Genomic DNA, 56638 nt, shown 5'->3' with positions numbered 1-56638 from the left:
AGGTGGTGCTGACGGCCGCCGAGGGCGACGTTGTGCCCGACGTGACCTTCACCCTCGACGACGCGACCTACCCCCTCGACGCCTACCTCGCGGACCTTGTGGCGCTCGACACGGTCGGTGGCGGTCAGCTGACCGTCGTGCCGGACGAGGACGGCGCCGGGGGGCTGACGCTCCAGGACCGGACGGGCACGGTCCCGGTCGAGCTGACCCTCGAGGAGCTGGGGGACGGTGTGGTCTCGCGTGCCGTGCACGGCAGCACCGTGGTGGTCGCCAGCGGCTGGGACCCGGGGCCGGCCGTCCTGACGGCGAGCCGTGTCGAGCTGGTCGGGGCTGACGGCCTCCCCGGGTGGGCCGTCCCGAGCGACGTCGCCCAGGTGGCCTTGCCGGACGGCACGCTGCTGACGCTGATGACGGTGGATGCGGCGGACGGGGTCGAGGTGGCTGGCGCAGGACACCAGGTCGGCGGGGAGATCGAGCGCTGGACGCCTCCGGTCACCACGGTCGGTGGCGTGGAGATGCGTCTGCTGGACGGCGAGCCGGTGCCCCACCTCGACGGTGGCCCGCTGGAGCGGCTCGACGACGGCTCCCTCGGAGGTGTCCGGCACTACGCCGGGGCGTCCTGGTCGGGTGCGGACTACCTGGTGGTGCCGGGTACCGGTGCCGGTGAGGCGTTTGTGCCCCTGGTCGGGGAGTCGGACGGGCAGGTCCGCCCCGCACCCGAGGCCGTCCTGGACCAGGACGTCGTCGAGCTGGGCGGCCAGCCCCTGACGGTCCTGCGGGTGAGCGTGAGCCTGGCGCAGCAGGGCCGCTCCGTCGTTCTGGGCGGGGCCGTGCAGCGAGGGTCGGGGGACGCCGCGAACAGCTGGGCGCTGGCCGGCAGTGCCGCCTCGGCCCATGTGGTCATCGACCCGGGGGCGGTCGTCACCGTCGCGGCGGACCAGGGCGTGTGGCTGCTCTACCCGCAGGGCTCGACGGACCCTGAGGAGCTGCAGGCCGGCCGTACCGGCGACGACGTGCTGCGTCTCACCGCCGGTCAGGACGCCGCAGAGCTGACACTGGTCGCCGTCCACCCTGCCGGTGCTCCTGGGCCGCGGGTCGGTGACGTCGAGGGCGAGCTCACGCCCACGGCCACGCACGACGTCGCCGACCTCGACCTGGTGGTCCGCACCTGGCGGACGGACGTCGGCGGGGACTGAGCCGCCTGCGTCATGACGGTCCCGCGGAAGTGGCGAGCATGGCTGCACGTCCACGGGACGACTCTCACGGGACGGGCACCACCCGGCGGCTCAGCGCCTGACCAGCACCTGCACGAGGTGCTCCAGCGTCGCCGCCGGGTTCCCCGTCGTGCCGCCGTGGATCGGCCCGGGCTGCACGATCGTGCTGCGCGGGGCGCTCAGCCACCCGAACCTCGGCCCTAGCCGGTCCAGCCGCGGGGTGCTGGGCGAGTGCTCGCCGCCGGCGACACGGCATACCGTCTCCAGCGCGGAGCGCACCGCCTCAAGGTCCAGGTCCGGGTCGAGCGCCAGCGCGCGGGCGTCGTCCAGTGCGAAGGCGCCCCGGAGGAACTCCGCCTCCTGGCTGTAGAGCACCACGCCCACGTTGATGAACTCCTCGCGCTCCACACGGGGCACGAGCCGCAGCACGACGTACTGGTAGTCGACGGTCATGCGGCACCTCCTGGCAGCCACACCTGCGGCGTCTCGACCCGCGCGAGCAGGTGCTCGAGGTATGCCGTGCGCACGGCGGCCGCGTCCGGCAGGTGGTCGGTGGTCTCCAGCCACTCCTCGGGCACCTGGTCGAGCACGCCCGCGACCAGGTCGGCGTCGATGCGGGGCGCCAGCTCTGCGTGGGCGCCCGGCAGGTCCGTCGCGAGGCCGCCGAGGACGTGGTCGTCGGCCCCCACCCGGAAGGGCTGCGCGGCGAAACGCCCTGCGTCCGGCGCGCGACTGGGCCAGGAGTGGTGGAAGTACAGCGCTGCCCCGTGGTCGATGAGCCAGGTCCGCCGGTGCCAGGTCAGCAGGTTGGGGTTGGACCACGTGCGGTCGACGTTGGCGGTGAACGCGTCCAGCCACAGGATCCGCGAGGCCAGCGCCGCGTCCGGCGGCCGCGACCCGTCGTAGCCCAGCGCGCCCGGCAGCAGGTCGACGCCCAGGTTGGTGCCGGGCGAGGCGTTGAGCAGGTCCTGCACCTCCTCATCGGCCTCGTAGCGCGCCATCGCCGCCGGCAGGTCGACCGTCACCAGGCGGGGGACCGGCAGCCCGAGCGCCCGCGCCAGCTCGCCGACGACGACCTCGGCGACCAGCACCTTCAGGCCCTGCCCGGCACCGCGGAACTTCACCACGTAGGTCCCCAGGTCCGCGCCCTCGACCACGCCCGGCATCGACCCGCCCTCGCGCAGCGGCGTGACGTAGCGGACGGCGGTGACGTGGTCGAGCACGACGGTCAGGCTAGCCGCTGAGGTGCCTGTGCACGTGACCCGCAGCGGCCCCGTGCCCACCCGCACGGCGCTAGCCTGAGCAGGGTGGGGACATCGACCGACGGAGACGTGCTCGTCAGGTCCCTGGCGGGCGTGGTCGTCGCGGCCGTCGCGGGGTGGGTGGCGGCGATCGCGTGGTGGGGCGTGGGGCCGATGTCGGTGCTCCCCGCCCTCGCCGGGCCCGCTGTCGCCCTGCTGCTGCTCCTCGGCGGACTGCTGCTCGCACTCCGGGTGGCAGGCAGCTTCCAGGTCCCGGGCTGGGGCGTGCTCGTCCTGGCGACCGCGCTGGTCCTCGGCCTCCTCGGCACCGGGTGGGTCGTCTCGGGGCAGCGAGACCTGCTGGGCCTGGGGCAGCTGGTCATCATGTACCTCGCGCCGTTCGTGCTCGGCGCCGCGTGGCTGGCGGGACTGGTCATGAGGGCCGGGCTCGAGCGCCGCGGGGTCGACCCGCTGCCCTGAGGTCAGCACGAGCGCCGCGCCCCCACCTTTCTGCGCCCCGGCACGTTGTACGGATGAGAGGGTCCAGGCGAGGAGGCGGTATGCGGTCGGCGCTCGAGCAGGAGTTCGAGAAGTTCTTCGACGACGCCTCGCCCCGCCTGCTCAGTGCCGCCTGGCTGCTCACCGGCGAGCAGCACGCGGCCGAGGACCTGGTCCAGGAGGCTCTCGCGCGGACCTACGCGCGGTGGTCCCGCGTCCGGAGCGGCAACCCGCTCGCCTTCGCCCGCCGGGTGATGGCCAACCTGCACACCGACCGATGGCGCAAGCACCGTCGTGAGGTGCTGACCGACGACCCGCCGGAGACGTCGCTGGTCACCGACCCGCAGACGGTCGACCTCGTCCGGGCGCTGCGGGGGCTGAGCCCGCGCGAGCGGGAGTGCGTGGTGCTGCGGCACTACCTCGACCTGTCCGAGAAACAGACGGCCGAGACGCTCGGCATCGGGGTGGGCAGCGTCAAGAGCTACACGATGCACGGGCTGCGGGGTCTGCGCGCCCAGCTGCTGGAAGGAGAGCAGACGCATGTCTGACCGTGAGACCCCGGCCCGCGACGTCCTCGCGCTGCTGGACCGAGCTGCCGCGCACACCCCGCCGCTGCACCTGGACCGCCGGGACGTCGTCTCCCGCGGGCGGCAGATCCGGCGCCGCCGACGTGCCGGAGGAGCGGGCACGGCGGTCGGCGTGCTCGCGCTCGCGGGTGCCGTCTGGCTCGGCTCGGGCGTGGCCGGGGACGCGCTCCGCGGGGCGGAGCAGATCTCGCCGGCCGGGGTGGGCCGGGAGGTCGACGCGCAGCAGTACGCCGAGGACCCGGTCGCCGGGACCGGGAGCGCACCCGTGGGGCCCGGCGGCTCCGTCGTCCTGCTCGGCGAGACCTACGAGGTGTCGACCGATGCCCACGGCTGGCCGCAGCTGCTCGACGAGGACGGGAGCGTGTTCCTCACCGTCTCGGACGCGGACGGCCCTCCGGCGGGTGACGGTGGAGGCGTCGTGATGTGGCGGGACCACTGGTGGCCGTGGTCTGACCGCACCGAGATCTACTTCGCCGTCGACGGTCAGCCCACTCTCGCCCCCGACGTGGAGGGCCAGGACGCCGTGACCATCTCCGGACCGGCCGGGGTCGTCGGTCTGGTGGCCGTCCCGCCGGGCTCGTGAGGCACGGCGGCAGCAATCCCGTTGCACCGGGCGCGCCCGGACCGGACCATGGCCTGGTGAGCGACACCCCATACCCTCTGCGCACCGAGCGGCTCCTCGTGCGCCTGCCGCGCGAGGACGACGTCGACGTGCTCACGGCATACCGCAACGACCCCGAGGTCGCACGCCTGCAGGACTGGGAGCTGCCCTACCCGCGCGAGCGGGCCGAGCAGCTGGTGGCGGCGCACGCGGACCGCGACGACGTCGTGCCGGGGGAGGGCACCCAGCTGGCCGTCGAGCGGGACGGGCAGCTCGTCGGTGACATCTATGTCGGCCTCGACGAGCACCGGGGCATCGCCGAGATCGGCTTCACCCTGGCCCGGGAGCACCAGCGCCAGGGGTATGCCGTGGAGGCCGTCTCGGCGGTCGTCGACGACCTGGTCGACCGGCTGGGGGTCCACCGCGTCGTCGGGGAGCTGTCCCCGGAGAACCTGGCCTCGGCCCGTCTGCTGGAGCGGCTGGGGATGACGTTCGAGCACCTGGCGGAGAAGTCGTTCTGGTGGCGCGGCGCGTGGGACGACAACCTCTACTACTCGATGAGCGCCGACGAACGCCGGGCGTGGCGCGACCGGCCGGCGACGCCGCCGGACCGGGTGCGCCTGGTCGAGCTGACGCACGAGAACTTCCGCGACTACGGCCGACTGCTCACCCACCGCTCGCAGGAGCGGTTCGTCGCGACGGTGCGCCGGTCCTACGCCGACGCGCTCTTCCCCGAGCCCGAGGACGGCCACCCTGTCGTCCCGGTGCTGGGCGGCATCGAGGCCGACGGGGAGCCCGTGGGCTTCCTGATGTGGGCCGACGCGGTGAACGCGGGCACCCCCGAGCCCTACCTGTGGCGGTTCCTCGTGGACCGGTGGCACCAGGGCCGCGGCATCGGCAGCCGCGCGCTCGGCCTGTGGCTGGACGACCTGCGGGCCGCCGGCCACGCCGCCGTCGTGACCAGCTGGGTGCAGGCGCCCGGCGGTCCCGAGCCGTTCTACCTCGGCGCCGGCTTCGAGCTCACCGGTGAGCTGGACGACGGCGAGGCGGTGGCCCGGCTGCGCCTGCAGGGCTGACGCGGCCGGCCCCGTGACCAGCCGCACCTAGACTGTGGCCCCATGACCCACGTCCTCACCTCCGTCGCCTGGCCCTACGCCAACGGGCCGCGCCACATCGGCCACGTGGCCGGGTTCGGCGTCCCCTCCGACGTCTTCAGCCGCTACATGCGGATGGCGGGGCACGAGGTGCTGATGGTCTCGGGGTCGGACGAGCACGGGACCCCGATCCTGGTCCAGGCGGACAAGGCAGGGATGAGCCCGCAGGAGTTCATCGACGTCAACCACCGGGCGATCGCCGAGGACCTCGTCGCGCTGGGGGTCTCCTACGACCTCTACACGCGCACGACCACCGCCAACCACCACGCGGTCGTCCAGCAGATGTTCCTGGCCTGCCACGCCAACGGCTACATGGTCGAGCAGACGCAGCGGGTGGCGATCAGCCCCTCCACCGGGCGCACCCTGCCCGACCGGTTCATCGAGGGCACCTGCCCCATCTGCGGGTACGCCGAGGCGCGCGGGGACCAGTGCGACAGCTGCGGCAACCAGCTCGACCCCACCGACCTGCTCAGTCCGCGCTCGAAGATCAACGGCGAGACGCCGCAGTTCACCGACACCCAGCACTTCTTCCTCGACCTGCCGGCCCTGGCCGAGGCGCTCGGGGAGTGGCTCGACGGCCGGGAGGCGAGCGGCCTGTGGCGGCCCAACGTCATCCGCTTCTCCAAGAACATCCTCGAGGAGATCCGGCCGCGGGCGATGACCCGCGACATCGACTGGGGCATCACGGTCCCGCTGGAGGGCTGGTCGGACCACCCGACGAAGAAGCTCTACGTCTGGTTCGACGCGGTCATCGGCTACCTGTCGGCGTCGGTGGAGTGGGCGCGACGCATCGGTGACGCCGAGCGCTGGCGGGAGTGGTGGAACGACCCGCAGGCGCTGTCCTACTACTTCATGGGCAAGGACAACATCACCTTCCACTCCCAGATCTGGCCCGCGGAGATGCTGGCGCACAACGGGAAGGGCAGCCGGGGCGGGCAGGTCGGCCCCTTCGGCGAGCTCAACCTGCCGACCGAGGTCGTCTCCAGCGAGTTCCTCACGATGGAGGGCCGGCAGTTCTCCACCTCGCGCAACGTGGTCATCTACGTCCGCGATGTGCTCGAGCGCTACCAGCCCGACGCGCTGCGCTACTTCCTCTCCGCCGCCGCGCCGGAGACGGCTGACTCCGACTTCTCCTGGCCCGAGTTCCTCAAGCGCACCAACACCGAGCTCGTCGCCGGCTGGGGCAACCTGGTCAACCGCACCGCCTCGATGATCGCCAAGAACTTCGGCGAGATCCCGGCGGCCGGCGAGCTCGAGGAGGTCGACCGCGCCCTGCTCGACCAGGTCCGCGCCGGGTTCGGCATGGTCGGCGAGCTCATCGGCACGCACAAGCAGAAGGCCGGCCTCGCCGAGGCGATGCGCCTGGTCGGCGAGGCCAACGCCTACGTCTCGACCACCGAGCCGTTCAAGCTCAAGGGCGAGGACCAGCGCGAGCGACTAGGGACCGTGCTGCACGTCCTGGCCCAGGCCGTGGTCGACCTCAACACCATCCTGTCGCCCTACCTGCCGCACAGCTCGACCGCGGTGCACCGGGCGCTCGGCGGTGAGGGCGTCTTCCAGCCCATGCCGCAGGTGCGGGAGGTCGACGACCTCGACGACCCGTCGCGGCCCGCCTACCCGGTCATCACCGGCGAGTACTCCGCCGCCCCCCGCTGGGAGCACCGTCCGGTGCGCGTGGGCGCCCCGGTGGCCAGGCCGACGCCGATCTTCACCAAGCTCGACCCCTCGGTGGTCGAGGAGGAGCGGGCGCGGCTCGGGCTGGTCGACGAGGCAGGGGTATGACGGACCCGCGCCGCTCGGAGCGTCCGCCGGCACCGGACCGGCTGCCCGTCCCGGTCGTGGACAACCACTGTCACCTCGACATCCGCCGTGACGAGGCCCCGGAGGTCCCGCTGGACCGGGTCGTCGCCGAGGCGGCCGCCGTCGGCGTGGACCGGCTGGTGCAGATCGGCTGCGACATCTCCTCGGCCCGGTGGACCGCGCAGGTCGTGGACGAGCACCCCGCCCTGCTCGGCGGTGTCGCGATCCACCCCAACGAGGCGCCGCGGCACGAGGCCGCGGGTGACCTCGACGACGTGATCGACGAGATCGCCGACCTGGCCCGGCGCCCGCGCATCCGGGTGGTCGGTGAGACCGGCCTGGACTTCTACCGCACCGGCCCCGAGGGGGTGGCCGCGCAGGAGCACTCCTTCCGCCGGCACATCGCGATCGCCAAGGAGCTCGACCTGGCGCTGCAGATCCACGACCGTGACGCGCACGAGGACGTCCTGCGCATCCTGGCCGAGGAGGGGGCGCCGGAACGGACCGTCATGCACTGCTTCTCCGGTGACATGGAGATGGCACGAGAGTGCGTGCGCCGCGGCTACTACCTGTCCTTCGCCGGGACGGTCACCTTCCGTTCGGCACGGGGCCTGCGCGACGCCCTGGCGATCACCCCGACGGAGCACCTGCTCGTGGAGACCGACGCGCCCTACCTGACCCCGACCCCGCACCGGGGCCGCACCAACGCGCCCTACCTCGTCCCGCTGACCGTCCGTGCCATGGCCGCCACGCTCCGCACGAGCGTGCCCCAGCTGTGCGAGGCGCTGTCGGCCAACAGCGAGCGCGTCTACGGGTCCTGGGACTAGGGCCGTGACCGACCCCGACGACACCGCCGGCGCCGAGGCCCTGCTGGGCCCGGCCGAGATCCGCGCGCTCGCCGCCGAGCTGGGCGTGCGCCCCACCAAGCAGTGGGGCCAGAACTTCGTCATCGACAAGGGCACCGTGCGGCGCATCGTCCGCGCCGCCGAGGTCACCGCCGAGGACGTCGTGCTCGAGGTCGGGCCCGGCCTGGGGTCGCTCACCCTGGCGCTGCTGCCGCACGTGCGGCACCTCACCGCCGTCGAGATCGACCCGGTCCTCGCGGCGCAGCTGTCCCGCACGGTCGGTTCGACGGCCCCGCGCCTGGCCGACCGCCTCACCGTGCTGCACACCGACGCCCTGCGGGTCACCGACCTGCCCGACCCGCAGCCGACGGCCCTGGTGGCCAACCTGCCCTACAACGTCGCGGTCCCGGTCGTGCTGCACCTGCTGGCCACCGTGCCGACGCTGCAGAGGGTCCTCGTCATGGTCCAGCTCGAGGTCGCCGAGCGGCTCGCCGCCGGCCCCGGCAGCAAGGTCTACGGCGTGCCCAGCGTCAAGGCCGCGTGGTATGCCGAGGTCACCGGGGCCGGACGGATCGGGCGCAGCGTCTTCTGGCCGGCGCCCAACGTCGACTCCGGGCTGGTCCGCATGGTGCGGCGCGAGCCGCCGACGACCAGGGCCAGCCGCGAGGAGGTCTTCGCCGTCGTGGACGCCGCCTTCGCCCAGCGGCGCAAGACCCTGCGTGCCGCCCTGTCCGGCTGGGCCGGCAGCGGCGCGGCCGCCGAGGAGCTGCTGCGCGTCGCCGGGGTCGACCCGCGTGCGCGCGGCGAGGTGCTGACGGTGGAGGACTTCGCGCGGATCGCCGAGGCACGGCACTGACCGCGCGGCCCGCGGGCATGTACCGGGAGCTGTTCTGGCCGGTCCTGGCGCCCTCCATGCTCGTCGGCGTGGCCGCCGGGGCGACGGTGCCGGTGTCGGTCCTCGCCGCCCTCCAGCTGGGGGCCTCCCCGGCGCTCGGCAGCCTCATCATCGCCATGGTGGGAGCCGCGGCACTGCTGACCACCGTGCCGGCGGGCCGGTTCATCGACCGCGTCGGGGACCGCCGCGCGATGCTGCTGGCGACCGGCGGCGGCGCCGTGTGCACGGCGCTGACGGTGGCGGCCCTGGTCTGGGGCGGACCGGGCGCGCTGGCCCTCTTCGTCGTCTCGGTCGTGCTCAGGGCCCCGGTCATGAGCGTCTGGAACCTCTCGCGGCAGGCTCTCGTCGCCGGCCACGTGCCCACGGCGCAGCTGGGCCGGGCGATGACGGCCCTGGGCGGCACGATGCGTGCCGGCAACCTCGTCGGCCCGCTGCTGGCCGCCGCGCTGCTGCTGGTGCTGCCGATGTGGTCGGTCTTCGTGCTGAGCATGGCGTGCGCCCTGCTCGCGCTGGCGATCCTCTACTCGCGGGCCGGCTCCGCCCTGGACGTCGCGGCGCGGGAGCTGGCGGCGCGGGAGCTGGCGGCCCGGGACGTGGCCGACACCGGCACCGCCGAGGACGCGGTCCGGCCGGTGGACCCGGCCCGGGCCGCCGCGGCAGCGTCCGCCGTGCGCTGGCGGGCCGTGGTGCTCAGCGGGGTCGCCGTCGCCGCCCTGGCGATGGCACGGGTCGCCCAGCCCGTCGGCGTGCAGCTGTGGGGCGTGCACCTCGGCCTGACCGAGTCGGTGATCTCCCTGCTCGTCGCGGTCGGTGCCGCGGTCGAGCTGGTCATGATGTTCCCCGGCGGCCACCTCAAGGACCACCTCGGCAGGGCGCCGGTCCTCGTCCTGTGCCTCGCCGTCTACGGCACCGGCTTCGTGCTCATGCCGCTGCTGCCGCACCTGACCGGCATGGTGGTCGCCGTGCTCGTCATGGCTGTCGGCAACGGGCTGGGGGCCGGCATCAACATGACCATCGGCGCCGACCTGAGCCCGGCCGCCAACCGGGCGCGCTTCCTCGGCATCTGGGCGCTGTTCAGCAACGGTGGCGTCCTGGCCGGCCCCGCCGCCATGTCCGGGCTGGTGGCCGTGGGTGGCGTCCGGCTGGGCCTGCTCGGGATCGCCGTGGCCGCCCTCGCGGGAGCTGCCTGGATGGCGGCCTGGGCGCGCGTGGCGGACCTGCCGCGCGGCGTCGGCCGCGGCGCGTGAGCGGCATACCCCGGCCTGCAGGTGCCCCGTCGGCCCAGGCCGCGCCGACCCCGGACCACCCCCTAGGGTGTGGCTCATGAGCCTCGGGGACAGCACAGACGCCATAGCCGTCCGCGTGCCCGGGAAGATCAACCTCGAGCTGGTCGTCGGGCCGGTGCGCGAGGACGGCTTCCACGAGGTCTCGACGATCCTGCAGGCCGTCAGCGTCTACGACCGGGTGACCGTCAGCACCGCCGACCGCTGGTCGGTCCACGTCACCGGCCCCTACGCCGACCGCGTGCCAGCCGACGACTCCAACATCGCGCTCGTGGCGGCCAAGACCCTCGCCCGCCGCCGGCCGCGGCGCGGCAAGCTCGAGCCGGTCCGCATCGACATCGACAAGAACATCCCGGTCGCCGGCGGCATGGCCGGCGGCTCGGCCAACGCCGCGGCGACGCTGCTCGCCTGCCGCGAGCTGTGGCAGCTCGACCACGTCGACAACGACCTGCTCGAGCAGGTCGCGGCCGGGATCGGCTCCGACGTCCCCTTCCTGCTGCACGGCGGCACGGCGATCGCCTCCGGCCGCGGCGAGCAGGTCACCCCCGTGCTCGGCCGCGGCGAGCTGCACTGGGTGCTGTGGGTGGGGGAGGGGCTCGGTCTGTCCACCCCCGACGTGTATGCCGAGTGCGACCGCCTGCGGGACGAGGCAGGGCTGGAGCCGCCGGCGCCGCAGCCCTCCGAGGAGCTGATGACCGCGCTGCGCAGGATGGACGCCGACGAGGTGGCGGCCGCGCTGCGCAACGACCTGCAGGAGGCCGCCGTCTCGCTCGAGCCCAGGCTGCGCGAGGTGCTGGAGGCCGGCGTCGAGCTGGGCGCGCGGGCCGCGCTCGTCTCGGGGTCCGGGCCCACGGTCGCCTTCCTCACCGGCTCCCAGGCCGAGGCGATCGACCTGTCCGTCGGGCTGGCGGCCAACGGCCCGACCGGTGACATCGTCCGTGCCATCGGACCGGTCCCCGGGGCCCAGGTGGTCCAGCACACCCGCACGCCCCCCAGGCCGCCGGTGCCCACGCGCCCCAGCCCGCTGGGACCCGTCACCGACTAGAGACCCCGGCTGTGGGCCCGAGGGGAGCGAGGAGGGCCCGGGCGGCCGCGCCGCGTAGGCTGGAGCGTCCCCCAACCCCGACCGCAGGAGCCTGCGCATGCCCCCGCCCGCCAGCCTTGTCGCGCTCGACCACGCGCACCTCGTCGCGGGCACCCAGGTGCTCCTCGACGACGTGTCGGTCGGTGTCTCCGACGGTGACCGGATCGGGGTCGTCGGGCGCAACGGCGGCGGCAAGTCCAGCCTGCTGGGGGTGGTCGTCGGCACGCGCACCCTGCACGGCGGCAGGGTCATCCGCACCGGTGACGTCACGATGGGCATGCTGGGGCAGGTCGACGCCCTCGATCCCGCCGCCACGGTCGGGCAGGTCGTGCTCGGTGACCTCGCCGAGCACGAGTGGGCCGGGCAGGCACGGGTCCGGGAGATCCTCGGCGGCCTGCTCGGCGGGACCGACGCCCAGGCCATGGGCGGGTGGGAGGCGACGGTCGGGCCGATGTCGGGCGGTGAGCGCCGTCGGCTGGCGCTCGCGGCGCTGCTCGTCCAGGACCCCGACCTGCTGGTGCTCGACGAGCCCACCAACCACCTCGACGTCGAGGGCGTGGCCTGGCTCGCGACCTACCTGTCCTCCCGTCGCCCCCGGCCCGGCAGCGCGCTGCTCGTCGTGACCCACGACCGCTGGTTCCTCGACGCGGTGAGCACGCGCACGTGGGAGGTCTCCGACGGGCAGGTGCACACCTACGACGGCGGGTATGCCGCCTACGTCCTGGCGCGGGTGGAGCGCCAGCGCGTCGCGCAGGTGACCGAGGAGCGGCGGGCCAACCTCGCCCGCAAGGAGCTCGCCTGGCTGCGGCGCGGAGCACCGGCCCGGACGAGCAAGCCGCGCTTCCGCATCGAGGCGGCGACCGCCCTCATCGAGGGCGAGCCGGAGCCCCGCGACTCCGTCGAGCTGGTGCGCTTCGCCACGACCCGGCTCGGCAAGGACGTGCTCGACCTCGTCGACGCCACGGTCACGATCGGGGAGCGGACCCTGCTCGAGGACGTCACCTGGCGGCTCGGGCCCGGCGACCGCTACGGGATCGTCGGGGTCAACGGCGCCGGCAAGTCGACGCTGCTGCGCGTCCTGCAGGGCCAGCACCCCCTGGCGGCGGGCCGGCTGAAGACCGGCAAGACCGTGCGCATGGCGTGCCTGAGCCAGGAGCTGCGCGAGCTCGACCGCGTGCGCGGCTGGACCGTCATCGACGCGATCACCGAGGTGCGCTCCTTCACCACGATCGGCGGCAAGGAGGTCTCCGCCTCCTCGCTGGCGCAGCGGCTGGGCTTCACCGGCGGACGGCAGCAGTCGCGCGTCGGCGACCTGTCCGGCGGGGAGCGGCGCCGGCTGCAGTTCGTGCGGCTGCTCATGGACGAGCCCAACGTGCTGCTGCTCGACGAGCCGACCAACGACCTGGACATCGACACCCTCACCTCCATGGAGGACGTGCTCGACGGCTGGGCCGGGACCCTGCTCGTCGTCTCCCACGACCGCTACCTGCTGGAGCGGATGACCGACCGGCAGGTGGCGCTGCTCGGCGACGGCACGCTGCGCGACCTGCCCGGCGGGGTGGAGCAGTACCTGCAGCTGCGCCGCGGCATGGCCGCCAACGCGGGCCGGGGCGGCACCGGTCGGGCCTCGGGTGCCGGGGCTGTGGGCGCAACCGGGGGCGGCAGCACCGGTGGTGCCGCCGCGTCGACCGGCGGCACCGCATACACGGCGGCCGAGGTGCGCGAGGCCCGCAAGACCCTGGCCCGGGTCGAGAAGGCGCTGGACCGGATCCATGAGCAGGAGGCGGCCCTGCACGAGCAGATGGCGGGCGCCGCGACCGACCCCGAGCGGCTGGCCGGGCTCACGGAGAGCCTGCGCGTGCTCACCGAGCAGGAGGAGGGGCTCGAGCTGGAGTGGCTCGAGGCGTCCGAGGCCGCGCAGGGGTGAGGAGGCCGGCCGTCCGCCGGCCCCCGCCGGGATGCCTCGACGTCGAGATATCGGGCGCTACGCTCGGCCCATGGGTCAGCGCAGCGCGGGAGGCAGCGACGGCGTCGGCGGCGCGGACGACGTCGACGGGGTCGTGGCGGCCTGGCGCCGCGAGCGGCCCGACCTCGACGTGGCCCCGCTGGAGGTCCTCTCGCGGGTGTCCCGGCTGGCGCGGCACCTGGACATCGCCCGTCGCCGGGCCTTTGCCGAGCAGGGCCTGGAGGCGTGGGAGTTCGACGTGCTGTCGGCGCTGCGCCGCTCGGGCGACCCCTACCGGCTGACGCCGGGCGACCTGCTGCGCGAGACGCTCGTCACCAGCGGCACGATGACCAACCGGCTGGACCGGCTGGCCGAGCGGGGCCTGCTGACCCGCCAGGCGGCACCCCACGACCGGCGCGCGGTCCTCGTCACCCTCACGCAGGAGGGACGGCGGCTGGCCGACCAGGCGCTCGAGGCCCTGCTGGAGGGGGAGCGCGAGCTGCTGGCCGGACTGGCGACGGACGAGCGGTCCCGGCTGGCGGCATACCTGAAGCGGTTGCTGGTCGACTTCGAGGGGTGAGGAGGCGGGCTCCCCGGGCAGGAATCGAACCTGCGTCGCTAATCCTGATTCAAAGTCAGGCGGCCCCTACCAGCAGAGCAACCGGGGAACGTCCGGGCGGCGGACCGTCCCAGGGTAGGTCATCGGGCGGGCTCAGCCCTTGTGCGGCTTGGTCCGCAGGACCGGCCTGGGCTCCATGCCGGACAGGCCGTTCCAGGCGAGGTTGACCAGGTGCGCCGCGACGTCCTCCTTCTTCATCCGGCGGGAGTCGAGCCACCACCCGCCCGGGATCGCGACCATGCCGACCAGCATCTGGGCATACAGCGGGGCGGTCTTGGGGTCCAGCCGGCGGCGCTTGAACTCGGCCGCGAGGATGTGCTCGACCTGGGAGGCGATGTCGCTGATGAGGCTGGCGAAGGACCCCGTGGACTGCCCGGGCGGGCTGTCGCGCACGAGGATGCGGAAGCCGTCCGTGGAGGTCTCGATGTAGTCCAGCAGCGCCATGGCGGCGGCCTCCAGCAGCGCCCGGGCGTGCGTCTTCTCCTGCGTCAGCGCCTCGGTCATCTGCCCCAGCAGCGCCTGGATCTCGCGGTCGACGACGACGGCGTAGAGCCCCTCCTTGCCGCCGAAGTGCTCGTAGAGGACGGGCTTGGAGACCCCCGCGGTGGCGGCGATCTCCTCGACGGTCGTGCCCTCGAACCCCTTCTCGGCGAACAGCCTGCGGCCCACCTCGATCAGCTGGGAACGGCGCTGCGGCCCGGTCATCCGGTTGCGCGGCGAGGACTTCGCGGGGGAGGTGGTCACCGGCCCATCATGCCTTGCGGCCCGGTGTGCGGTAGGCCCGCGACCGGCGAGGAGGGACCCGCCGCGCGCGGGTAGAGTCAGGCCCGTGACCTCCCGCCACCCCACTGCCGTGATTGTCCTGGCCGCCGGTGAAGGCACCCGGATGAAGTCCGCGACCCCCAAGGTCCTGCACCGCATCGGGGGTCGTTCGCTGCTGGGGCACGCCCTCCACGCCGCTCGCCAGGTCGGCCCTGCGCACCTGGCCGTCGTCGTCCGTCACGAGCGCGACCGGGTCGCCCAGCACGTCGCCGAGCTCGACCCGCAGGCGGTCGTGGTCGACCAGGACGAGGTCAAGGGCACCGGCCGCGCCTGCGAGTGCGGGCTGGACGCCCTGCCCGCCGACGTCACGGGCACCGTCGTGGTGACGATGGGCGACGTCCCCCTGCTGACCCCCGCGACGCTGGCCGACCTCACGGAGCGGCACGAGACCAGCGGGGCGGCGGTCACCGTCATCACCGCCGAGCTGCCCGACGCCAAGGCCTACGGGCGCGTGGTGCGCGACGGGTCCGGCGACGTCGTGGCGATCATGGAGTACAAGGACGCCCTGCGCCACCGCGAGGCTGGTGACGACTTCGCCCACGTCGTGGACATCCGGGAGATCAACTCCGGCATCTACGCCTTCGACGCCCAGGTGCTGCGCGCCGCGCTCGCCGAGGTGGGCACCGACAACGCGCAGGGCGAGAAGTACCTGACGGACGTCGTCGGGATCGCCCGCCGCGACGGTCGCCGGGTGGCGGCCCACCTCGTGGACGACCTGTGGCAGACCGAGGGCGTCAACGACCGGGTCCAGCTGGCGACCCTGGGCCGTGAGCTCAACCGGCGCACCGTGGAGCACTGGATGCGCGAGGGCGTCACGGTCGTCGACCCCGCCACCACGTGGATCGACGCCGACGTGACGATCGGGCGCGACACGACGATCCGGCCCGGCACCCAGCTGCTGGGCGCGACGACCATCGGCGCCGAGGTCGTCGTCGGCCCCGACACGACCCTGACCGACGTCGAGGTGGGCGACGGCGCCAGCGTCGTGCGGACCCAGGCAGAGCTGGCCACGATCGGGCCCGCGGCGACCGTGGGGCCCTTCTCCTACCTGCGTCCCGGGACCGTCCTGGGGGCCCACGGCAAGATCGGCGGCTTCGTCGAGACCAAGAACGCCGAGATCGGCGAGGGGGCCAAGGTCCCGCACCTGACCTACTGCGGTGACGCGACGATCGGCGAGGGCGCCAACATCGGCGCCGGCACGATCTTCGCCAACTACGACGGCGTGGCCAAGCACCACACCACCGTGGGCCGGCACAGCTTCGTCGGCTCCGACTCGGTGCTCATCGCGCCCGTCGACATCGCCGACGGGGCCTACGTCGCAGCCGGCTCGGCGATCGAGGGGACGGTCGGCCCCGGCCAGATCGCCGTCGCGCGCGGCCGGCAGCGCAACGTCGACGGCTGGGTGGCCCGTCGACGTGCCGGCACCAAGACCGCCGAGGCCGCCGAGGCCGCCGGTGCCGCCGCCGGTGCGGCCGGTGTCGAGCATGCCGAGCAGGCACCGCATACCTCGTCCGAGCCCGCGGCGAGCCCCGAGACCCCCACCCAGGAGAGCTGATGACCGGCATCCACCGGACCACGGAGAAGAACCTCATGGTCTTCACCGGCCGCGCGCACCCGGAGCTCGCCGAGGAGGTGGCCGTCGAGCTCGGCACGTCGCTGGTGCCGACGCAGGCCTACCAGTTCGCCAACAGCGAGACCTACATCCGCTTCGACGAGTCGGTCCGGGGCTGCGACGCGTTCGTCATCCAGAGCCACGTGGCGCCGGTCAACGAGTGGATCATGGAGCACCTGATCATGGTCGACGCGCTCAAGCGCGGGTCGGCCAAGCGGATCACCGTGGTGCTGCCGTTCTACGGCTACGCGCGTCAGGACAAGAAGCACCGCGGGCGGGAGCCGATCTCGGCCCGGCTGGTCGCCGACCTGTTCAAGACCGCCGGCGCCGACCGACTGCTGGCCGTCGACCTGCACACGGCGCAGATCCAGGGCTTCTTCGACGGCCCGGTCGACCACCTCATGGCCACCCCGATCCTGTCCAAGCACGTGCGGGACAAGTACGGCGACGAGGACCTGGTGGTGGTCTCCCCGGACGCCGGCCGCATCAAGGTCGCCGAGTGGTGGAGCAACCGGCTCGGCGGTGCCCCGCTGGCCTTCATCCACAAGACCCGCGACATCGAGCGGCCCAACCAGTCGGTCGCCAACCGCGTCGTCGGTGAGGTCGAGGGCCGCATGTGCATCCTCGTCGACGACATGATCGACTCCGGCGGCACGATCTGCCAGGCCGCCGACGCGCTCATGGCCGAAGGTGCCAAGGGCGTGGTCATCGCCGCCACGCACGCGATCTTCTCCGGCCCGGCCGTCGACCGGCTGCGCGACTCGGTCGCCCTGGAGGTCATCGTCACGAACACGCTGCCGCTGAGCCAGGAGGCCCAGGCGCTGGAGAAGATCACCCAGCTCTCCATCGCCCCCCTGGTCAGCCGCGCGATCCGCGAGGTGTTCGAGGACGGCTCGGTCACCTCCATGTTCGAGGGCCGGGCCTGACGCCTGCGATTTCACCCCTCGCGGGCCTGCCGCTAGACTTGCGGGGTTGCCTCGGCGAGGGACACCGCACGGATGCGGTGGCCGTGATTCGACGAAGCGTGTCGTGCCGCCCGCTCCCCGCGGGTGAGCCGTGACGCCTCCGCGATGACCCGTGCCGTGTCCCGCGTCGAGGCCCGACCCTGACCGATCCCGCGAAGCAAAGGCCCTGACGCATGTCCGACCAGACCACGATCCCCGCCGAGAAGCGCACCGAGTTCGGCAAGGGTGCGGCGCGCCGCATCCGCCGCGCCGACAAGGTGCCCGCCGTCCTCTACGGCCACGGCACCGACCCCGTGCACCTGAGCCTGCCGGGCCACGCCACGATGATGGCCCTGAAGATCCAGAACGCCGTCCTCACCCTGGACATCGAGGGCGAGACCCAGCTCGCCCTGGCCAAGGACGTGCAGCGCGACCCGATCAAGCGCTTCATCGAGCACGTCGACCTGGTCATCGTCCGCAAGGGCGAGAAGGTCACCGTCGACGTGGGCATCCACGTCGAGGGCGAGGCCGCGCCGGAGACCGTCGTGACCGTCGACCACGCGACCCTGACGGTCGAGGCCGAGGCCACCCACATCCCCGAGACCTTCACCGTCTCGGTCGAGGGCATGGAGGCCGGCACCCACATCACCGCCGGCCAGGTCGAGCTGCCCTCCGGCGTCACGCTGGTCACCGACCCCGAGGCCCTGGTCGTCAACGTCTCCCAGGCCGTCTCCGCGGAGGCCCTGGAGGCCGAGCTCGCCGAGGCCGAGGCCGAGGCCGGCATCGAGCAGGAGTCCGCCGAGGGCGACGAGGCCGCCGAGGGCGAGGCCTCCGAGGGCGCCGGCGAGGGCGACGACGAGGACAAGACCGAGGAGTGAGCCGCCGGGGCACCCGCCCCGCCTCCTCCCGCGCACCACGCGCACGCACGGCCACGTCGACCGCGACACCCCGCGGACGGCGTGGCCGTGCGGCTGTGCGCACCGCACACCCCACTCCCGCCCAGCACCCGAGGAGCACCTGACATGGACGCACCCTGGCTCGTGGTCGGCCTGGGCAACCCCGGGACGCGCTACGCCGGCAACCGGCACAACGTCGGGGCCATGGTGGTGGCAGAGCTGACGCGGCAGGCGTCCTCGACCCTGCGGCAGCACAAGAAAGCCCAGGCCTGGGCCGCCGAGGTGCGCCTGGGCACCGGCCCCGGCGGCGTGCCCGGGCCGAGGGCCGTCGTCGCCCAGCCCTCGACCTACATGAACGTCTCCGGGGGCCCGGTCGCCGGGCTGGCCGCCTTCTACAAGGTGCCGCTGGAGCAGGTCGTCGTCGTCCACGACGAGCTGGACATCGACTTCGGCACGGTCCGGCTCAAGCGCGGGGGCGGCGAGGGCGGCCACAACGGCCTGCGCTCGATCACCCAGTCGCTGGGCAGCAAGGACTACCTGCGGGTGCGCCTGGGCATCGGCCGACCGCCGGGCCGGCAGGACCCGGCCGACTACGTGCTCTCCGACTTCCCCGCGCGCGAGCGGGTCGACGTCGAGCTGCTGGTCGGGGACGGGGCGGACGCTGTGCTCGACCTCGTCCAGCACGGGCTGGAGGCCACGCAGCAGCGCTACCACTCGCGCTGACGCCGCAGGGAGCCGCCGGGAGCGCGCCACACGTCGGCGGGCCCGGGCGAGGTTGTGCACGGCATACCGCAGCGACAACGGTGGTGTGCCGTGCGCAACCTTGTCTGCCGGCGTGGGGCTCCGGGGCGGCATGGGCCGAGCGGGCGGGCCCGGGCGGGGTGCGCAGCGCTGCCGTGTATGGTGTGCGCCATGCTCAGCACGCGTCGTTATTGTGTCTTCGGGTCGGCTCCGGCCGGCGCGAGCACCTGACGCGCGCGCACCGGAGCCGACCCAGGGCGTGGACCGCATGGTCCGCGCCCTTCGCCATTCCTGGCGGGCGCTCCGGAGCGAGGGGCGACCGTCAGCCCCTTCCAGGAGGAGCCATGACCACCACCACGACCGCCGGCGCACCGGCGGCGACCCGGGCCGACAACACCGCCGACCTTCGGGTCCTGCGGATGGAGCCGCTGCCGACACCCCGCGAGGTGCGGGCCGAGCTGCCCCTGCCCCCCGGCTCCGCCGAGCTGGTGGCCCGGTCCCGGCGCGAGACGCAGCAGGTGCTGCGGGGCGAGGACGACCGGCTGCTCGTCGTGGTCGGGCCCTGCTCGGTCCACGACCCGGTGGCGGCCGTCGACTACGCGCACCGCCTCGCCGCCCAGGCCCGCCGGCTCGAGGACGACCTCCTGGTCGTGATGCGGGTCTACTTCGAGAAGCCCCGCACCACCACCGGGTGGAAGGGCCTCATCAACGACCCTCACCTGGACGGCTCCTACGACATACCCCGGGGTCTGCGGCTGGGCCGCCGCGTCCTCCTCGACGTGCTGGAGGCCGGCGTGCCCGCCGGCTGCGAGTTCCTCGAGACGACCACCCCGCAGTACCTCGCCGACACCGTCACCTACGGCGCCATCGGGGCGCGGACGGTCGAGTCGCAGGTGCACCGGCAGCTGGTGTCGGGGCTGTCCATGCCCGTGGGCCTGAAGAACGGCTCGGACGGGGACGTCCAGGTGGCCGTGGACGGGTGCGTCGCCTCCGCCGCCAACCAGACCTTCCTGGGGGTGGACTCCGAGGGGCGCGGGGCGCTGGTCGAGACGACCGGCAACCCGGACGCCCACGTCATCCTGCGCGGCGGGCGTGCGGCGCCCAACCACGACGTGCAGTCGGTCTCGGCGGCCGGTGCCCGGTTGGCCGCCGCAGGCCTGGACCGTCGTCTCGTCGTCGACGCCAGCCACGGCAACAGCCGCAAGGACCACGTGCGGCAGGCCGAGGTCGCCCGCGAGATCGGCGCGCAGGTCGCCGACGGCCAGGACCTCGTCGGGGGCGTCATGCTGGAGAGCTTCCTCGTGGCCGGCCGGCAGGAGCCGGCGCCCACGGGCCTGGTCTACGGCCGGTCGGTCACGGATGCGTGCATGGGCTGGGACACCACGGTGGACGTGCTCGAGGACCTGGCCGGGGCCGTGCGCCGCCGTCGCGCCCGGCGCTGAGGGCGACCGACGACGGGACCCCCGGCCGGCGGGTCGCCGTCCGGGGGTCCGTGGAGCCGGAGGTGCTCAGCCCTGCTGGTTCTTCAGCGCCTGCAGGCGGGCCTCGATCTCGGCGTTGGCGCCGCTGTCCTCCAGCTCGGCGAACTGGTCCTCCAGCGAGGCCGACTGCGCCTCGGCGCGACCCTGGACCAGCGCCTCCTGCTTGCGGATGCTGTCCTCCCAGCGTGCGATGTCGCTGGTGGGGTCCATGACGTCGATCGAGGCCATCGCGTCCTGCACCTTGCTCTGCGCCTCCACGCTGCGCGCCCGGGCGACGAGAGTGCTGCGGCGGCCCTTGAGGTCCTCCAGCTTGGTCTTCATCGTGACCAGCCCGTCCTTGAGCTGCTCGACCGTCGCGTTCTGCTGCTGGATCGCCGGCTCGGCGGTGCGGACGTCGTTCTCGTGCTGGATCTGGCGGCCGAGCGCGACCCGCGCCAGGTCGTCGAACCTGAACGCCCCGTCCGGGTCCCCCTTGCCCCGCATCTCCTCGGCCTTGGAGGACGCCGCGGCCGCCTTGCGTCCCCACTCCGCGGCCGCCTCACGGTCGGCCTGCAGGTCGGACTCCGCCATGCGCACGTTGGCGATGGTCTGGGCCACGGCCTCCTCCGCCTCGGCGATGCTGTTGGTGTAGTCCCGGATGAGCTGGTCCAGCATCTTCTCCGGGTCCTCGGCGCGGTCCAGCAGCGCGTTGATGTTGGCGCGTGCGAGCTGGCTCATGCGGCCGAGGATGCTCTGCTTCTGGGTCATGCTCGGTTTCCTTTCCTTGCCCGCCGCGGTCGGCGGTGGTCGAGTGATGGTCAGGTCAGGGGTATGGCGTGCAGGTCGCGTCGTCGGTCGTCGCGGGGGCGTGCACGCGGCGTCGTCGGTGGCTGGGTGGGGGACATCAGAACCGGCCGCCGCCGAAGTTGCCGCCCCCGCCGAAGCCGCCCCCGCCGAAGCTGCCGCCGCCGAAGCCGCCGCCTCCGCCGAAGCCGCCGCCTCCGCCGAAGCCGCCGCCTCCGCCGAAGCCGCCACCGCCGCCCCAGCCACCGGAGTGGTGGTGGCCACCTCCGCCGCCGCCGAGCAGGATGCCGCCGAGGATGACCGACAGCGGGTCGATGCCACCGGCCCGGCGGCCGCCGTAGCCGCCGCCGAAGCCCCCGGACCCGCCCCAGGAGTCCAGGTCGTTCTGCGCCTCGGTCAGGGCCTGCTCCCCGAGCTGCTCGGCCCGGGTCAGCAGCCCCATCGCGGTGCCCGGGTCGTCGGCGGCGACGCGCTGGGCCTCGTCGAAGACCCGCAGGGCCTCGGAGATGCGCGTGCGCGCCCCGCTGCTCACGGCGCCGCGGCGGGTCCGGATGGTGTCGTCGATGCTGCGCAGCCTGGCACCGACACGGGCCACCCGCTGGGTGAAGTTCTCGCGCATCCGGGTGGTGTGCTCCTCCGCGTCGCGCAGCGGCTCCAGGAGGGTGTCGAGGTCGTGCTCCGCGGCGTCCAGCTCGGCCAGCGCGCGCAGCGGGTCGCCGGAGGTGCGGGCCTGCTGGCCGTGCTCCACGGCGGCGCGGGCCCGGTCGGCGGCCCTGGCGATGACCGGCTCCTGCGGCGCGAGCCGGCGCACGTCGGCCAGGTCGGAGGTGATCGAGGCGATCCGCCTGCCCAGCTCCTCGGCGGAGCCCGCCAGCTCGGCGTCGGCCCGGGAGATCATGTCCAGCAGCGTCACCGCCTGCCCGATCGACTCCTCGGCGGCGCGGGCGGCGGCGACGGCCGAGGGCCGGTCCTCCCGTTCCAGGGACTGCCGGCCGGCGGTGATGAAGCCGTCGGCCGAGCGCAGGAGCTCCTCGGCCTGGGCGCGGTGGTCGCGCACCGTGGCCAGGGCCGGTGCCGGGTGGCGGGCGGCGAGGCCGCGCAGCTCCTGGTCGGCGACGGGCAGGCGCTGCTGCACCTCGCCCAGCCGGGTGGACAGCTCGGCGAGGAACTCCGGTGCGCGGTCCTGCAGCGCCCGCAGCGTCGCGAACTCCTGGGTGTGCTCGTCGAGGGTGCGTCGGGAGGTGCTGGTCAGCTCGATGATCCGGGCCAGCATCGTCCGCTCGACGTCCTCGGGCTCCTCGCGGTCGTCGTCGAGCTGCTGGCGCAGGGAGAACGCCTCCTTGGCGGCCGCGCGCGCCTGCTGCAGGACCCCGCGGAACTGGTCGGTGCGCTGGGTGCCGAACTGCGCCTCGGCGAAGGCCAGCTCCTCCTCGGCAGAGCGCACCGCGTTGTCCATGCCGACCAGCGCCTCGGAGGCCTGGCGCTGCAGGTCCTGCAGCGGCATCCCCTGAGCGGTCGGGGGGACGGGAGCTCCGGTCGCGGGCTTGCGCCCGCGCCGGCCCATCTTCGAGACCAGACCCGCGCCGGCGAAGAGCACCACCGGGGCGGCGAAGAGCAGGACCCCGAGGCCGCTGCCCAGGCCGCCGGAGGACCGCGGCTGGACGGGCCCGTCGTCCTGCGCCTCGCCCCCGTCGCTGCCCCCGGACCCGTACTCACGGGCGAAGCCCTCGACCGCGCCGGACACCGCCCCGGCCCAGTCGTCGTCGCTCAGCGCGGGCTCGATGTCCTCCAGCTGCACGGTGCGCAGCGCGGAGGCGGACAGGGTGCCGCCGATGTCGCCGACGCCGTACTGCCGGTCCTCCACCGCAACCGCCAGCAGCAGGTCGCCCGGGCCCATGCCCGACTCCTGCGAGGTCTGCTCGGCCCACCCGGGACCGTCGAGCTGACCGCCGGAGCCGTCGGTGAAGGTGTCGACGAAGACGACGAACAGCTGCAGGCCCGTGTCGTCGCGCAGCTCCTCCAGCTCGGCCCGGGCCTGCTCCTCCTCGGCGTCCGAGAGGGTGTCGGACAGGTCGTTGAGGGCCTCGGGCAGGTTGAGCGGGTCCTCGGCGAGGGCAGGGGACGTCCCGGGCCCGAGCACCGTCACCACGGCCAGCCAACCCGCCACGAGCGCGGTCCGCCACCATGAGCCGGTGCTGCTCCCACCTGCGCGGTTGGTCATCACGTCTGCGATCCTCCCTGACCTGAATGCTGCGGTCCACCGTAGGAGCGGCGGACCCTTCGCCAGCATGGCACGGTGCTTCGACCGCCGGGCGGCCGGATCCGTTCCGCCGCCCTAGACTTGACCCTCTGCCCGCTGTGCCGACCCGCCAGCCCTCGTCTGAGGCGAAGGACCACACCTGATGCACCTCTCACCCGTCGTCGACCTGCTCTGCGCCGACCCTGCCGCCGGCCGGGTCCTCCGGGCCGCCCGCGCGGGCGAGCCCGCCGTCGACGTCTCCCTCGCCGCGGGTGCCCACCCCGCCCTCGTCGCGGCGCTCGCCCGGGCCGACGAGACCCCCGTGCTGGCGGTCACCGCCACCGGGCGCGAGGCCGACGACCTCGTCTCCACCCTCGGCGAGCTGCTGGAGGAGGGACCGGCCGGGGTCGCCGGCTTCCCCAGCTGGGAGACCCTGCCGCACGAGCGGCTCAGCCCGCGCTCCGACACCGTCGGCCGGCGTCTGGCGACCCTGCGCCGCCTCGCCCACCCCGACACCGACGGGCACGACCCCTCCGCCGGTCCGGTCCGCGTCGTGGTGGCCTCCGTCCGCGCCCTGCTCCAGCCGATCGCCACGGGGCTGGGCGAGCTCGCGCCGGTCCGGCTCCGGCCCGGTGACGAGCGCCCGATGGCGGAGGTCGTCGACGCCCTCGTCGCGGCCGCGTACACCCGGACCGACATGGTGGAGCGCCGCGGCGAGTTCGCCGTGCGCGGCGGCATCCTCGACGTCTTCCCGCCGACCGAGGAGCACCCGGTCCGGGTGGAGTTCTGGGGGGACACCGTCGAGGAGGTGCGCTGGTTCAAGGTCGCCGACCAGCGCTCGCTGGAGCTCGTCGACGCCCAGCACGGGCTCTACGCCCCGCCCTGCCGGGAGCTGCTGCTCACCGAGAAGGTGCGTGAGCGCGCCCGCGAGCTCGTCGGCAGCCTTCCGGGGGCCGCGGACCTGCTCGCCAAGGTCGCCGAGGGCATCGGGGTCGAGGGTATGGAGTCGCTCACCCCGGTCCTCGCCGACGGTATGGAGACGCTCGTCGACGTGCTGCCCCGCGGCTCACGGGTCGTCGTGCTCGGGCCGGAGCGGGTCCGCACCCGCGCCCACGACCTGGTCGCGACCAGCGAGGAGTTCCTGCAGGCCAGCTGGGCGGCGGCCGCGACGGCCGAGGGGGCGGCGCCGATCGACCTGCAGCGCGCGCTCGGCACCGCGTCGTCCTGGTCGCTGGCGGACATGCGGGCGCACGCCCTCGGGTCCGGTCGGCCGTGGTGGTCGCTGACGGCCTTCCTCGCCGACGAGGAGCTGGCCGAGCTGGTCCAGGACGGTGCCGAGGACGACGACGCCCCGGCCTCGCTCGTGGTCCCGTCCCACCCCGTCGACGCCTACCGCGGCGACCGGGAGGCGATCTTCCGCGACCTGCGGGCCTGGCTCGGCACCGGTCGTCGGGTGCTCGTGAGCCTCGACGGGGCAGGTATGGCGCGTCGCGTCGCCGAGATCCTCGGCGAGAACGACATACCCCATCGCCTCGTGAGCCCGCTGGAGTCGCCGCAGGACCTGTCCGCCGACCTCGTGACGGTGACGACGGGCGCGGTCGGGCTCGGGTTCGTCCTCGAGGGCAGCGACTTCGTGCTGGTCGGCGAGAGCGACCTGACCGGGCAGGCGTCCACGACCGGTGGCTCCACCCGGGACATGCGCCGGATGCCCTCGCGCCGCCGCCAGCAGGTCGACCCGCTGGCCCTGCGTCCGGGCGACTACGTCGTGCACGAGCAGCACGGCGTCGGGCGCTTCGTGGAGATGGCCCAGCGGCAGGTGCAGGGCGCGACGCGGGAGTACGTCGTGCTGGAGTACGCCTCCTCCAAGCCTCGAGGACATGGCCAGCCGGACATGCTCTTTCTGCCGACCGACCAGCTGGACCAGCTGACCAAGTACGTCGGCGGGGAGGCGCCCACGCTCAACCGCCTCGGCGGCTCGGACTGGCAGAAGACCAAGAGCCGGGCGCGCAAGCACATCAAGCAGATCGCGGCCGAGCTCATCCGCCTCTACTCGGCGCGGATGGCCAGCCAGGGTCACGCCTTCGGCCCGGACAGCCCGTGGCAGCGCGAGCTGGAGGACGCCTTCGCGTTCACCGAGACCCCCGACCAGCTCTCCTCGATCGACGAGGTCAAGGCCGACATGGAGAAGCCGGTGCCGATGGACCGCCTGATCAGCGGCGACGTGGGCTACGGCAAGACCGAGATCGCGGTGCGGGCGGCCTTCAAGGCGATCCAGGACGGCAAGCAGGTCGCCGTGCTGGTGCCCACCACCCTGCTGGTGCAGCAGCACTACAACACCTTCTCCGAGCGCTACTCCCAGTTCCCCGTGACGGTGCGGGCGCTGTCCCGTTTCCAGGCGGAGAAGGACGCGAAGGCGACCATCGAGGGCCTGGCCGACGGGTCGGTCGACCTCGTCATCGGCACGCACCGGCTGCTCGGCTCCTCCGTGCGGTTCAAGGACCTGGGTCTGGTCATCATCGACGAGGAGCAGCGCTTCGGCGTCGAGCACAAGGAGCAGCTCAAGGCGCTGCGCACCAACGTCGACGTGCTGGCGATGTCGGCCACGCCGATCCCGCGGACGCTGGAGATGGCGGTGACCGGCATCCGGGAGATGTCGACGCTGGCCACGCCGCCGGAGGAGCGCCACCCCGTCCTGACCTTCGTCGGCGGCTACGACGAGAAGCAGATCGCCGCGGCCGTCCGCCGCGAGCTGCTGCGCGAGGGCCAGGTCTTCTACGTGCACAACAAGGTCAGCTCGATCGAGAAGGCCGCCTCACGGCTGCGCGAGCTGGTGCCCGAGGCGCGGATCCAGACGGCGCACGGCCAGATGGGCGAGCACCGTCTGGAGCAGGTGGTCGTCGACTTCTGGGAGCGCAAGTTCGACGTGCTCGTGTGCACCACCATCGTCGAGACCGGCCTGGACATCTCCAACGCCAACACGCTGATCGTCGAGCGGGCCGACACCTTCGGCCTGTCCCAGCTGCACCAGCTGCGCGGTCGGGTCGGCCGTGGCCGCGAGCGCGCCTACGCCTACTTCCTCTACCCGCCGGAGAAGCCGCTGACCGAGACCGCGGTCGACCGCCTGCAGACCATCGCCGCCAACACCGACCTGGGCTCGGGCATCGCCGTGGCGATGAAGGACCTGGAGATCCGCGGCGCCGGCAACCTGCTCGGCGGCGAGCAGTCCGGGCACATCGAGGGTGTCGGTTTCGACCTCTACGTGCGGATGGTGGGCGAGGCCGTCGCCAACTACAAGGGCGAGGGCCAGGAGGCGCCGGCCGAGGTCAAGATCGAGCTGCCCGTCGACGCCCACCTGCCGCACGACTACGTGCCGGGGGAACGGCTGCGCCTGGAGGCCTACCGCAAGCTGGCCCAGGTCAAGGACGAGGGCGAGCTGGAGGAGATCCGCGCCGAGCTCGTCGACCGCTACGGCGAGCCGCCCACGCCGGTGCAGACCCTGCTGGAGGTGGCGCGGTTGCGCACCGTGGCGCGTGCCGCGGGCGTCGCCGACATCGGCGTGCAGGGCAAGATGATCCGCCTGGCCCCGGTCGAGGGGCTGCGCGACAGCCAGCAGCTGCGGCTGAACCGTCTCTACCCGGGGGTCATCGTCAAGCCGGCCCTGCGCCAGATCCTGGTGCCCGCCCCGATGACCGCACGTGTCGGCGGCAAGCCGCTGCGCGACCAGGACATCCTCGAGTGGGCCTCCCAGCTGGTGCGGGCGGTCCTGCTCGACGACGTCGCGGCCGCCGCGAAGCAGGCCTGAGACGGCGGTCGTGCCGGGCTGAGTGCCTCGTGCGGGGGAAGCTTTCCCCGCACGAGGCAGCGTCTCGGGCGCGACGTGCCCGAGTCGTCGTGCGCCCGGCTCGCCGTCAGCGCTGGGTCGCGGCGACCGCGTCCAGCGCCTCGTCGATCGGGGTCGGCCCGTTGTTGAACTCGATGGTCCTGCCCCGCAGGTCGCTCCGGTCGACGACGGCCGCGATGACGCGGGCGACGTCGTCGCGGCTCACCTGGCCGCCCTCGACGCCTGACCCGGGCAGGTTGGCCTCGATCCGGCCCGTGGAGGCGTCCAGGGTGAGTCCGCTGGGGCCGAGGACGACCCAGTCCAGGGTGCTGGCCCGCAGGTGCTCGTCGGCGGCCGCCTTGGCCTCGGCGTAGGCGAAGAAGGCGTTGTCCTCCGGGACGCCGTGGTCCGGGCCGGCCCCGAAGTAGGAGACCATCACGAAGCGCTCGACGCCTGCGCGGACCGCGGCGTCGACCGTCCGGACCGCGGCGTCACGGTCGACGGAGTAGGTGCGCTCGGGGTCGCCGCCACCGGCGCCGGCGGACCAGACGACCAGGTCGTGGCCGGCCAGCAGGTCCGTGAGCGCGTCGGTGTCGAGCTGCTCCACGTCGGCCACGACGGGCAGCGCCCCGGTGCCCGCCACCTCCTCCGCGTGGTCCGGGTTGCGGATGATCGCGTCGACCTCGTGGCCGGCCTCCCGCAGCAGCGGGTGGAGCCTGAGGGCGACCTTGCCGTGTCCTCCGATGATGGCGATACGCATGACAGGGACAGCACGCCATACCTCCTGCGCATTCCCTCCGCGTGGCGTCCGTGCCGCCGACCCGCCCGCTGCCACCGACCTCCAGGGTTCACGTGCGCGCCGGGGGTCGGCGCGGCCGGGCGCGTCCCGACCCGCGAGGTATGCGGTGGCGCCGGGTCAGTGCACGCCAGGTGGTCTGGGGGTGACCCTGGAGGGTCTCGTCGCCCGGTGAGCGTGCGATGATGGCGCGCGTGAAGCGCTCGCGTGTGATCCCCGCCCTCGCCCTCACGGCCGTCCTCGCCCTCGCCGGCTGCTCCGGCGTCGGCTCCGACCTCGGCGTGGCCGTGGACGGCGAGGAGTACTCCGTGACCGAGCTGCAGGAAGCCACGACGCAGCTCAACGAGGTCGCCGCCAACCTCGAGCAGCCGCTGCAGACCTTCCAGGAGAGCAGCCCGCAGCAGGTCGTCACCGACCTCGCGGTGCTCCCGGTCCTCGAGCAGATCTTCACCGGCACCCCCGCGGAGGTGACCGACTCGCAGCTGGAGGAGTTCCTCGCCGGGGCCGGTGTGGCCGAGCCCGTGGAGGCGACCCTGGAGGCCGCCCGGTCGCGCCAGTACCAGGAGCGGCTCGGTGACATGACGCTCCTGCAGGACCCGGCGATGTCCGAGGTCGTCGAGCGCGCGCAGACCCTCCTGGCCACGCCCGACGCCCTGGCCGCCGTCGACGTCGAGGTCAACCCCCGCTACGGCTCGTGGGACATCGCCGGCGGCGGTGTCGTGCCCAGGATTCCTGAGTGGATCCGCAGCACCGAGCGCTGAGCCTGCTGCTGAGCAGCCCTCGGGTGGCCCCCGGGCTGCTCTCGGCGTCCGCCTGGGACGCCCTTCGCGCCGCCGACGAGGTCCTCGCGGCCGACCCGGACGCGGCGCAGCCGGCCGCGGTCGCCGCCTCGGGCGTCAGCGTCACCGCCGTCCCCGCCGGGCTGACCGGCTCGCCCCAGGCCCTCGCGCGCCACCTGCTCGCGCGCGCGGCCCGGGGACCGGTGGTGTGGGTCGGCTCGCCCGACGGCGACCCCGGGCTCGCCGAGGCCCTCGCGGTCGAGCTGCCCGACGAGGACGCCCCCGAGCTGGAGCTGCTCGTCGGCTCCTGGGACACACCGGGCGCCCGCCTCCTCGACGCCGTCGCCGTCATGGACCGGCTCCGCTCCCCGGGCGGCTGCCCGTGGGACGCCCGGCAGACCCACGAGAGCCTGACCCCGTACCTGGTGGAGGAGGCGCACGAGGCCGCCGAGGCGCTGGAGGTGCTGGACCGTCCCGACGCCGACCGTGACCACGCCGCCGAGGAGCTCGGCGACGTGCTGCTGCAGGTGCTCTTCCACGCACGGGTGGCCGCGGAGCACGAGGGTGACCCGTTCGACATCGACGACGTCGCGGCGGGGCTCGTGGAGAAGCTCGTGCGGCGCCACCCCCACGTCTTCGCCGACGTCGACGCGTCCACCCCCGAGGCGGTGGAGGCCAACTGGGAGCAGATCAAGGCTGCCGAGAAACCGCACCGGCAGGGCCCCCTGGACGGCATTCCTGCGGGTATGCCGGAGCTCGCCCGGGCGGCCAAGGTCGCCTCGCGGCTGCGGCGGGCCGGGCAGGCGGAGTGGCTGCGGGAGTGGGTGGACGCGCGGCTGGCCCGGCAGGACCCGGGCGCCCTGCTGCTGGACGCCGTGCTCGACCTGCACGACACGGGCAGCGACGCCGCCGCGGCGCTGCGCTCCACCCTGCGCGAGCTGGCGGTCGAGGCGCCCGGCGCGACGGTGCCCGGGGATGTCCCCGGCCCGGCCACCCAATAGGCTCGCAGGCATGGGTGGCCCCGTGCCGCCCGACCGACCGCTCGCCGACCCACGAAGGAGCACCATGGCCGCCATCGACGCCATCATCGCCCGCGAGATCCTCGACTCCCGGGGCAACCCGACCGTGGAGGTGGAGGTCGGTCTCGACGACGGCACCGTCGCCCGCGCCGCCGTGCCCTCCGGTGCCTCGACCGGAGCCTTCGAGGCCGTCGAGCGCCGCGACGGCGACGACAGCCGCTACCTCGGCAAGGGCGTCGAGGGTGCCGTGCAGGCCGTCATGGACGACCTCGAGCCGCGGCTGCTGGGCTTCGACGCCTCCGAGCAGCGCCTCGTCGACGCCGAGATGATCGCCGCGGACGGCACCGACAACAAGGGCGAGATCGGCGCCAACGCCATCCTGGGCGTCTCCCTCGCGGTCGCCAAGGCGGCGGCGGACTCGGCCGGTCTGCCGCTGTTCCGCTACGTCGGCGGCCCCAACGCGCACGTGCTTCCCGTGCCGATGATGAACATCCTCAACGGCGGCTCCCACGCCGACTCCAACGTCGACATCCAGGAGTTCATGATCGCCCCGATCGGCGCCGGCTCCTTCCGCGAGGCGCTGCGCTGGGGCACGGAGGTCTACCACGCGCTGAAGGCGGTGCTCAAGGAGCGCGGGCTGGCGACCGGCCTGGGCGACGAGGGCGGCTTCGCGCCCAACCTGGAGTCCAACCGCGCCGCGCTCGACCTGATCGTCGAGGCCATCGGCAAGGCGGGCTACACCGTCGGCTCCGACATCGCGCTGGCGCTGGACGTCGCGGCCTCGGAGTTCTACGACGAGCAGGGCGGCGGCACGTACTCGTTCGAGGGCGGCAGCAAGAGCGCCGACGAGATGATCGACTACTACGCCGAGCTCGTCGACGCCTACCCTCTCGTCTCCATCGAGGACCCGCTGAACGAGGACGACTGGGCGGGCTGGGTGAGGATCACCGAGCGCCTCGGCGACCAGGTCCAGCTCGTCGGCGACGACCTGTTCGTCACCAACCCCGAGCGCCTCCAGCGCGGCATCACCGACCGGGCCGGCAACGCCCTGCTGGTCAAGGTCAACCAGATCGGCTCCCTCACCGAGACCCTCGACGCGGTCGCGCTCGCCCAAGCCAACGGCTTCCGCTGCATGATGAGCCACCGCTCGGGGGAGACCGAGGACGTCACGATCGCCGACCTGGCGGTGGCGACCAACTGCGGCCAGATCAAGACCGGTGCCCCGGCCCGGTCCGAGCGCGTCGCCAAGTACAACCAGCTGCTGCGCATCGAGGAGGAGCTGGACGAGGCGGCGATCTACGCCGGTGCCGGCGCCTTCCCGCGCTTCCGCGCCTGAGCCGGCCGGTCGCACCACAGTGTGCCGAGTGGACCACTTTCGTCGACGATCCGCCCGGACCGGCGACAGAAGTGGTCCACTCGGCGCATCCGTCGGGCCGCGGACGAGCCGACCCGCCGCGTCCGGGCCGCCCGGCCAGCCTGACCGCCGCGACGCGGCGTACGGCATACCCTGTGTGCCTGACCCCAGCCGACCCCTGAGCCCGTGAACAGGAGCAGCGAGCGCCGATGAGCACCGCCCGCGGACCGCGCGACAAGCGCACCTCGGCCTCCCGCGCGGGTGGCCGGCCGTCGGCCACTCGGCGGCCGGGCCCGCGTCCCGGGGTGCGCGGGATGGCGGGGGCCGGCTCCTCGGCCGCCTCGAGCGTGCGCCGTGCCCCCGCGCACGTGCGACGGATGCTCATCCTGCTCGCGCTCGTCGTGGTGATGTCGCTCATCGTCGCGCCGGTGCTCTCCGGCTTCCTGCGGCAGCGGGCCGAGATCACCGCCGCGCGCGCCCAGCTGGAGACGGAGCAGCAGGAGATCGACCGGCTGCGGGGCGAGCTGGCCAGGTGGGAGGACGACCGCTACGTCGAGCAGCAGGCCCGCGAGCGGCTGCGCTTCGTCAAGGAGGGCGAGACCGCCTTCACCGTGATCGACGACACCGGGACCGACTACACCGAGGCGCTGCCGGGCATGGCCCCGGTCAGCGACGCCGTGCTGGCCGACAGCCCCTGGTACGGCCAGGTCTGGGAGTCGGTCAAGATCGCCAACGAGGGACTTCCGGAGCAGACCGAGCCATGAGCCGCCCCGACCGCACCACCCTGGACGAGGAGCCCACGCCCGAGGACCTCGCCGTCATCGAGCGCCAGCTCGGCCGCCCGCCCCGCGGCGTCGCCTCGATCGCGCACCGCTGCCCGTGCGGCTGCCCCACGGTCCTGCGCACCGAGCCGCGGCTGCCCGACGGGACACCGTTCCCGACGACGTTCTACGCGACCTGCCCGCGGCTGACCGGCGCCATCTCCACCCTGGAGAGTCAGGGCCTGATGCGCGAGATGAGCGAGCGGCTGCAGGAGGACGAGGACCTGCGCTGGGACTACGCCCAGGCCCACAACGACTACCTGCGCCGGCGTGAGGAGCTCGCGCACGTGCCGGAGATCGCCGGGGTCAGCGCGGGCGGCATGCCCAACCGCGTCAAGTGCCTGCACGTGCTCGCCGCGCACGCCCTCGGCGCCGGGCCGGGCGTCAACGTCCTCGGCGACGAGGTGATCGAGGCGCTGCCGGAGTGGTGGGCGGACGGCTGCTGCGGCGCGCTGGAGGGCCAGCCGTCGTGAGACGCGTCGGGGCCGTCGACTGCGGCACCAACTCGATCCGTCTGCTGGTCGGTGACGTCGGCGTCGACGCGACCGGGGGGCCGGCCCTGCGTGAGGTGTCCCGGCAGATGCAGGTCGTGCGGCTGGGGGAGGGCGTCGACCGCACCGGCCGCATCGCCCCGGACGCCATGGCGCGCACGCTCGCCGCCGCCGAGGGGTATGCCGTGCTCTGCCGGGAGGCGGGGTGCGAGTCGGTCCGCTTCGTCGCGACGTCGGCCTCGCGGGACGCCTCCAACGCGGAGGAGTTCGTCGAGGGCGTGCGTCAGGCCTTCGGAGACCTCGCCGTGGAGCCCGAGGTGGTCCCCGGCGAGGAGGAGGCACGGCTGTCGTTCGTCGGCGCGACGAGCGGGCTGCGGGCGGCCGGAGCACCGGCGCCCTACCTCGTCGTCGACATCGGCGGCGGGTCGACCGAGTTCGTCCTCGGGACCGACCGGGTCGAGGCCGCGCGGTCGGTCGACATCGGCTGCGTGCGGATGACCGAGCGCCACCTGCACGACGACCCGCCGACCGAGGACCAGGTCTGGGCCGCGCTGTCGGACATCGTGCGCGCGATCGAGGAGGTCGCCCAGGAGGTCGACCTCGGCGGCGTCGGCACCCTCGTCGGCCTGGCCGGGTCGGTCACCACCGTCACCGCGCACGCCCTCGACCTGCCGTCCTACCTGCGCGACCGGATCCACGGCGCCGACGTGCCCGTCGCCGACGTCATCGACGCGTCCACCGACCTGCTCCTGCGTCCGCGCTCCCGACGGCGCGAGCTGCCGTTCATGCACGAGGGCCGGGTCGACGTCATCGGCGCCGGCGCGCTGGTCTGGCGCACGGTGGTCCAGCGCGTGGCCCACGACTCGGGGCTGGCCACGGTGCGCGCCTCCGAGACCGACATCCTCGACGGGATCGCCCTCTCCCAGCTCTGAGGCCCACCCATGGACCCGCGACCCCACCCGATCACCGGCCAGCTCTTCGAGTCTCCCGTGCCGCCGGGGACCGGCTGGCCGGAGGACCCGGCGACGCCGGAGACGCCCGTGGCGAAGAGCGCCGCCGGGGTGCGTCGTCTGGCGGCCCGGTCCGCCGACCAGCACGCGCTCGACGCGGCGGTCTCGGTCTGCCGGGCCTGCCCGCGCCTGGTGCGGTGGCGCGAGACGGTGGCCACGACGGGACGACGCGCCTCCTTCGCCGACCAGCCCTACTGGGGGCGCCCGGCGCCCGGGATCGGCGGGCCGCAGGCGCCGGTCCTCGTCGTCGGGCTGGCACCGGCGGCCAACGGGGCCAACCGGACCGGGCGGATGTTCACCGGCGACCGCTCCGGGGACTGGATCTACGCCGCCCTGCACCGTGCCGGCTACGCGACCCAGGCGAGCAGCGAGCACGCCGGCGACGGCCTGCAGCTGCACGGCATACGCATCGTGGCCGCCGCGCACTGCGCACCGCCGGACAACAAGCCGACCACGCAGGAGAAGCAGACCTGCGCCGGCTGGCTGGAGCGCGACCTCCAGCTGGCCGAGCCGGACCTGCGCTCGGTGCTGGCGCTGGGGTCGATCGGCTGGGACGCGTTCCTGCGGGCGGCCCGCGCCGTCGGCTGGGAGGTCCCTCGGCCCAAGCCCCGCTTCGGCCACGGCGCCGAGGCCGGCCTGGTCACGGCCACGGGCAGGCGCGTGCGGCTGCTCGGCAGCTACCACGTCAGCCAGCAGAACACCTTCACCGGCCGGCTGACCGAGCAGATGCTGGACGAGGTCATCGCCCGGCTGTGACGCCGGCTCGTCACGTATCCTCGTCGCGCGCCCCCGTAGCCCAACTGGCAGAGGCAGCCCACTTAAAATGGGCACAGTGCGGGTTCGAGTCCCGTCGGGGGTACTGGTCCCATATCACGATTCGGCGACTTTCGCAGGGTGGTTGACGCCGCGACAGCCTGGGTGGACTACGGTGTGCACCGTCCCTTCAACCTTGCTGCAAAGGTGCGCTCATGAACTCCCTCCTCCTCGCTGTGATCGGCGTGGGGATGATCCTGGCGGGCTACTTCCTCTACTCGAAGTTCCTGGCCGCCAAGATCTACGCCCTCGACGACGCCATCCCGACCCCCGCCCACACCCTCGAGGACGGTGTGGACTACGTCCCCACCAACAAGTACGTCCTCTGGGGGCACCACTTCACCTCCGTCGCCGGCGCCGCGCCCATCGTGGGCCCGGCGATCGCGGTGATCTGGGGCTGGTTCCCCGCCTTCCTCTGGGTGACCATCGGCACCATCTTCTTCGCCGGCATGCACGACATGGGTGCCCTGTGGGCGTCGGTCCGCAACAAGGGCCAGTCGATCGGCGCACTGTCCGGGCGCTACATCGGCGCCCGCGGCCGCAACCTCTTCCTGGTCGTCATCTTCCTGCTGCTGCTGATGGTCAACGCGGCCTTCTCGGTCGTCATCGCCAACCTGCTGGTCTCCACGCCGACCGCGGTCATCCCGACCTGGGGCGCGCTGGTGGTGGCCCTGCTGGTCGGCCAGGCGATCTACCGCTACAACTGGAACCTGCCGCTCGTCTCGGTGGTGGGCGTCGTCGCCCTCTACACGCTGATCCTGATCGGTGACGCTACCCCGCTCGCGCTGCCCGAGACGATGCTCGGCCTCCCGGACCGGTCGGTGTGGATCATCCTGCTCTTCCTCTACGCCGGCGTCGCCTCGATGCTGCCCGTCTGGATGCTGCTGCAGCCGCGCGACTACATCAACGGCCTGCAGCTGTTCATCGCCCTGGGCATCCTCTACGTCTCGGTGCTCATCGCCCGGCCCGAGATCGTCGCCCCGGCGTTCAACTCCTCCCCGCCCGAGGGCACCCCGTCGCTGGTCCCGCTGCTGTTCGTCACCATCGCCTGCGGCGCCATCTCCGGCTTCCACGGCATGGTCAGCTCCGGCACCAGCTCCAAGCAGCTGGACAAGGAGAGCGACGCCCGGTTCGTCGGCTACTTCGGGGCCGTCGGTGAGGGCCTGCTGGCGCTCGGCTCGATCATCGCCACCACCGCCGGCTTCGCCAGCCTGGCAGCGTGGCAGGAGACCTACAACGCCTTCGGCCAGGGTGGCGTGGTCGCCTTCGTCCAGGGCGGTGGCTCCATCATCGAGTCCGGCATCGGTCTGCCCCAGTCGCTGTCGGCGACCATCATGGCGACCACCGCGATCCTCTTCGCGGCGACCACGATGGACACCGGCGTGCGTCTGCAGCGCTTCGTCGTGCAGGAGATCGGTGAGATCGCGGGCGTCTCCCTGAGCAAGGTCGTCGCGACCGTCGTCGCCGTGGGCGTCGCCCTCGCGCTGACCTTCGGCGCCGGTGCGGACGGCTCGGGCGGCATGCTCATCTGGCCGCTGTTCGGCACGACCAACCAGCTGATGGCTGCGCTGACCCTGTCGATCCTGGCGATCATGCTGATGCGCCGCCGTCGTTCGCCGCTCCCGGCGCTCATCCCGCTGGCGTTCGTGGCGTTCATGACCCTCTACGCCGCGGTCATCCAGCTCGGGACGTTCTGGGACACCCAGAACTGGCTGCTTCTCGTCCTGGACGTCGTCATCATCGTCGCGGCCGTCTGGGTCATCGTCGAGGCGGTCGGTGCCATGCGGACCGCCCGGGACTACCCCGGTGACGACGACGCCGAGCTGCGTGAGCTCAGCGCCGCGCAGATCGCCATCGGCCTGGACAGCCCGGCGCCGCACGAGGACACCGACGCCGGTCACCACCACCAGCGCCACCGGGACGACCAGCCGCCGACGAGCGGCTGACGCCCCGCCCTCCGACCGGGCCTCGCAGACGCCCGGCCGGAGGGACGGCATACCCTCCAGGTATGGAGGACCCCCCCCGCCGGCCCCGCAGCCGCCTCGCCGAGGTGGCTGCGGGGCTGCGCGACTTCTACAGCGGTCCCTACCGCCGCACCTTCGCCCGCGCCCAGCAGGACGAGGACGACCTCTTCATGGTCATCGTCATGGCCGAGGCGCTGGGCGTGCCCAACCCGGTCAGCTACTACACCGTCGAGCTGCTGCCGGTGGTCTACGAGCAGTTCCACGACTGGCACCGGAGGATGGGCCTGGACCGCTCGCCGCTGGAGCACTTCTCGTGCTGCTGATCCCCCGAGGAGCCTGATGCCCCACCCGCTCACCGAGCTCGCCCAGCAGCGCGACGTCCTCTTCGTCGGTGGCAAGGGCGGTGTCGGCAAGACCGCCGTCGCCTCCGCCCTGGGGCTGACCCAGGCGCGCGCCGGGCGCCGCACCCTCGTCGTCTCCACCGACCCGGCGCACAACCTCGGCCACCTGTGGCAGCGCGAGGTCGGTGACCGGCCCGTCGAGCTCGCGCCCATGCTGCGCGGTGTCGAGATCGACCCGGCCCGCACGACCGACGAGCACCTGCGAGCGGTGCGCGCCACCATGCAGCGGCTCATGCCCGGGCATCTCCAGGGAGAGGTGGACAAGCACCTCGAGCTCGCGCGCGATGCGCCCGGCACCCACGAGGCCGCGGTCCTGGAGCGGATGGCCGAGGTCGTGGAGCAGCGCCACCCCGACGAGCTGGTCATCTTCGACACGGCGCCCAGCGGTCACACGACCCGCCTCGTGGCGCTGCCCGAGCTCATGCAGGCCTGGACCGAGGGGCTGCTGCGCCGCCAGGACCGCTCGGCCCGCTTCGGCGCCGCGCTGCGCGGGCTCGAGGGCGACGAGCGCGCGGCCGCCGAGGTCGTGGGCTCGCGCCGGCTCGAGGGCAGCACGTCCGTGGGGCCGCGGCGCACCCAGGACCGGCGGGCCCGGCGCGACAACGAGATCCGTCAGGTCCTCGACCGCCGCCAGCAGCGCTTCCGCCATCTGCGTGAGGTCCTGCAGGACCGGACGCGCACCGGCTTCGTCATCGTCACCGCCGCCGAGCGGCTGCCCGTCCTGGAGTCCCTCGAGCTGCACGAGCAGCTGACCCGCTCGGGGATGGACGTCGCGGCGCTGGTGGTCAACAAGCGCTCGCCCGCCGACGCCGGCGAGCTGCTCGCCGCACGCCGGCAGGTCGAGGACGGGTATGTCGCGCAGCTCGGAGAGGCCCTGCCCGGCCTGCCGCTCGTCGAGGTCCCCCTGCTGCCGGGGGAGGTCGTCGGGGCGGACGGCCTCGGCGTGCTGCTGGAGCACCTGACCTGACCGTGACCCCGCCGCGGCCGGGTCCTGCCGGTGCACCCCGTCGCTCAGCCGGCGGCCTGGACGCCGTCCGGGCCGACGGTGCTGTGGTCGGGCACGGGTCGGGCCCCGGCGGTGCTGCCCAGGACGGCCTCGCCGACGACGCGGACCGACCGGCCGAAGGTCCAGTCACCCTCGACGGTCAGCGAGCGCGCCTGCCGCAGTGAGGGCGCCCCGTGCGGGAACCGGCTCTCGAAGGCGGCCAGCGTCGTGTAGTGGTCGCCGAGGGTGACCAGCGGCAGCGGGTCGCAGGCCGGTCGCAGCTCGGCGTCGTCGGTGAGCTCGAAGCAGTCGGAGCGCAGCACCAGCAGGTCGTCGGTCGTCTTGACCGGCCGGAACCGGCTGCGCGGCACCTCGATCGCGGTGGCCCCGTCGAACACCTCGATCGCCGACCCCATCGCGGTCTCGATCTGCACCACCGAGGGTGACGTCGGGTCGGTCGGGTCGACGGTCTTCTCGTTGCGGATGAGCGGCAGGCCCAGGACGCCGCCGCGCTCCCGGAGCACCGCCGCCACCTGGTCGAGGTCCAGCCACAGGGTGTTGGTGTTGAAGTAGCGGTGCCGCTCGATGTCGCCGAACGCGTCGGCGTCGGCGGGCGCGGCCTGCGCCTTCTCCCGCAGGATCAGTCGGCCGTCCTCCCGCCGCAGCGCCAGGTGCCCGCCCTTGCGGTCGGCGCCGGTGCGACGGCATACCTCCATCGCCAGCGGCGCGCCGCTGCGCGCGAACCAGTCCGCGATCGCCGCGGACGGCGCCGCGCCGACGTTGTCGGAGTTGCTCACCATCGCGTAGCGGAAGCCGGCGTCGCGCAGCTGCTCGAGCATCCCGGAGGCCAGCAGCGAGGGGTAGAGGTCACCGTGGCCGGGCGGGCACCACTCCAGCTCGGGGTTCGCCGGCCACCGCACGGGCGAGAGGTCCTCGGCGAGCAGCTTGGGCTCCTGGCTCTGCAGGAAGTCGGGGTCGACCCCCTCGACCGCCAGGTCCGGGTGCCGGGCCAGGACCGCCAGGCTGTCCTCGCGGGTGCGGAAGGAGTTCATGAGCACCAGCGGCAGCCGGGCGCCCGAACGCTCCCGCGCTCGCCGCACCTGCTCGATCGTCAGCTCCAGGAAGCTGCGTCCCTCCCGCACCGGGACCAGCGACTTGGCGCGGTCCATCCCCATCGAGGTGCCGAGGCCCCCGTTGAGCTTGACGACGGCCGTGCGGCCCAGGGCGGTCGGGTCGGCGTCGGGGTCGAGGTCGGCCAGGCTGTCCAGCTCGGTCACCGGCTCGATGTCGTCCTCGCCGATGGCCCCGCTGCGCCCCTGCGCGAGCTCGGTCCAGGCCTGACGGAAGACGTCCACGGCGACGTCGGCGACTCCGGCCGACCGCATCTTCGCGGTGGCAGCGTCGAGCGCTGCAGAAGTGGGGTTCACGAGCCACATCGTGGCAGAGGGGTATGGCGTGACGCACCCGGTCCGCCGTGCCCGGCGTGTTGAGGGACCGCCACGCCAGGTGTCCCGTGCGGGCGGGAGCACCATGCCAGGTGTCCAGTCAGGAAGTGAGGCTGGTCCAGATCAGGGCGCGGGCGACGAGGGCGTACTGGCCCTTGGGGTGGGCCCGGAAGAGCGGCTCGGAGCCGAGCAGCACCGCCCGCGCGCCGGTGGCCTCGTCCTCGCCGCGCACCACGAGCGCCTGGCCGGCCGCGTCGCGCTGCCCGCCGGACCCGGCCGCCGTCGGGAGCCAGTGCCCGCTGACCAGCGGGTCGGCACCCAGGCGCTGGTCGACGACGACGTCCGGGCCCAGGTCGGTGAACCAGGCGGGGGAGTAGACGAAGGCGTGCTCCGGCGCGCCGTCGGTCAGCGGCCCGCCGGCGTTGGTGACGGAGACGACGCCGTTGGCGTCGGAGCGCCCGCGCTCCACCGTGACGTCGAGCAGGTCGAGGGCGTCGTTGAGCCCGGCGCCACCCGGGCCACGACCGACGAGGCCGCCACCGGCGTCCACGAAGGCGCGCAGCTCGGCCCGCGCCTCGTCGTCGAGGTCGCGCCAGGCGAGGCCGTCGGAGACGTAGAGCGCGTCCAGAGTCGACAGGTCGAGCCCCTCGTTGAGGGCGGCCGAGCTCACCGGCCGGGTGACCACGCCCATCTCCGAGAGGGCCCACAGCTCCTGCGGCGTGCCGGCCACGCCCACCCGCAGCGGGCGCAGCGGCTCCCCGGCGGCCCCGGCGGGCGCCGGGGCGAGCCGCACGCCGTGGGTCGACGCGACGGACCGGGCCGCGGCCCCGGCGGGGGCCGGCACCAGCACCGAGCCGTCGTCGAGCCACTCCACCGCGACCCCGTCGGCCAGCAGCGAGGACAGCGCCCGCACGTCGGCGGGGTCGTCCAGGGCCAGCAGCCATCCGTCGGCCGAGGGCGCGACCGACCCGGTCGGCGCGGCGGCGGCCACCGGCTCACCGACGGCGGGCAGGGACACGCCGGCGGGCACGGTGACCACGTCGGCGCCCCAGAGCAGTCCGTGGCTCCAGCCGGAGATGTCGTACATGGCACCGACCCGGTCGGACAGGTCGCTGCCCGGGCCGAGGAGGGTGTGGGCCAGCCCGCGGCGGGCCTGGTGCAGGTCCACGACATAGCTCCCGGCCGCGTGGGTGGTGCCGTCGATCCTCGCGGGACGGGTCAGGCGGGTGACCTCGACCCCGTTGTCGACGAGGTGGTCCACCAGGCGGGCGGCGGCCGGGGCCGAGCGCTGCGCGGGCCCACCGGGGACGACGTAGGCCCGCGGGTAGTCGGTCGTCCACCCGCCCGCTGTCCCCGTCCCGCCCACCAGCGCCCGGTCCACCGGACGCTGCGCCGCCCCGGCCACGCCGCGACGGAAGACCTCGACGTGGTCGGCGAGCAGCTCCTCGCGCTGCTCGACGGCATACCGCAGCGTGGCGGTCACGGCGGCGACGGCGATGTCGGTGTTGATGGCGGAGCGGCGGCGCAGCTCCGACGGCGGCTCGGTGGAGGCGGCGTTGTTGACGCGGAGGGGCAGCTCGACCGTGTGCGCGACGGCACCGTGCAGCGCGGCGTACTGCGGCGTGAAGATCGGGGGCCAGCCGTCCCAGCCCTCCTCGAAGTCGCGCAGCGGGATCTGCGGCGGCCGCACCCCGTCGTTCTCGTCGTGGCCCAGCCCCAGCAGGGCCGACTCGATGCCCAGCGCGTTGGCCCAGGCGTGCGGGAGGAGCAGGTCGTGCTCGGTGGTCTCGGCGTGCGGTGCCGTCGTGGGCTCGACCAGCGTGCCGTTGACGTAGCCGTGCAGGTCCAGGAGCATCACCGGCTGCACCTGCACGACCGCGTCGCGGAGCGCCCGGGTCTCGGGCTGGCTGGCCGTGACCAGGTCGCGGTTGAGGTCGAAGCCGGCCGCGTTGGTGCGGGTGCCCGCGACCCGTCCGTCGGGGTTCGTGGAGACGACCAGGTGCACCCGGGTGGTCTCCAGCGTGCGCCGCACGGCCGGGTCCTGGCTCACCGCCCAGTCCTCGACGAGACGCAGCACCGCGTCGGTGCCCTCGAACTCGTCGCCGTGGACGTTGGCGTTGACCAGCACCGGCAGCTTGTAGTCGCGGGCCAGGGCACGGTCGGCGGCCGCACGGGCCGGCTGGGCGGTGATCCGGTCGCGCAGCGACGCCTGCACCTGCGCCTGTGCCGGGGTCTCGGGCGCCGTCAGGGTGACCATGATGATGTCGCGACCACCCTGGCTCATGCCGATCACCTCGGCCGAGACGCGGTCGGAGGCGCCCGTCACGGCGTTGAGCCGGCGGGCGACGTCGTGGTATGCCGCCAGCCCGCGGCGCAGGGCGGCATCACCGGGGTCGACGGCCGGCTCGGGCAGGAAGGTCTGGCGCGGGTAGCCGACCTGCTCGCCGGGGGCCGGCGCGGCCGGCGCGGCCGGCAGCGCGGCGGACGGGGCGGGGGCGGACGCCGCGAGGAGCGTGGGCGCGAGCACGACGCCGGCGGCCGTGACGAGGGCCAGCAGGCCTCGCCCGGCGGCGGCACCGGCGGACGCGCGCGACGACATACCCACCTCCTGCGGAAAAACTGGTGACCAGGCACCCTATCCGCCTCCTCCGACAGGGCGGAAGGCCCCTGTGGCCAAGATGCCTCGCGCCGCGATGTCAGGTAGACACCTCCCATGACGAACGACGCGCACACGATCTGCGGAGACTGGTCCGGGCAGCTGGTCGCGGCCGCGATCCACACCGGTCACGACCTGCGGCCGGAGGTGGCCGAGGCGATGGTGCTCGACGAGGACGTGCGGCTGCGCGAGGAGGACCCCTACACCGACGTCATCGGCTCGGCGGCGCCCGCACGGGTGGTCGCCCACCGGTCCCGGTTCGAGGTCGACCTCAACCGCCCGCGCGACACGGCCGTCTACCGTCGACCCGAGGACTGCTGGGGCCTGGAGGTGTGGCGCGAGAACCCGCTGGACGAGCGGCTCGTCGACGGCAGCCTGGAGGTCTACGACCGTTTCTACGCCGAGCTGGGGCAGCGTCTGGACGAGGTCGCCGCCCGCGGCCCGTTCGTCGTCTACGACGTCCACTCCTACAACCACCGCCGCGACGGCCAGGCCGCCGACCCGGCCGACAACCCGGAGGTCAACCTGGGCACCGGCACGGTCGACGAGCGGTTCGCGCCGGTCGTCGAGGCGTTCCGCACGTCGCTGTCCGACCAGCACGTGGACGGCCACCGCCTCGACGTGCGCGAGAACGTCAAGTTCGAGGGGCGGGCGCTGGCGTGGTGGGTGCATGGCCGCTACCCCGGCCGCGGGGTGTGCCTGGCGCTGGAGTTCAAGAAGACGTTCATGGACGAGCGCTCCGGCGTGCCGGACGAGGCGCACCTGGCCCGGCTGCGCGAGGCCCTCGCCGCCACCCACGACCCGGTCCTGGCGGCCCTGCGCCGCGTGGGCGGGGCATGACCCGGCCCGTCCGGCTGCCCGCCCGCGACCTCGCGGTCGACCACACGCTGGCGATGCTGTCGGCGGGCGTGCGCTTCATCCTCGACGTGACGCCTGTGGACGCCGACGACCACCGCGCCGACTTCCTCGCCGGCACCGTCGACGAGCCGCCGTTCACCTACCGCGACCTCGAGGCCGACCCCGACGTGCTGGAGGCCCAGCTCGACCACGCCCCGGTGGACGTCGTGGAGGACCCGACGCTGGCCGACCTGCTCCGGGGCAAGGAGCGTGAGCTGCGGCTGCAGCTGGAGATGCTGCGGGCTCGCGGGACCGAGGACTTCCGCGCGCTGTCGGTCGAGCTCTACGGCGCGGTCGGGCCGACGCTGCGCGCCCGGGCCGAGGAGCTGGTGGAGCACCTGGACGTCCCCACCGACCCGGTGGAGATGATCTCCGCCGACGGCTTCCTCCTGCTGGCCGAGACCGAGATCGAGCTCTACCGCGAGCAGGACCCCGACATCGGGATCCACGCCGAGGTCCGGCCCGACGTCAGCGGGGTCCTGGTCGCCGGGGACACCCTGCTCATCAGCGAGGACAGCGCGATCGCCGCCGAGCGGGGGGAGGCGCTGCTGCACCACGAGGTCGGCACCCACCTGGTCACCCAGGTCAACGGCTCCGGGCAGCCGGTGCGGACCCTGGGGTCGGGGCTGGCCGGCTACGACGAGACGCAGGAGGGCCTGGCGGTGCTCGCCGAGGTCGGCTGCGACGGCCTGACGGCCTTCCGCCTGCGTCAGCTGGCCGTGCGTGTGCTGACCGTGCACCGGATGCTGGCGGGCGCCTCCTTCCGCGAGGCGCACACGGCGCTCGTCGAGGCCGGGGTGCCCGCAGGTGCCGCATACTCCACGACGATGCGGATCTACCGCTCCGGCGGACTGACCAAGGACGCCATCTACCTGCGCGGCCTGCTGGACCTGCTCCACCACCTGCGCGCCGGCGGTGACCTCGAGCTGCTCTTCCTCGGCAAGTTCGCGCTGCGCGACCTGCCGCTGGTGCAGGACCTGCACGACCGGGGCGTCCTGTGCCCCGCCCGGCTGCGCCCGCGCTGGCTGCTCGACCCGCACGCGGTCGACCGGCTCGCCCGGGCCGCCGCCACCGACGACCTGACCACCCTGACGAAAGGCCCGTGAATGAAGATCGCATTTGTCGTCAACGACGTCGCGACCGAGCAGCACTACTACACCACCACCCGGCTGGCGATGAGCGCCACCAGCGCCGGCCACCAGGCCTGGATGATGGGGATGGGCGACTTCGGCTACGAGCCGGACGGGTCGCTGACGGCCCGGGCGCGCGCCGGCGCCGACAAGAAGTACCGGTCGCTGGAGCGCTACCTCGAGGACGTGCAGCGCCCCGAGACCGAGCGGCAGATCCCGCTGGACGACCTCGACGTCGTCATGCTGCGGGCCGACCCGGCCGACGAGGGCGGTGCCGCCTGGGCCAACAACGCCAGCGTGGCCTTCGGCGACCTCATGGCCTCCAACGGCGTCCTGGTGGTCAACGACCCCAGCACCCTGGCCAAGGCCCTGTCGAAGGCCTACTTCCAGCACTTCCCGGAGGCGGTGCGCCCGCGCACGCTCATCTCCCGCGACGGGAAGCGGATCGGCGACTTCGTCGAGGAGCTGGGCGGTAGGGCGGTGCTCAAGCCGCTGCAGGGCTCCGGCGGCGAGGGGGTCTTCCTGCTCAACCCCCGCGAGCGGCCCAACCTCAACCAGATCGTGGAGACCCTCTCCAAGGACGGGTATGTCGTGGCCCAGGAGTACCTGCCCGAGGCCAAGGAGGGTGACGTGCGGATGTTCGTCATGAACGGCGAGCCGCTGGAGGTCGACGGCGCCGTCGCGGCCTTCCGTCGCACCACGCCCGAGGGGGACGTCCGCTCCAACATGAAGGCCGGCGGCAAGGCGGTCCCGGTCGAGGTGACCGCCGAGATGCGCGCGCTCGTCGAGGCCGTGCGGCCCAAGCTCGTGGCCGACGGGATGTTCCTCGTGGGCCTGGACATCGTCGGCGACAAGCTCATGGAGGTCAACGTCTTCAGCCCCGGCGGGCTCGGCAGCTGCCAGTCGCTCTACGACGTCGACTTCGCCCCGGCGATCGTCCGCTCGCTGGAGCGCAAGGTCGCCATGCGCAGCCACTACGGGCCCCAGCTGGAGAACCGGTCGCTGGCCACGCTCTGACCGGCGGGAACCCGCGCCGCACGGAATGCGTTGCTGCAGCACGACGTTTTAGGCTGTAGGTGACACGCCGGGGGGACTTTCCCCGGCGTGCCGGACAAACCACGGAGGTTCCATGGCCGTCAACCCGGTCTTCAACCGCATCGACAAGGAGGCGTCCCAGCGCGGCTACGCCGGTTTCGGCTCAACGCAGGGCGGCTACGGCTCGACCCAGGGGGGCTACGGCCCGCCCCAGGGCGCGCCCACCATCCCGACCGGGTACCAGCCCGGACCCAGCGAGACGCTGACGGACGAGCAGCTGCGCGACATGTACGGGCAGGCCCCGGCCGGCCCCGCGCAGACCGGGCGCCTGACCCTCGACGACGTCGTCGTCAAGACGCTCCTGCTCTTCGGCATCGTGCTGGCCGTCACGGCGGCCACCTGGTTCTACGTGGGGGCCCAGCCGGCCGTCGCGATGCCGGTCTGGCTGCTGGGCATGTTCGGCTCGCTGGGCCTGAGCTTTGCCATCGGCTTCTCCAAGAAGGTCAACGTCGGCCTGATCGTCACGCACGCGGTGCTGCAGGGTCTGTTCCTCGGCGCCGCCAGCGCGACCTTCAACGCCATGTACCCCGGCGTCGCCACGACCGCCGTGGTCGCCACGATGGCCACCTTCGCCGGCATGTTCATCGGCTGGAAGGCCGGCTTCATCCGGGTGACCAACAAGTCGCGCCGCATCTTCGGCATGATGGCGATGGGCTACCTGGTCTTCCTGCTCGTCAACATCGGCGCCTCGTTCCTGGGCTTCGGTGACGGCTGGGGCATCTACGGCGGCCCGCTGGGCATCCTGGTCTCGCTGTTCGGTGTCGGCCTGGCCTCCTACTCCCTGGCCGTCGACTTCGACTCGATCGACCGCGCCGTCAAGGGCGGGGCCCCGGAGAAGTACAGCTGGCTCCTCGGTCACGGCCTGGTCGCGACCCTGGTCTGGCTCTACATCGAGTTCCTCCGTCTGTTCTCGATCCTGCAGAGCAGCGACTGATGGTCGGTCCCGGCCGCGCAGACCCGGCCGGGACCGAGCTGGAGCGCGTGGTCCGGCGGTGGCAGCAGCTGCCGCTGGACCGCGCGCTTCCTGCTGTCCCGGGGGTCGCGGGCTGCGTGCAGGCGCTCGCGGACGCGGTCGCGGAGGCTGAGGGTATGCCGTCCGCACCCGTCCCCGACCTCGGTCCCGCCGTGCTCATGGACCAGCTGCGGGTGATGGTCTACGACTGGCGGGCCGCCGGCCTCGACGAGGAGGACCTGACCGGGCGCCTCACGGCACTGCGCCGCGTCCTGCCCTGAGACCCGTCACCGACCACCGGGCACGTGGGGTGCCGACCACCGGGCACGTGGGGGTGCCGACCACCGGCACGTGGGGTGGTGGGCCCGCGACCGGACAGGCGACGTCGACGCCCCGCGACGTCGACGCCCCGCCCGTGGGGATGACCGTGCCGTCCTGACGCGCCAGACCGGCGACACGCCCGTCGGGGCCGACCCCCAGCGCGCACGTGAACCCTGGAGGTCGACGACCTCGGGTGCGGTGCGACCTCGGCTGCTCAGTGAGCGCTGGCCTCCGCGTGCTCGTCCTTCTTGCGGGGCACGAGCTTGAGCAGACCGACGACGACCAGGCCGACCGCCAGACCCAGCACGGCCGAGAAGAAGGTGTTGGTCAGCCACGCCGCGACGCCGCTGATCCCCGGCAGCCAGCCGGCCACGATCTCCTCCATGTGGTGCACGAAGTCGTAGATGGGGTGGAAGCCCAGCTCGTCGATGCCGACCAGGAGGATGTGACCGCCCACCCACAGCATGGCGATGACGCCCACGATGGACAGCACCTTGAGCACGATCGGCATCGCCTTGACCAGGAACTGCCCGATGCGCTGGGCGCCCTCCTGGTCGCGCTGGGCCAGGTGCAGGCCGACGTCGTCCATCTTCACGAGGAGGCCGACGACGCCGTAGATCAGCAGGGTGATCGCGATCGCGACCACCACGAGGATGAGCGCCCGGTTGAGGAAGGGCTCGTCGGTGACCTCGTTGAGCGCGATGACCATGATCTCGGCCGAGAGGATGAAGTCGGTGCGGATCGCACCGCTGACCATCTTCTTCTCCTGCTCGGGTCCCTGCTCCACCGCCGGGGCGTCCTTGGCCCCGTCGTGGTGCCCGCCGACCCCCAGCCACTCCAGCACCTTGTGGGCACCCTCGTAGGAGAGGTAGGTGCCGCCCAGCATGAGGATCGGCGTGAGCAGCCACTCGGCATACTGGCTGAGCAGCAGCGCCGCCGGGACGATGAAGAGCAGCTTGTTGCGCAGCGAGCCCAGGCCGATCTTCTTGATGATCGGCAGCTCGCGGCTCGGGTCGAACCCGGTGACGTAGCGCGGCGTGACGGCGGCGTCGTCCACGACGACCCCGGCCGCCTTCATCCCGGCACGGCCGGCCGCGGCGCTGATGTCGTCCACGGAGGCGGCGGCGACGCGGGCGATGGCCGCGATGTCGTCGAGGAGAGCGGCTAGACCGGCGGCCATTCAGGGCTCCTTGGGCGGGTCGGAGGACGGAAACCGTCCAAGGCTATCCGCACCGGGCCCCGGGAGCAGACCGGCGCCGCCCCTGCGAGGGCAGAGGCGGCGCCGGGACGAGCGGGGGACGGGGTGTCAGCTCAGGCGCTCGATGACCATGGCCATGCCCTGGCCGCCGCCGACGCACATCGTCTCCAGACCGAACTGCTGGTCGCGGGTCTGCAGCGCGTTGATCAGCGTGGTCGAGATCCGCGCCCCGGTGCTGCCGAAGGGGTGGCCGAGGGCGATCGCGCCGCCGTGCACGTTGAGCCGGTCGTAGTCCATGCCGAGCGCGTCGGCCGAGCCCAGGACCTGGACGGCGAAGGCCTCGTTGATCTCGTAGAGGTCCATGTCCTCGATCGTCATCCCGGCGCGGGCCAGCGCCTGGCGGGAGGCCTCGATCGGGCCCAGGCCCATGATCTCGGGGGACAGCGCCGAGACGCCGGTCGACACGATGCGGGCCAGCGGGGTCAGGCCGAGCTCCTTGGCCCGGGTGTCGCTCATGACGACCAGCGCGGCGGCGCCGTCGTTGAGCGGGCAGCAGTTGCCGGCGGTCACCGTGCCGTCCTCGCGGAAGACCGGCTGCAGCTGGGACACCTTCTCGAGCGTGACGCCGGCGCGCGGACCGTCGTCGGTGGAGACGACGGTGCCGTCGGCCAGGGTCACCGGCGCGATCTCGCGGGCGAAGACCCCGTCGGCGATGGCCTTCTCCGCGCGGTTCTGGGAGGTCACGCCCCACTCGTCCTGGCGCTGGCGGGAGATGCCCAGGGAGGTCGCGACGTTCTCCGCGGTCTGCCCCATGGAGATGTAGACGTCCGGCAGCGCCCCGTGGGTGCGCGGGTCGGTCCAGGTCTCGTTGGTGCGGGCGGTCTCCTCGGTCCGGGCGCGGGCCTCGGCGAACAGCGGGTTCTTCACGTCCTCCGCGCCGCCACCGGCGCCGGCGAAGTTCTGGTAGCGGGAGACGGCCTCGACCCCGGCGCTGACGAAGACGTCGCCCTCGCCGGCCCTGATGGCGTGGAACGCCTGCCGCGTGGTCTGGACCGACGACGCGCAGAAGCGGTTGACGGTCGCCCCCGGCAGCCCGTCCAGGCCCAGCAGCACGCTGACGACGCGCGCCATGTTGAAGCCGTGCTCGGCCGACGGCTCGGCGCACCCCAGGTAGAGGTCGTCGATGGTGGTGGGGTCCAGCGCGGGCACCTGCTCGAGCGCGGCGCGGACGACGCCGGCGGCCAGGTCGTCGGGGCGGACGGTGGTCAGCGAGCCCTTGAAGGCACGGCCGATCGGGGTGCGGGCGGCGGCGACGATGACGGCCTCAGCCATGGGGGTCCTCCTTGACGGCGACGGGTATGCCGGAAGTCTAGGTCCCCTCCCTGGCGCCTTGACGCGGAGGTCAGGTGACCGCATACCCGCTGCGGGGTCTTGCCCGGGCCCCGCCGAACCGGTTGACTCAGGTGACCTGACCGCCGCCAGGAGGCCCCCATGCCCGAGGACCCGCAGCCCTGGCGCGAGCGCGCGCTCGCCGTCGGCTGCGCGCCGCTGGTGGACGCGATGGGGCGGCTGCACCGCCACCGTGCGCACCTGCCCGCGCTGCGCAGCCCAGCCCCCGGCAGGGTCCTGCTCGGCCCGGCGGTGACCCTGCAGTACCTGCCGACCCGCGACGACCTGCCCGACCCCGACACCGGCTTCGCCGAGGTCTTCTCCGCGGCCGTCCGCGACGCCCCGTCGGGTGCGGTGCTCGTGCTGGGCAGCGGAGGCTACCCGGAGGTCTCGCACGCAGGCGGGGTCAAGCTGACGCGGGTGGCGACCCACGGCCTGGCCGGGGTGCTGGCCGACGGGCTGCTGCGCGACTTCGCCGAGCTGGCCGACCTCGGGTTCGCGACCTGGTGCCGGGGGGAGGCGGTGCGCTGGGGCGGGGACAGCGTCATGCCGTATGCCGCGGGCGTCGCCGTCGAGGTCTTCGGCACCACGGTCCTGCCCGGCGACTGGGTCTACGTCGACCGCACCGGCGGCGTGGTGGTCCCGAGCGCGAGCATGGAGGCGGTGCTGGCCGAGGCCGAGTCGGTCGTCGCCGACGACGCGCGGACCCAGGCGGAGCTCAGGGCGCAGGGGTCGGGCTGACCTGCGGGCGCACTCCCGGCCCGGCCGTACCGAGTGTCCCGCTTTCGTCGGTCCGGAGGCGCCGTCCGGCGACGAGAGTGGGACAGTCGGCAGGGTCCGGTGACGGGCTGGGCGCGGGTGAGCGGCTGGGCACCGGGCGCGGGACCGCTCAGGCTCTGGAGGCCTCCGCGAGCCGGGCCAGGCCCTCGTCGATGCTGACCCGCGGGGTCCAGGCCAGGACCTCGCGCGTGCGCCGCTGGTCGAACCAGTGCGCCGTGCCGATCTGCTCGGCCAGGAAGCGGGTGAGCGGCGGCTGGGTGACGGCCGGCACGCCGGGCAGCCGCTCCGACACCGCCACGGCGCCCTCGACGACCGCGCCGAGGGTCCAGGCCAGCGGGCGGGGCACGTGCAGCCGGGGCGCGGGAGCGCCGACCGCGCGGCAGATCGCGGCCACGAGCTCGCCGACCGGTCGCGGCTCGCCGTTGGTCACCACGAACGCCTCCCCGTGCGCGTGCTCGATGCGCTCCAGCGCCGCCACGACCGCCTCCGCGGCGTTGTCGACGTAGGTGGTGTCGATGAGCGCGGTCCCGGGCCCGACGAGCGCCAGCCGGCCCTGCCGGGCCCGCTCGGCGATGCGCCCGACGAGCTGGGTGTCGCCGGGCCCCCACACCAGGTGCGGCCGGACGGCGGTGACCGCGAGGTCGGGGGAGTCGGCGAGCAGCGCGAAGAGCTCGGCGGCCGCCTTGGTCCGGGCGTAGTGGCCGCGGGCACGCATCGGGCTGGCCGGGCCCGCCCCCTCGCCGGCCAGGGACCGCCCGGTGTGCGCCACGGACGGCGAGGACACCTGGACCAGACGTCCGCCGCCGCCGGAGCGCAGCGCCTCGACGACGTTGCGGGTGCCGGTGGCGTTGACCCGGACGAAGTCCATCCACGGTCCGACCACGTCGACCTTCGCCGCCAGGTGCACGACCGCGTCCTGGCCGGCCACCGCACGGCGGACGGCGTCGCGGTCGCGGATGTCGCCGAGCACCTCGCGGTGCCTCCCCCCGGCGGACCTGCGCTGCATCACGGTGACGTCCTGGCCGCGCTCGGCGAGCAGGTCGGCGACGGCGCCACCGAGCATGCCGCTGGCACCGGTCACCAGCACCCGGTCGGCCATCAGCGGCTCCTCGTCATCGGGGCGTGGGCCGGGCCGGGCAGCAGGGCGGCGACCCGGCCGCGCACCGTTCGGCCGTGGAGCACCCCGTCGGCCCACCGCGCCAGCGCGCCGCGGTCCACCTTGCTCGCGTGGCGCACGTCCACCGGGAGCCAGTCGCGGACCAGCACGGCTGCGACGGGGACCCCGGCCACCCGGCGCACCGCGTCGGCCGTCGCCCCGGGCGCCAGCCGGGCCTGCCCGCGGGGGGCACCGGTGAGGCGGGCCACCGCGCCACCGCGCTCCGTCGGCACGAGCACCACGACGAGCTGCTGAGTCCCCTCCGGACCGACCCCGACCACGGCGGCGTCCGCCACGTCGGGCAGCGCGCGCACCCGGGCCTCCACGGCATACGGGGGGACCGGACCGTCCGGGGTGCTGATGACATGGGCGAGGCGCCCCTCGACCCAGAGCCGCCCGTGCTCGTCGAGGTGCCCCACGTCGCCGGTCCGGTGCCACCCGACGGGCCGCTCGCTGGCGCGCTGGGTCGTCCAGAGACGGTCGTAGCGGTCCTTGACGTGCGGCCCGCGGACCACGATCTCGCCCACCGCGCCGGGGGTGGTCACCAGCTCCTCGGCGGGTATGCCGTGCGCGTCCAGCGGGGCGACGCCCACCTCCACGCGCTCCAGCGGCCGGCCCACGCAGACGCCGTCCTGAGCAGCGTCGGTGGACCCTGGCCCTCCCGCCCCGAGCTCCTCCACCGGGTCCAGCGTGGCGACCGGGAGCGCCTCGGTCATCCCGTAGGGCGTGTGCGTCGAGGCGTGGGTCAGCAGCTCACGCACGCGGCGCAGCAGGTCGACCGGCACGGGCGCCCCGGCCGAGAGGACGAGGCGCGGTCCGGCCAGTGCGGTCCGGCCCCGCTCGTCGAGGCCCTCGGCGGTGGCCACGACGTTGCGCAGGGCCGCGGGCGCGGCGAAGACGACCGTGGCGTCCACGGCCGTGACGGCCTCGGCCAGCCCGGCCGCGGTCAGCGTCTGCGGGGCGGTGACGTCCATGTCCGGCACGACCCCGGTCAGCCCGAGGGCGGGCCCGTAGAGGGCGAACGGGGCGAAGGCGGCGACGAGGCGCTCGCCGCGCCCCAGCCCGAAGGTGTCGCGCAGGAGCGCCACCTGCGCGCCCAGCCGGTCACGGGTGTAGACGACGCCCTTGGGCGGGCCGGTCGCCCCGGAGGTGAACAGCACGGCGCCGTCGGCGTCGCCGCCCACCTCGTCCGGGTCGGGCAGCGCCGGTGAGGCCCCGCGTCCCTCCTCGGCGAGGCGGGCCAGCTCGTCGCCTCCGGGCTCCACCCGCAGCCGCTGCCCCGGCACCCGTGTCACGTCGGCCAGCCGCAGCGCCCGCCCGATCCCCACGACGTGCCGCGGGCCGGCCGACCGCAGCGAGCTGCCCAGGCGCCCCAGCCCGAGGCCGGCGTCGGCGATGACGACGACGGCACCGATCCGCCACAGCGCGTAGACCAGGGTCGTGAGCTCGATGCCCGGCGGCACGAGGACCGCGACCCGGTCGCCGGGAACGACCCCGCGGGCCAGGAGCCCCCGGGCGACGTCGTCGACCAGGCGGTCCAGCTCGCCGAAGGTGACCGACCGCCGTCCGCCCCGCAGCTCGACCACCGCAGGGGAGTCAGGGGCGGAGGTGTCGACCCGCACCGCGACGCGGGGCACGTCGTCGGACAGGGACCGCGAGGACTCTGCTGGCTCCTCGGGGTGGCCGGCGGACCCTACGGCGGCGGGCCGCCCGGACCCGGTCGCCACGTTCTCGCGCAGCCAGCGCCAGACGACGTCGATGCCCTCGGGCCGGTCCTCGAGCACGAGGTGGGACGCGCCGGCGTAGCGCTGCACGTCGGCGTGCGGCAGGCGGGTCGCGAGGTCGTCGAGGTAGCGCTGACCGAAGACGGGGTCGCGCGGGCCCCAGACCAGCAGGGCCGGCACGTCGGCCAGCGCTGACAGGCCGTCGGCGACCGCGTCGAGGGTCGCGCGGCTGGGGTGGTCGGCCTCGAAGGGGATGTCCGCCACGAAGTCGGCGACCGCCGCGCGGCGGCCCGGCGTGCGGTACGGCGCGGCGAAGGCCTCGCGCACCGGGGCCGGCAGCGGCGGGACGGACAGCGCCGTCGTCGCGCGCACGAAGGCGGGCGTGCGACGGCATACCTGCGCCAGGAGCCAGGGCGCTCGGGCGAGCCGGATGACCGCGGGAGGGGCGAACTCCGCGGGCTGGTGCACCGCCGTGTTGGTGAGCACCACCCCGGCGAGGTCGGAGGTGTGCCGCAGCGCCCACCCCAGCGAGACGGGGCCGCCCCAGTCGTGCGCGAGCACCGCGAGGGGGCCTGCCCCGGTCAGGCCGAGCGCGTCGGTGAGGTGGTCGAGGTCGTCGACCCGCTGGGCCAGGGTGCGCGGCTCGGCGGTGCGCTCCGACCAGCCCATGCCGAGCTGGTCGACGGCCACCACCCGCCAGCCGGGCGGGGCCTGGGCGAGCACGCGACGCCACAGGTAGGACCAGGTGGGGTTGCCGTGGACGCACAGCAGGGTGCCGACCACCTCCTCCCCGCGCTCCTGCAGCAGCGGACCGGTGTCGAGCAGGTGCCAGTGCCGCGGCATCCCCTCGGCGTCCGGAGCCACCACGACCCTCGACCAGGCCCGGTCGAGCCCGGGCAGGTCGCGGCGCGGCAGGCCGGGCGGGTCGGAGACGGCCCGCCCCGCCGGACCGTGCACGCGCTGTCTCAGCGGCCCGTCGGTGCGCCCGTCCTGCTCCGGGAAGCCCACGTGCGCCACGTCACCAGGTGAGCTCGAGGCAGGTCATGTTCAGGCCGGAGCCGACCCCCATCATCAGCACCCGGTCGCCCGGCCGCAGGGAGTCCGCCTCCTTGGCGAGGGTGATCGCCACCGCGGCCGGCCCGACGTTGCCCAGCAACGGGAAGGTCAGCGGGATCCTGCTCTCGTCCAGGCCCAGGGCCTCGGCCGTCTTCCCGGTGTGCACGCTGGAGACCTGGTGCACGACGTAGCGGTCCATGTCGTCCCAGTCGAACTCGTCGCGGGCGTCGTGCCACAGCTCCTTGGCGAGCTGGACACCGGCGGTGAGCAGGCCCTGGGTGTCGGTGCGCATCTCGGAGAAGTCGCCGACGCACAACCCGTGGTGCTCGGTCGCCGCCCGGGTGACACCGCCGACGACACGGTGGCCCTCGGGGTGCTCGCTCGCCCGGCCCAGCACCATGGCGGCGGCCCCGGAGCCGAGGGTGAGCGTGGCGAACTGGTCGAGGATGTCGCGGGCGGTGGCGTCGTCGGAGGCCAGGCGCTCGAGCGTGCGCTCCTGCGGCTCGCGCGACCCCTCACCGTCGACGACGAGGGCGTAGTCGATCTGGCCGGCGTCGATCATGGTCGCGGCGAGCTGCATACCGTTGACGAACCCGAGGCAGGCGTTGGTGATGTCGAAGTTGAGGCAGGAAGAGCCCAGCCCGAGCCGGTGGTGCACGTCCACGGCGATCGAGGGCTCGAGGTGGCTGCGGCTCACGGAGGTGTTGACGAGCAGGCCGACGCGCGCGGGGTCGACCCCCGCCTGCTCCAGCGCCAGCCGCCCCGCCTCCACGGCACCGTCGACGAAGTGCTGGTCCTCGCCCCACCAGCGCCGCTCACGGATGCCGGCCAGCGCGGCCAGCATGCCGGGGCGCAGCCCGTTGCGCCGGTAGGAGTCGCCGATGATCTCGTCGAACTCCTCGGAGGTCTTGACCACGGGTGCGTCGACCGCCGTGACGGACAGCACCGCGGTGTCGTGGTGCCGGAAGATGGCGTTGTCGTTCAACGTGGGGGTACCTCGCTCCTGCTCGCGGTAAGACGCCATTCGACCACGTGGTGGCACCGGGGGAGAAACGAAGGTCCCGCACCGTTCCCGGCGCCGCTTCGCGCCCCCGCGTGCCCGGCCGCGCGGGCGCAGGTGTGACACGATGGGGCGAGCATCGGTCGTGCCCCTGGCCCGGCCACCCACGGTGGGGAGAGGACACGACCGTCATGAGCACCATCCGCAGTCGCTGGGCCGGCCTGCTGGGCGCCGGAGCCATCACCCTCGCGCTGGCCGCGTGCACGGCCGAGGAGACCCCCGACCCCGACCCGACGCCCGGTGCCGTCTCGACCGAGGACGCCGGGGCCGGCACCCAGGACACGGACGCCGGTGCCGAGGAGGCCTCCGCCGCGCCCGCGGCCGCCGAGGGCGAGGAGGTGGACATCCAGGAGTTCGTGGCGATGCTCCAGTCGCCCGGGGAGGAGACGCTGTCCTCCTACACGATGACCATGAACATCAGCACCGGCGGCCAGTCGATCGAGCTCGACGGCGCGGTCGACCTCTCCGGCGGGCAGCCCGCGCTGGACATGGACATGACGATGCCCGGCATGGGCGCGGTGCGCATGGTCATGGTCGACGGCCGGGTCTTCATGTCGATGCCCGGGGTGACCGAGGAGGGCAAGTTCCTCGAGGTGCCGCCGGAGCAGCTCGGCGACCTGTCCCAGCAGCTCGACGAGGTCGACATCACCTCCACCTGGGACGCCTGGGAGGCCGGCGCGCAGCAGGTCCTCTTCGTGGGCGAGGAGGACGTCGACGGCCAGGACATGCGCCGCTACGAGGTCACGGTGGACACCGAGGCCGCGCTCGACGCCGCCGGCCAGACCGGTGACGACGCCGCGCAGGCCTCGGCGATGGTCGGCGAGGAGCTGACCTACGACGTGTGGGTCGACGACGACAACCTCATGCGTCGCGTCGCCTTCGAGTCCCAGGGCGCCGTCACCGAGATCCTCGCCGACAACTGGGGCGAGCCGCAGGACATCCAGGCGCCCTCGGACGACGAGATCCAGCAGGGCGGCGTCGACATCGGCGGGCAGACCGCCGAGCCCTGAGCACCGGCTCCTCCAGCAGACGCGAGGAGGGCCCGACCACCACGGTGGTCGGGCCCTCCTCGTCGTCGGAGCGGGCCTCAGGCCCGGGTCACTGCGGGGGCAGCACGTCGGCCTGCGCGGGCACCTCGTCCTGGCGCACCAGGCCGACCGGGCAGGTGTAGCCGTTGGGCCCGTGGTTGCAGTAGCCGCCGGGGTTCTTGTGCAGGTACTGCTGGTGGTAGTCCTCGGCGTAGTAGAAGGGCCCGGCGTCCTCGGCCGGCCGCAGCTCGGTGACGATCGGGCCGTGGCCGTCGGCCAGGACCAGCTTCTCGAACGCGTCCTTGGTGGCCCGCGCGGCAGCCTCCTGACCGGGGGTGGTCCAGTAGACCGCTGAGCGGTACTGCGTGCCGACGTCGTTGCCCTGACGGTCCGGCGTCGTCGGGTCGTGGTTCTCCCAGAAGGCCTTGAGCAGCTGCTCCGGGGAGGTCTGCGACGGGTCGTAGGCGACGAGCACCGCCTCGGCGTGCCCGGTGCGCCCGGTGCAGGTCTCCTGGTAGGTCGGGTTGGGGGTCGAGCCGCCCATGTAGCCGGCCGCCGTCGTGACGACGCCGGGCAGCTGCCAGAAGATGCGCTCGGCGCCCCAGAAGCAGCCCATCGCCACGTAGAGGACCTCGGTGCCCTCCGGCCACGGCCCCTGCATCGAGGAGCCGAGCACCGTGTGCGTGGTGGGGATGCCGGGCAGCGGCTCGGACCGGCCCGGGAGCGGCGCGGACGAGGGCGAGGACGAGGAGGACCAGAACGTCATACCGTCCAGTGTCACACGCCCGCGCCGGGGCGTCCGCTGGCGCGGGCCCGCGGACTGTGGCACCTTGCTCGTCATGTCCGTGCTCCTGCTGACGCCGTCGCGCGCCGCGGCGACCACCGACGCCTGGTCGGCCGGCGACTGGGCCCTGGGGGTGGGGCTGCCGCTGCTGCTGGTGGCGGTGGGCGTCGTCCTCTACGTGCGCGGCCGTGCCGCCTCCGCCGAGGCGACCCGTGTGCGGGCCGGCTTCGGCGGCCCGCCCGGGACCCACGACGTGGCGACCGGGCAGGGCCTGGGCGTCGAGGACGACCGGGCCCGCAGGCTCGCCGCGCAGCGGCTGCGGTTGTGGGGGCTGCTGCTCGTGCTGGCCGGGATGGTGTGGCTGCTCGTGGCGTCGGTGGTCGCGCTGCTGTGAGCTACCTGCTGGTCGACGTCGGGTCGACGTTCACCA

The 56638-nt window shown here is 73.8% G+C and carries 51 protein-coding genes and 2 tRNA genes (2 of these 53 running past the window's edge); 38 read left to right on the top strand and 15 right to left on the bottom strand.

All coding sequences use genetic code 11. From position 1 onward, the window contains the following. Positions 1-1196: the 3' portion of a hypothetical protein gene (locus tag K330_RS0114230; RefSeq protein ID WP_022922490.1), read on the top strand. Its footprint begins 934 nt before the window's first position; the window shows 1196 of its 2130 coding nt (coding positions 935-2130); its start codon lies off the left edge, out of view; it ends in the stop codon at positions 1194-1196. A gap of 90 nt (positions 1197-1286) precedes the next feature. Here K330_RS0114230 and K330_RS0114225 read toward each other — a convergent pair whose 3' ends face one another. Both K330_RS0114225 and K330_RS0114220 read right to left on the bottom strand, forming a co-directional pair. Beyond that, positions 1287-1667 carry a DUF3037 domain-containing protein gene (locus K330_RS0114225; protein ID WP_022922489.1) on the bottom strand — a complete coding sequence of 127 codons (381 nt, stop codon included), beginning with the start codon at positions 1665-1667 and terminating at the stop codon, positions 1287-1289. Further along, positions 1664-2437, bottom strand: coding sequence for a HipA family kinase (locus K330_RS0114220; protein WP_022922488.1), 774 nt, complete (start codon positions 2435-2437; stop codon positions 1664-1666). The genes K330_RS0114225 and K330_RS0114220 overlap by 4 nt, the downstream gene beginning before the upstream one ends. 84 nt (positions 2438-2521) lie before the next feature. On the opposite strand from K330_RS0114220, the gene K330_RS23735 reads away from it, so the two are divergent. The 11 genes from K330_RS23735 (at position 2522) to K330_RS0114165 (ending at position 13727) form a co-directional block, all read left to right on the top strand. Next, positions 2522-2935: a hypothetical protein gene (locus tag K330_RS23735; protein ID WP_156875819.1), complete on the top strand. Its 414-nt coding sequence runs from the start codon at positions 2522-2524 to the stop codon at positions 2933-2935. An 80-nt stretch (positions 2936-3015) separates the two neighbouring features. Next, positions 3016-3501, top strand: coding sequence for a SigE family RNA polymerase sigma factor (locus K330_RS21440; protein WP_022922486.1), 486 nt, complete (start codon positions 3016-3018; stop codon positions 3499-3501). Next, a complete protein-coding gene (locus tag K330_RS0114205; protein WP_022922485.1) occupies positions 3494-4123 on the top strand; it encodes a hypothetical protein in 630 nt (209 codons plus the stop codon). Before K330_RS21440 ends, K330_RS0114205 begins: the two co-directional genes overlap by 8 nt. A gap of 56 nt (positions 4124-4179) precedes the next feature. Next, positions 4180-5217 (top strand): GNAT family N-acetyltransferase, encoded by a 1038-nt coding sequence (locus K330_RS22870; RefSeq protein ID WP_022922484.1) that lies wholly within the window; start codon positions 4180-4182, stop codon positions 5215-5217. Between the two features lie 42 nt (positions 5218-5259). Then, the gene (gene metG, locus K330_RS0114195; RefSeq protein ID WP_022922483.1) at positions 5260-7077 is read left to right on the top strand and encodes a methionine--tRNA ligase; all 1818 of its coding nucleotides are present in this window, start codon (positions 5260-5262) and stop codon (positions 7075-7077) included. Continuing rightward, a complete protein-coding gene (locus K330_RS0114190) occupies positions 7074-7922 on the top strand; it encodes a TatD family hydrolase (RefSeq protein WP_022922482.1) in 849 nt (282 codons plus the stop codon). Before metG ends, K330_RS0114190 begins: the two co-directional genes overlap by 4 nt. 4 nt (positions 7923-7926) lie before the next feature. Further along, the gene (gene rsmA, locus K330_RS0114185; RefSeq protein WP_022922481.1) at positions 7927-8796 is read left to right on the top strand and encodes a 16S rRNA (adenine(1518)-N(6)/adenine(1519)-N(6))-dimethyltransferase RsmA; all 870 of its coding nucleotides are present in this window, start codon (positions 7927-7929) and stop codon (positions 8794-8796) included. Between the two features lie 17 nt (positions 8797-8813). Beyond that, the gene (locus tag K330_RS0114180; RefSeq protein ID WP_022922480.1) at positions 8814-10082 is read left to right on the top strand and encodes an MFS transporter; all 1269 of its coding nucleotides are present in this window, start codon (positions 8814-8816) and stop codon (positions 10080-10082) included. A gap of 76 nt (positions 10083-10158) precedes the next feature. After that, a complete protein-coding gene (locus tag K330_RS0114175) occupies positions 10159-11163 on the top strand; it encodes a 4-(cytidine 5'-diphospho)-2-C-methyl-D-erythritol kinase (protein ID WP_029202691.1) in 1005 nt (334 codons plus the stop codon). A 97-nt stretch (positions 11164-11260) separates the two neighbouring features. Then, positions 11261-13129, top strand: a complete 1869-nt coding sequence (locus K330_RS0114170) for an ABC-F family ATP-binding cassette domain-containing protein (protein WP_022922478.1) — start codon at positions 11261-11263, stop codon at positions 13127-13129. Between the two features lie 70 nt (positions 13130-13199). Further along, the gene (locus K330_RS0114165; protein ID WP_022922477.1) at positions 13200-13727 is read left to right on the top strand and encodes a MarR family winged helix-turn-helix transcriptional regulator; all 528 of its coding nucleotides are present in this window, start codon (positions 13200-13202) and stop codon (positions 13725-13727) included. A 9-nt stretch (positions 13728-13736) separates the two neighbouring features. Here K330_RS0114165 and K330_RS0114160 read toward each other — a convergent pair. Beyond that, a tRNA-Gln gene (locus K330_RS0114160) sits at positions 13737-13815 on the bottom strand. A gap of 44 nt (positions 13816-13859) precedes the next feature. After that, complete coding sequence (locus K330_RS0114155) at positions 13860-14471, bottom strand: TetR/AcrR family transcriptional regulator (RefSeq protein ID WP_040658212.1); 612 nt, start codon at positions 14469-14471, stop codon at positions 13860-13862. Positions 14472-14595: 124 nt separating this feature from the next. Between K330_RS0114155 and glmU the strand changes: the two genes are divergently transcribed. From glmU to K330_RS0114130, 5 genes are all read left to right on the top strand, one after another. After that, the gene (gene glmU, locus K330_RS0114150; protein WP_022922475.1) at positions 14596-16143 is read left to right on the top strand and encodes a bifunctional UDP-N-acetylglucosamine diphosphorylase/glucosamine-1-phosphate N-acetyltransferase GlmU; all 1548 of its coding nucleotides are present in this window, start codon (positions 14596-14598) and stop codon (positions 16141-16143) included. Continuing rightward, a complete protein-coding gene (locus K330_RS0114145) occupies positions 16143-17126 on the top strand; it encodes a ribose-phosphate diphosphokinase (protein WP_022922474.1) in 984 nt (327 codons plus the stop codon). The genes glmU and K330_RS0114145 overlap by 1 nt, the downstream gene beginning before the upstream one ends. Before the next feature lie 212 nt (positions 17127-17338). After that, entirely contained in the window at positions 17339-18022 is a 684-nt protein-coding gene (locus K330_RS0114140; RefSeq protein ID WP_022922473.1) for a 50S ribosomal protein L25/general stress protein Ctc, read from the top strand. A gap of 144 nt (positions 18023-18166) precedes the next feature. Further along, positions 18167-18763: an aminoacyl-tRNA hydrolase gene (pth, locus tag K330_RS0114135; protein WP_022922472.1), complete on the top strand. Its 597-nt coding sequence runs from the start codon at positions 18167-18169 to the stop codon at positions 18761-18763. A 362-nt stretch (positions 18764-19125) separates the two neighbouring features. Then, a complete protein-coding gene (locus K330_RS0114130; protein WP_022922471.1) occupies positions 19126-20223 on the top strand; it encodes a 3-deoxy-7-phosphoheptulonate synthase in 1098 nt (365 codons plus the stop codon). A 66-nt stretch (positions 20224-20289) separates the two neighbouring features. Here the strand turns inward: K330_RS0114130 and K330_RS0114125 are convergent, their stop codons facing one another. Together K330_RS0114125 and K330_RS24560 are read right to left on the bottom strand one after the other, a co-directional pair. Beyond that, a complete protein-coding gene (locus tag K330_RS0114125) occupies positions 20290-21009 on the bottom strand; it encodes a PspA/IM30 family protein (protein WP_022922470.1) in 720 nt (239 codons plus the stop codon). A gap of 136 nt (positions 21010-21145) precedes the next feature. Then, positions 21146-23266, bottom strand: coding sequence for a TPM domain-containing protein (locus tag K330_RS24560; protein WP_022922469.1), 2121 nt, complete (start codon positions 23264-23266; stop codon positions 21146-21148). Between the two features lie 181 nt (positions 23267-23447). On the opposite strand from K330_RS24560, the gene mfd reads away from it, so the two are divergent. Next, positions 23448-27086 (top strand): transcription-repair coupling factor, encoded by a 3639-nt coding sequence (gene mfd, locus K330_RS21425; RefSeq protein ID WP_022922468.1) that lies wholly within the window; start codon positions 23448-23450, stop codon positions 27084-27086. Positions 27087-27192: 106 nt separating this feature from the next. On the opposite strand, the gene K330_RS0114110 is transcribed toward mfd, so the two are convergent. Continuing rightward, entirely contained in the window at positions 27193-27864 is a 672-nt protein-coding gene (locus K330_RS0114110; RefSeq protein ID WP_022922467.1) for an SDR family oxidoreductase, read from the bottom strand. A 230-nt stretch (positions 27865-28094) separates the two neighbouring features. Here K330_RS0114110 and K330_RS0114105 point away from each other — a divergent pair, with 230 nt between their 5' ends. The 11 genes from K330_RS0114105 (at position 28095) to K330_RS0114055 (ending at position 37519) form a co-directional block, all read left to right on the top strand. Next, positions 28095-28661: a hypothetical protein gene (locus K330_RS0114105; RefSeq protein WP_156875818.1), complete on the top strand. Its 567-nt coding sequence runs from the start codon at positions 28095-28097 to the stop codon at positions 28659-28661. Beyond that, on the top strand, positions 28637-29680 hold the full coding sequence (locus K330_RS21420; RefSeq protein WP_022922465.1) for a nucleoside triphosphate pyrophosphohydrolase: 1044 nt from the start codon (positions 28637-28639) through the stop codon (positions 29678-29680). Before K330_RS0114105 ends, K330_RS21420 begins: the two co-directional genes overlap by 25 nt. A gap of 64 nt (positions 29681-29744) precedes the next feature. Beyond that, positions 29745-31034, top strand: a complete 1290-nt coding sequence (gene eno, locus K330_RS0114095) for a phosphopyruvate hydratase (RefSeq protein WP_022922464.1) — start codon at positions 29745-29747, stop codon at positions 31032-31034. A 227-nt stretch (positions 31035-31261) separates the two neighbouring features. Further along, entirely contained in the window at positions 31262-31816 is a 555-nt protein-coding gene (locus K330_RS21415; protein ID WP_022922463.1) for an FtsB family cell division protein, read from the top strand. Then, positions 31813-32346: a DUF501 domain-containing protein gene (locus K330_RS0114085; RefSeq protein WP_022922462.1), complete on the top strand. Its 534-nt coding sequence runs from the start codon at positions 31813-31815 to the stop codon at positions 32344-32346. Before K330_RS21415 ends, K330_RS0114085 begins: the two co-directional genes overlap by 4 nt. Continuing rightward, positions 32343-33296 (top strand): Ppx/GppA phosphatase family protein, encoded by a 954-nt coding sequence (locus K330_RS0114080; RefSeq protein ID WP_029202689.1) that lies wholly within the window; start codon positions 32343-32345, stop codon positions 33294-33296. Before K330_RS0114085 ends, K330_RS0114080 begins: the two co-directional genes overlap by 4 nt. 9 nt (positions 33297-33305) lie before the next feature. After that, positions 33306-34130 (top strand): uracil-DNA glycosylase, encoded by an 825-nt coding sequence (locus K330_RS0114075; protein WP_022922460.1) that lies wholly within the window; start codon positions 33306-33308, stop codon positions 34128-34130. A gap of 29 nt (positions 34131-34159) precedes the next feature. After that, positions 34160-34233: transfer RNA gene (locus K330_RS0114070), tRNA-Leu, on the top strand. A gap of 109 nt (positions 34234-34342) precedes the next feature. Then, the gene (locus K330_RS21410) at positions 34343-36133 is read left to right on the top strand and encodes a carbon starvation CstA family protein (protein ID WP_022922459.1); all 1791 of its coding nucleotides are present in this window, start codon (positions 34343-34345) and stop codon (positions 36131-36133) included. A 62-nt stretch (positions 36134-36195) separates the two neighbouring features. After that, positions 36196-36474 carry a cory-CC-star protein gene (locus K330_RS0114060; protein ID WP_022922458.1) on the top strand — a complete coding sequence of 93 codons (279 nt, stop codon included), beginning with the start codon at positions 36196-36198 and terminating at the stop codon, positions 36472-36474. 16 nt (positions 36475-36490) lie between these two features. Continuing rightward, positions 36491-37519: an ArsA family ATPase gene (locus tag K330_RS0114055; RefSeq protein WP_022922457.1), complete on the top strand. Its 1029-nt coding sequence runs from the start codon at positions 36491-36493 to the stop codon at positions 37517-37519. Positions 37520-37563: 44 nt separating this feature from the next. Here K330_RS0114055 and K330_RS0114050 read toward each other — a convergent pair whose 3' ends face one another. Further along, positions 37564-38922 carry a UTP--glucose-1-phosphate uridylyltransferase gene (locus tag K330_RS0114050; protein WP_084617545.1) on the bottom strand — a complete coding sequence of 453 codons (1359 nt, stop codon included), beginning with the start codon at positions 38920-38922 and terminating at the stop codon, positions 37564-37566. A 160-nt stretch (positions 38923-39082) separates the two neighbouring features. Continuing rightward, positions 39083-41581: a M14 family zinc carboxypeptidase gene (locus tag K330_RS0114045; protein ID WP_022922455.1), complete on the bottom strand. Its 2499-nt coding sequence runs from the start codon at positions 41579-41581 to the stop codon at positions 39083-39085. 114 nt (positions 41582-41695) lie between these two features. Here K330_RS0114045 and K330_RS0114040 point away from each other — a divergent pair, with 114 nt between their 5' ends. The 5 genes from K330_RS0114040 to K330_RS21405 all read left to right on the top strand — a co-directional run bounded on the left by K330_RS0114040 (position 41696) and on the right by K330_RS21405 (position 45993). Beyond that, on the top strand, positions 41696-42478 hold the full coding sequence (locus K330_RS0114040) for an N-formylglutamate amidohydrolase (RefSeq protein ID WP_022922454.1): 783 nt from the start codon (positions 41696-41698) through the stop codon (positions 42476-42478). Next, on the top strand, positions 42475-43641 hold the full coding sequence (locus K330_RS0114035) for a peptidase MATCAP family protein (RefSeq protein ID WP_022922453.1): 1167 nt from the start codon (positions 42475-42477) through the stop codon (positions 43639-43641). Before K330_RS0114040 ends, K330_RS0114035 begins: the two co-directional genes overlap by 4 nt. Further along, complete coding sequence (locus tag K330_RS0114030; RefSeq protein ID WP_022922452.1) at positions 43642-44682, top strand: glutathione synthetase; 1041 nt, start codon at positions 43642-43644, stop codon at positions 44680-44682. It abuts the gene before it with no gap. Positions 44683-44794: 112 nt separating this feature from the next. After that, the gene (locus tag K330_RS0114025) at positions 44795-45694 is read left to right on the top strand and encodes a Bax inhibitor-1/YccA family protein (protein ID WP_022922451.1); all 900 of its coding nucleotides are present in this window, start codon (positions 44795-44797) and stop codon (positions 45692-45694) included. Next, positions 45694-45993 carry a hypothetical protein gene (locus K330_RS21405; protein ID WP_022922450.1) on the top strand — a complete coding sequence of 100 codons (300 nt, stop codon included), beginning with the start codon at positions 45694-45696 and terminating at the stop codon, positions 45991-45993. The genes K330_RS0114025 and K330_RS21405 overlap by 1 nt, the downstream gene beginning before the upstream one ends. 254 nt (positions 45994-46247) lie before the next feature. Here K330_RS21405 and K330_RS0114010 read toward each other — a convergent pair whose 3' ends face one another. Both K330_RS0114010 and K330_RS0114005 read right to left on the bottom strand, forming a co-directional pair. After that, complete coding sequence (locus K330_RS0114010; RefSeq protein ID WP_022922448.1) at positions 46248-47213, bottom strand: DUF808 domain-containing protein; 966 nt, start codon at positions 47211-47213, stop codon at positions 46248-46250. Positions 47214-47339: 126 nt separating this feature from the next. Beyond that, complete coding sequence (locus K330_RS0114005; RefSeq protein WP_022922447.1) at positions 47340-48563, bottom strand: acetyl-CoA C-acetyltransferase; 1224 nt, start codon at positions 48561-48563, stop codon at positions 47340-47342. A 159-nt stretch (positions 48564-48722) separates the two neighbouring features. On the opposite strand from K330_RS0114005, the gene K330_RS21400 reads away from it, so the two are divergent. After that, positions 48723-49361 (top strand): RraA family protein, encoded by a 639-nt coding sequence (locus K330_RS21400; protein WP_022922446.1) that lies wholly within the window; start codon positions 48723-48725, stop codon positions 49359-49361. Between the two features lie 148 nt (positions 49362-49509). Here the strand turns inward: K330_RS21400 and K330_RS0113995 are convergent, their stop codons facing one another. From K330_RS0113995 to K330_RS0113985, 3 genes are read right to left on the bottom strand one after another with little or no spacing between them, the layout of a single operon-like run. Then, positions 49510-50499 carry an NAD-dependent epimerase/dehydratase family protein gene (locus K330_RS0113995; protein WP_022922445.1) on the bottom strand — a complete coding sequence of 330 codons (990 nt, stop codon included), beginning with the start codon at positions 50497-50499 and terminating at the stop codon, positions 49510-49512. Further along, entirely contained in the window at positions 50499-53288 is a 2790-nt protein-coding gene (locus tag K330_RS0113990; protein WP_022922444.1) for an alpha/beta fold hydrolase, read from the bottom strand. The genes K330_RS0113995 and K330_RS0113990 overlap by 1 nt, the downstream gene beginning before the upstream one ends. A gap of 10 nt (positions 53289-53298) precedes the next feature. Then, on the bottom strand, positions 53299-54360 hold the full coding sequence (locus tag K330_RS0113985; RefSeq protein ID WP_051145620.1) for a 3-oxoacyl-ACP synthase III: 1062 nt from the start codon (positions 54358-54360) through the stop codon (positions 53299-53301). 167 nt (positions 54361-54527) lie between these two features. Here K330_RS0113985 and K330_RS0113980 point away from each other — a divergent pair, with 167 nt between their 5' ends. Continuing rightward, positions 54528-55406 carry an SCO4651 family lipoprotein gene (locus K330_RS0113980; protein ID WP_022922442.1) on the top strand — a complete coding sequence of 293 codons (879 nt, stop codon included), beginning with the start codon at positions 54528-54530 and terminating at the stop codon, positions 55404-55406. A gap of 88 nt (positions 55407-55494) precedes the next feature. Here the strand turns inward: K330_RS0113980 and msrA are convergent, their stop codons facing one another. Continuing rightward, positions 55495-56190: a peptide-methionine (S)-S-oxide reductase MsrA gene (gene msrA / locus K330_RS0113975; protein ID WP_022922441.1), complete on the bottom strand. Its 696-nt coding sequence runs from the start codon at positions 56188-56190 to the stop codon at positions 55495-55497. Positions 56191-56263: 73 nt separating this feature from the next. Between msrA and K330_RS0113970 the strand changes: the two genes are divergently transcribed. After that, a complete protein-coding gene (locus K330_RS0113970; RefSeq protein ID WP_156875817.1) occupies positions 56264-56602 on the top strand; it encodes a hypothetical protein in 339 nt (112 codons plus the stop codon). After that, positions 56599-56638, top strand: partial view of a glutamate mutase L gene (locus K330_RS0113965; RefSeq protein ID WP_022922439.1) — the beginning only. The gene runs 1301 nt beyond the window's last position; only the first 40 of its 1341 coding nucleotides appear in the window; its start codon is at positions 56599-56601; the stop codon falls past the right edge of the window. The genes K330_RS0113970 and K330_RS0113965 overlap by 4 nt, the downstream gene beginning before the upstream one ends.

It is taken from the genome of Ornithinimicrobium pekingense DSM 21552 (genome assembly GCF_000421185.1).
Classification (GTDB): domain Bacteria; phylum Actinomycetota; class Actinomycetes; order Actinomycetales; family Dermatophilaceae; genus Ornithinicoccus; species Ornithinicoccus pekingensis.
The sequence above is the reverse complement of the archived record's forward strand: the minus strand, read 5'-3'. Positions and strand labels throughout refer to the sequence as shown.

Bases quoted from the DNA above. Each gene is read 5' to 3' on its own strand.
- K330_RS0114225 (WP_022922489.1), bottom strand. From the start codon at position 1,667: ATGACCGTCGACTACCAGTACGTCGTGCTGCGGCTCGTGCCCCGTGTG.
- K330_RS21440 (WP_022922486.1), top strand. From the start codon at position 3,016: ATGCGGTCGGCGCTCGAGCAGGAGTTCGAGAAGTTCTTCGACGACGCC.
- K330_RS0114205 (WP_022922485.1), top strand. From the start codon at position 3,494: ATGTCTGACCGTGAGACCCCGGCCCGCGACGTCCTCGCGCTGCTGGAC.
- metG (WP_022922483.1), top strand. From the start codon at position 5,260: ATGACCCACGTCCTCACCTCCGTCGCCTGGCCCTACGCCAACGGGCCG.
- K330_RS0114190 (WP_022922482.1), top strand. From the start codon at position 7,074: ATGACGGACCCGCGCCGCTCGGAGCGTCCGCCGGCACCGGACCGGCTG.
- K330_RS0114180 (WP_022922480.1), top strand. From the start codon at position 8,814: ATGTACCGGGAGCTGTTCTGGCCGGTCCTGGCGCCCTCCATGCTCGTC.
- K330_RS0114175 (WP_029202691.1), top strand. From the start codon at position 10,159: ATGAGCCTCGGGGACAGCACAGACGCCATAGCCGTCCGCGTGCCCGGG.
- K330_RS0114170 (WP_022922478.1), top strand. From the start codon at position 11,261: ATGCCCCCGCCCGCCAGCCTTGTCGCGCTCGACCACGCGCACCTCGTC.
- K330_RS0114165 (WP_022922477.1), top strand. From the start codon at position 13,200: ATGGGTCAGCGCAGCGCGGGAGGCAGCGACGGCGTCGGCGGCGCGGAC.
- K330_RS0114155 (WP_040658212.1), bottom strand. From the start codon at position 14,471: ATGACCGGGCCGCAGCGCCGTTCCCAGCTGATCGAGGTGGGCCGCAGG.
- K330_RS0114145 (WP_022922474.1), top strand. From the start codon at position 16,143: ATGACCGGCATCCACCGGACCACGGAGAAGAACCTCATGGTCTTCACC.
- K330_RS0114140 (WP_022922473.1), top strand. From the start codon at position 17,339: ATGTCCGACCAGACCACGATCCCCGCCGAGAAGCGCACCGAGTTCGGC.
- pth (WP_022922472.1), top strand. From the start codon at position 18,167: ATGGACGCACCCTGGCTCGTGGTCGGCCTGGGCAACCCCGGGACGCGC.
- K330_RS0114130 (WP_022922471.1), top strand. From the start codon at position 19,126: ATGACCACCACCACGACCGCCGGCGCACCGGCGGCGACCCGGGCCGAC.
- K330_RS0114125 (WP_022922470.1), bottom strand. From the start codon at position 21,009: ATGACCCAGAAGCAGAGCATCCTCGGCCGCATGAGCCAGCTCGCACGC.
- K330_RS24560 (WP_022922469.1), bottom strand. From the start codon at position 23,266: ATGACCAACCGCGCAGGTGGGAGCAGCACCGGCTCATGGTGGCGGACC.
- mfd (WP_022922468.1), top strand. From the start codon at position 23,448: ATGCACCTCTCACCCGTCGTCGACCTGCTCTGCGCCGACCCTGCCGCC.
- K330_RS0114110 (WP_022922467.1), bottom strand. From the start codon at position 27,864: ATGCGTATCGCCATCATCGGAGGACACGGCAAGGTCGCCCTCAGGCTC.
- eno (WP_022922464.1), top strand. From the start codon at position 29,745: ATGGCCGCCATCGACGCCATCATCGCCCGCGAGATCCTCGACTCCCGG.
- K330_RS21415 (WP_022922463.1), top strand. From the start codon at position 31,262: ATGAGCACCGCCCGCGGACCGCGCGACAAGCGCACCTCGGCCTCCCGC.
- K330_RS0114085 (WP_022922462.1), top strand. From the start codon at position 31,813: ATGAGCCGCCCCGACCGCACCACCCTGGACGAGGAGCCCACGCCCGAG.
- K330_RS0114075 (WP_022922460.1), top strand. From the start codon at position 33,306: ATGGACCCGCGACCCCACCCGATCACCGGCCAGCTCTTCGAGTCTCCC.
- K330_RS21410 (WP_022922459.1), top strand. From the start codon at position 34,343: ATGAACTCCCTCCTCCTCGCTGTGATCGGCGTGGGGATGATCCTGGCG.
- K330_RS0114060 (WP_022922458.1), top strand. From the start codon at position 36,196: ATGGAGGACCCCCCCCGCCGGCCCCGCAGCCGCCTCGCCGAGGTGGCT.
- K330_RS0114055 (WP_022922457.1), top strand. From the start codon at position 36,491: ATGCCCCACCCGCTCACCGAGCTCGCCCAGCAGCGCGACGTCCTCTTC.
- K330_RS0114050 (WP_084617545.1), bottom strand. From the start codon at position 38,922: ATGCGGTCGGCCGGAGTCGCCGACGTCGCCGTGGACGTCTTCCGTCAG.
- K330_RS0114045 (WP_022922455.1), bottom strand. From the start codon at position 41,581: ATGTCGTCGCGCGCGTCCGCCGGTGCCGCCGCCGGGCGAGGCCTGCTG.
- K330_RS0114040 (WP_022922454.1), top strand. From the start codon at position 41,696: ATGACGAACGACGCGCACACGATCTGCGGAGACTGGTCCGGGCAGCTG.
- K330_RS0114035 (WP_022922453.1), top strand. From the start codon at position 42,475: ATGACCCGGCCCGTCCGGCTGCCCGCCCGCGACCTCGCGGTCGACCAC.
- K330_RS0114030 (WP_022922452.1), top strand. From the start codon at position 43,642: ATGAAGATCGCATTTGTCGTCAACGACGTCGCGACCGAGCAGCACTAC.
- K330_RS0114025 (WP_022922451.1), top strand. From the start codon at position 44,795: ATGGCCGTCAACCCGGTCTTCAACCGCATCGACAAGGAGGCGTCCCAG.
- K330_RS21405 (WP_022922450.1), top strand. From the start codon at position 45,694: ATGGTCGGTCCCGGCCGCGCAGACCCGGCCGGGACCGAGCTGGAGCGC.
- K330_RS0114010 (WP_022922448.1), bottom strand. From the start codon at position 47,213: ATGGCCGCCGGTCTAGCCGCTCTCCTCGACGACATCGCGGCCATCGCC.
- K330_RS0114005 (WP_022922447.1), bottom strand. From the start codon at position 48,563: ATGGCTGAGGCCGTCATCGTCGCCGCCGCCCGCACCCCGATCGGCCGT.
- K330_RS21400 (WP_022922446.1), top strand. From the start codon at position 48,723: ATGCCCGAGGACCCGCAGCCCTGGCGCGAGCGCGCGCTCGCCGTCGGC.
- K330_RS0113995 (WP_022922445.1), bottom strand. From the start codon at position 50,499: ATGGCCGACCGGGTGCTGGTGACCGGTGCCAGCGGCATGCTCGGTGGC.
- K330_RS0113985 (WP_051145620.1), bottom strand. From the start codon at position 54,360: ATGGCGTCTTACCGCGAGCAGGAGCGAGGTACCCCCACGTTGAACGAC.
- K330_RS0113980 (WP_022922442.1), top strand. From the start codon at position 54,528: ATGAGCACCATCCGCAGTCGCTGGGCCGGCCTGCTGGGCGCCGGAGCC.
- msrA (WP_022922441.1), bottom strand. From the start codon at position 56,190: ATGACGTTCTGGTCCTCCTCGTCCTCGCCCTCGTCCGCGCCGCTCCCG.
- K330_RS0113970 (WP_156875817.1), top strand. From the start codon at position 56,264: ATGTCCGTGCTCCTGCTGACGCCGTCGCGCGCCGCGGCGACCACCGAC.